The organism is Kluyvera sp. EC_51 (genome assembly GCF_019584505.1).
Taxonomy (GTDB): domain Bacteria; phylum Pseudomonadota; class Gammaproteobacteria; order Enterobacterales; family Enterobacteriaceae; genus Kluyvera; species Kluyvera sichuanensis.
Genome location: NZ_VDAG01000016.1, coordinates 55,691 through 102,950, shown reverse-complemented (window position 1 = coordinate 102,950; position 47,260 = coordinate 55,691). Strand labels below are relative to the sequence as shown.

The following is a 47,260-nucleotide window of genomic DNA, read 5'->3' as shown; positions in this document are numbered from 1 at the left end:
AATGAATTACGTGTTCACTCAGAGACTTGGTATTCATTTATCGTCTTGCGACGTTAAGAATCCGTATCTTCGAGTGCCCACACAGATTGTCTGATAAATTGTTAAAGAGCAGTGCCGCTTCGCTTTTTGTCAGCGGCGCGGGATGTGCATATTACGCTTTCCCGCTTGAGAGTCAAGCATTTATTTTCGCTTTCCTCTCTCGAGATTCTCAAGAGAACCTCGCTGACCCGGCGGCTTGTTTGCCGTTGTTCCGTGTCAGTGGAGGCGCATTATAGGGAGTTCTGAGACGTTGACAAGCCCTGTTTTAAAAAAACTTTTCAACCGTCTCTTTTTTGCTCAAATCAGGCTAAAACAGGCAGTTTTTCGAGCGTTTCAAAGCCGTAACGCTGTAAAACGGGTAAAAGTTGCTCAGTTACTGTCGTCAACGCCATGCAGTAAGCCAGATTTGCATCGCTGGATTTCGCATCCGGCGCTTCATGTTCCAGCAGCCAGGCAGTACGACGCGCGATTGCCGCACCGGAATCCACTAATCGGGTACCTTCGGGAAGCACCTGCAGCAACTCATCCTGTAATAGAGGGAAGTGAGTGCAGCCGAGCACGACGGTATCCGGCGGTTCCTGCATACGCAGCCATGGACGCAGAATACGGCGCAGCTCTTCCAGAGGAACCGGCTCACCGTGCAGCTTCGCTTCCGCCAGTTCCACCAGCTCGGCAGAACCCAGCATCTCGATGCGGCATTCATTGGCAAAGCGAGCAATCAGCTCATGGGTATAAGGACGTTTGACCGTACCCCGCGTTGCCAGTAAGCCCACAATACGGTTAGCCGAGAGACGCGCTGCCGGTTTGATAGCCGGTACAACGCCCACAACCGGGAAGGCAAACTTGTCACGCAGCGCGGGCAAAGAGACCGTACTGGCCGTGTTACAGGCAATCACCGCCAGGGAAAGCGGGTAACGCGCCTGTACCGCAGTGACAATTTCAACAACGCGCTCCACGATAAACTCTTCGCTCTTCTCCCCATAGGGGAATGCGACGTTATCGAAGGCATAGATGTAATGGAGATCCGGCAAGAGATGCCGGATCTCATCATAGACCGACAGCCCACCGACACCGGAGTCAAACACCAGTACGGTAGGACGTGGTTCAGAAGGTGTAGCTGCCAGACAAGGTGTATTCCCGTCCTGCAGTTGGGTAGCCATATGCTGTCTCGTAATCTTTATCGAACAGGTTGGCTATTTTACCACGAACGGTCAGGTGTGAGGTGACAGGATATGACAATCCGATATCCCACAGGCTAACGCCGCCCATTTTAACCCGACTAGAGGTACTTGTTGTCTCGTCATAGTTGTTGTCATAGCGCTGACCTAAATATTGGTAAGCAATATTCCAGCCGAGATCGTAAACCTGCCCGGTTACCTCATACTTCACCTGCTGTTTCGCTCGGCGAGCAAGAACCTGATTGGTTTCATCGTCACGCGGATCAACATACTGCAGCGTCAGGTGGTGTTCTACCGGGCCAGTCGTGATATTTCCCGTCCACTCCAGACCTTTAATGGTGGCCGATTTCACGTTGACGTATTGGTTGAGACCGCTCGTACTTTTATAATCAATCAGGTTTTGAATTTCATAGTGATACGCAGAAAGCCTCCAATCCAGCAATCCCGTAATCCCATCAATCCCCGCTTCCCACTGTTTAGACTCTTCCGGTTTCAGATTCGGGTTTGCTGCAATACCTGAATAATATTGCGATGCATAACGCGTCGCACCGAATTGCTGCCCCAGAGACGGCGCCAGGAAGCTGGTGCCATATGAAAGCGTTGCGCGGTAACCATCAACAAACTCCCAACCTGCAGCTGTCTGCCACGTGCCATGCCAGCCAAACTGTTCATCGTGGTCTTCACGGCCCGATGCTTCCAGCGTGACGGTATCGATCTGCTGCTGTCCCGTCAGGTAAAGCCCCGTAGTATCACGTTTATAAACATCAGAGTTCGTCGTGCTGCTGGAAGTCAGCTTTTCCTGTTTCCAATCAACGCCACCGCTAATCGCGCCGTGTCCCACCTCAACGTTGTTACCCCACTGGATGTAACGCTGCTCCATGTTATCCAGCGTGGCATCACCCGCATAGCGACCGAGATTACTACTGTAGTTATAGTCTTTCAGGTGCTGATAGTTGGCGATAAGCTGAGTGGAGTAGATGCCTGAATTATAACGCAGCCCCGTGTCCCAGGATTGGTTGTAGTTCTGGCCTTCATCATTACCTTCAGGAGAACCATATTTCGTATCCTGATCGTAATCATTGTTTGCTGTATATCCATAACCACGGAAGAACCCCGAGAAGCTATCGTCAAACTTGTGCTGCACGCCCCCCCAGAACAGTTTGTTGCGATAACCATCGCGGTCGCTATCGCCACTATAAGGAGAGTCCGGTTTAACGTTAAAACCTTTGGTCGTCTGGTAAGCGCCTGCCGCCGTCACCATCGTGTCACCAAAACGTTTATTCACCGCGCCGTCATAAGTCTGGTAGCCATTCGACCCCATTCCGGCATTGATCTGCGCACGTTCATCGTCACTCATAGTGATGATGTTGACCACGCCGCCAATCGCCCCTGAACCGTAAACAGCCGAACGCGGCCCGCGGATGTATTCGACACGCTGAACCAGAGATACTGGAATCTGGCCAATATCAATAGCGTTACCAATACCTGCCCTTGCCATCGGAATACCGTCGATCAGCACCAGCACATGACGCGCTTCAGTGCCGCGCACAAATAGAGAAGAGCTGCTCCCCATCCCACCGGTCTGCGAAATATCCACTCCCGGCAAGCGACGCATCACATCATTGAGATCTTTAGACTGCCAGCGTTGGATATCCTCACGCGTTACCACATCGGTAGGAGCCAACACCGTGTTGACCGGTTGCTGAAAGCGGTTAGCGGTCACCACCATCGAGTCGGAATTGCTGTCCTGCGCCCAGCCGGAAAATGCCGTGACGGATAATGCCGTCATCAGCGAAGCTTTTTTGATCATTTTTAAAAGCATCCAAATAGAAAAGGGATGCCGCAGGTTTTATCCGTTGCTCGCGACGATAAAACCCCATGCGACGTTATCCGGCAGGTCTTCGGGCTTGGAGGCTATATAAAGAGGCGATGACTTCCCACGGCACGCCGCAGTGTCTGCATTGAATGCACTCATCTCTTACCTTCCTTACCGCTGCGCGTCAGCCCCAGATTTACACTGGGTTCCCTTTTAACTCACAGGACCGGTACGAAGATGCTACATTTAGTTACATATAGATGTCCAGACTGCTATTTATGATTTTCACCGTCATCGGCGCTGGACATCCCCTGAACAAGCCCTACAATCCCCGCGTACTTTTATTATTCAGGATGCCTCATGACCCCCGAACATCTCCCAACCGAACAGTACGACGCTCAGCTCGCCGAGAAAGTCACTCGCCTGCAAACGATGATGACGCCGTTTAGCGCACCTGCGCCGGAGGTGTTTCGCTCGCCGGTCAGCCACTACCGGATGCGCGCAGAATTCCGCATCTGGCACGACGGTGATGACCTGTACCACATCATGTTCGACCAGCAGACCAAGAACCGCATCCGCGTAGACGCCTTCCCTGCGGCAAGCCAGCTTATCAATACCCTGATGACTGCCGTGCTCGACGGCGTTCGCGATAACCACGCGCTGCGCCACAAGCTGTTCCAGATTGATTACCTCACGACGCTGAGCAATCAAGCTGTTGTCTCGCTGCTGTACCATAAAAAGCTCGATGACGAATGGCGTGAGCAGGCCGAAGCGCTGCGAGACGCACTGCGGGCGCAAGGGCTGAACGTGCACCTGATTGGTCGTGCGACCAAAACCAAAATTGAGCTGGACCAGGACTACATTGATGAACGCCTGCCGGTTGCAGGCAAAGAGATGATCTACCGTCAGGTGGAAAACAGCTTTACCCAGCCGAACGCCGCCATGAACATTCAGATGCTGGAGTGGGCGCTGGACGCTACGCAGAATTCACACGGCGACCTGCTGGAGCTGTACTGCGGTAACGGTAACTTCTCGCTGGCGCTGGCGCGCAACTTTGACCGCGTTCTGGCGACTGAAATTGCCAAACCGTCCGTGGCTGCCGCACAGTACAACATCGCCGCTAACCAGATAGACAACGTGCAGATCATCCGCATGGCGGCAGAAGAGTTTACTCAGGCGATGAACGGCGTGCGGGAATTTAACCGTCTGCAGGGCATTGACCTGAAAAGCTACCAATGCGAGACGATTTTCGTCGATCCGCCGCGCAGCGGGCTGGACAGCGAAACCGAGAAGATGGTGCAGGCGTATCCGAACATTCTGTACATCTCCTGTAACCCAGAGACGCTGTGCCAGAACCTGGAAACGTTAAGCCAGACGCACAATGTGACACGCCTGGCGCTGTTCGATCAGTTCCCGTATACCCATCATATGGAATGCGGTGTGCTGTTAACGAAGAAGTAAGACTGAAAGTAGGCCGGTTCATCCGGCCTACAACTTATTGCTGTTCCTGCTTGCGGCTCCGCAACTTCACGCCAATCCAGAAGACCATCGCTACCGAGAGTACCGCCGGGAAGAAGTTAGAACCGATATCCGGGTACTCCGCGCGCACCACGGTACTGTACAACAGCACGCCAAGAATAAAGCAGGCGGCCGCCAGGCCCGGTAACCCGACCGGCATCGTACGATTCTGGTAACGTTGATGCAGGCAGTACACCGTCAGCACCAGCGCAATAATAGGGAATATAGAGAAAGGCACGATGGAGCTGAACAGTGCCGCAAACGTCCCGTTAATCGATAAGCCAGCCAACAGCGCCAGCAGCAGCGTACCTTTATCTTGACCTGACTGTTTCATTGCTCGTCTACCACCTTATTCGGACTGATGTGTCATCTTCTCTTGTTCACGGCGATACCAGTAGTATGCGCCCTTGGAGATCATCCGTAACTGCAGCACCAGCCGCTCTTCCAGCTGACGGCGCTGCTCAGGGCTTACATCCAGAGCCTCTGCACCCGCGCTAAATACAATAGTCACCATCGCCTCAGCCTGCGCTTCCGTGAACGCACGAGGCATATGGTTTTCGATTTCCAGATAGTCGGCAAGTTCCGCGATAAAATGCTGAATTTCGCGGGCGACCGCGGCACGAAATGCCGCAGAGGTGCCTGAACGCTCGCGCAGCAGCAGGCGGAAGGCGTTCGGGTTATTGCCGATAAATTCCATAAAGGTTGAGACGGAGGTGCGGATAACGCTGCCGCCTTTGGCGATACGCTGGCGCGCCTGGCGCATCAACTGACGCAGCATCAGGCCGCTCTCATCGACCATGGTCAACCCAAGCTCATCCACATCGCGGAAATGACGATAAAAGGAGGTTGGCGCAATCCCTGCCTCGCGCGCCACTTCGCGCAGGCTCAGGCTGGCAAAGCTACGTTCGGCACTTAATTGACTAAATGCCGCTTCCACCAGCGAACGCCGGGTTTTTTCTTTTTGTTGCGCTCTAACACCCATCACGATGACTGAATCCTTCCACAAGCCGTGCTGGCACTATACCAGAGATTAAAACGAATCGACTTACGCAGCTTTGTTAATGATTGTTTACATGCTATTTATGCTATTTCGTATGAAAAAAGCCCAACGATAATTGGGTTATTACTTCGATGATGTTATGATTCTGTTGCTTTTATGTATAAGAACAGGTAAGCCTTACCATGCCACATTCCTACGATTATGATGCAATAGTAATTGGTTCCGGCCCCGGCGGCGAAGGTGCTGCTATGGGTCTGGTGAAGCAAGGAGCCCGTGTCGCCGTTATTGAGCGTTATCATAACGTCGGCGGCGGCTGTACCCACTGGGGTACCATCCCGTCTAAAGCCCTTCGCCACGCCGTTAGCCGTATTATCGAATTCAACCAGAACCCTCTCTACAGCGACCACAGCCGACTTCTCCGCTCCTCATTTGCCGACATCCTGAATCATGCCGATAGCGTAATCAATCAGCAAACTCACATGCGTCAGGGCTTTTATGAGCGTAATCACTGTGAAATGTTGCAGGGTGACGCCCGCTTCGTCGATGAGCACACCATCGCGCTGGAGTGTCCGGACGGTTCTGTCGAAACGTTCACCGCCGATAAGTTCGTGATTGCCTGCGGCTCACGCCCGTATCGCCCAGCCGACGTCGACTTTACCCACCCGCGCATTTACGACAGCGACTCGATTCTCAGCCTGCACCACGAACCGCGCCACGTGATTATCTACGGCGCAGGGGTTATCGGCTGCGAATATGCGTCTATCTTCCGTGGAATGGAGGTTAAGGTTGATCTGATCAACACCCGCGACCGTCTGCTGGCCTTCCTTGACCAGGAAATGTCAGATTCGCTCTCTTACCACTTCTGGAATAGCGGCGTCGTCATTCGCCACAACGAAGAGTACGAGAAAATTGAAGGCGTGGACGACGGCGTGATCATGCACCTGAAGTCCGGCAAGAAGCTCAAAGCGGACTGCCTGCTGTTCGCCAACGGTCGTACCGGCAACACCGATTCGCTGTCGCTGGAAAACATCGGGCTACAGGCCGATGGCCGCGGACAGCTGAAAGTGAACAGCATGTACCAGACCGCGCTGCCGCACGTCTATGCCGTCGGTGATGTTATCGGTTATCCGAGCCTGGCTTCGGCGGCCTATGATCAAGGCCGCATTGCCGCGCAGGCGTTAATGAAAGGTGAAGCCAGCGCACATCTGATTGAAGACATCCCGACCGGTATCTATACCATTCCGGAAATCAGCTCCGTCGGCAAAACCGAACAGCAACTGACCGCGATGAAAGTGCCGTATGAGGTAGGTCGTGCACAGTTTAAACACCTGGCCCGAGCGCAAATCGTCGGTATGAGCGTGGGAAGCCTGAAGATCCTGTTCCATCGGGAGACCAAGGAGATCCTCGGTATTCACTGCTTTGGCGAGCGCGCGGCCGAAATTATTCATATCGGCCAGGCGATTATGGAGCAGAAAGGTGGTGGTAACACCATTGAGTACTTCGTTAACACCACCTTTAACTACCCAACCATGGCGGAAGCCTATCGGGTAGCGGCGCTAAACGGCTTAAACCGCCTGTTTTAACGCACTGTCAAAATGGCCGTCCATCGTTTCGCGGACGGCCTCTGCCAGCTGCTCATAGCGGCCACGTAGAGGCGATCCCGGGCGATAGACCAGGCCAACGGTGCGGCGTGGTTCTGGCTTAATGCACGGCAGGTACACCACGCCATCGCGTTTGCGTTCCTGCGGCACGGCGAGTGCAGGCAGCAGCGTAATCCCGCTTCCCGCCGCCACCATATTGCGCAGCGTTTCCAGGCTGGTTGCGCGGAAATGCGTATCTTCATCCGCACCCGCCTCAAAGCAGAAGCCCATCGCCTGGTCGCGCAGGCAGTGCCCGTCTTCCAGCATCAGCAACTTCTCACCGGCCAGATCCGACATCGGCACGCGATCGCGCTCCGCCCACGGGTGATCGGCATAGATCGCCAGCATCATCGGCTCGTCGAACAGCGGCACCTCAATAAAGGCTTCACTCTCTTTCACCAGCGCCAGAATCGCACAGTCCAGCTTACCGCTGTCGAGCTGCGCCAGCAGTTGATGGGTTTGCGCTTCATGCAGGTACATTTCGAGCTTCGGGAAGGTCTGGTGCAGCATGGGAATAATATGAGGCAGCAGATACGGGCCAACGGTTGGGATCAGGCCGATATGCAACGGGCCGGACATTGTCTCCCCCTGCTGGCTTGCCATCTCCTTCAGCACTTTGACCTCGCGTAACACGGTACGCGCCTGATCCACCAGCAGCAGCCCCGCCTGGGTGAACAGCACTTTGCGGCTGGTACGCTCCAGCAGCATGACGCCCAGTTCATCTTCCAGCTTACGAATCTGCCCGCTCAGGGTTGGTTGGCTGACATGGCAGGAATCTGCCGCCCGGCGGAAGTGCCGGTGTTCAGCTAACGCCACCAGGTATTCAAGATCACGAATATTCATTATTCATCCTCCATCGCCACGATAGTTCATGGCGATAGATAGAATAGCAATGAATGATTATCCCTATCAAGCGTTCTGTTCAATAATACACCACAGAAACAGGTGACCCTTGTTTAACCCTTGAAGTCGTCACACTGATTCGGAGTTTCTCTCAAACTCGACAAATAAAGCCAACATGAACGTTTGCGGGCCCCGTGCCCGCTTTTTTTTGGCCGTAAAAAACCCGGCGTCGCTGCGCTTGGCCGGGCTACATGCTCCCCTCGCCCTGTGGGAGAGGGGTTGGGGGTGAGGGCATCAGCCCGCAGAGAATTAACCCAAGCGCGCCTTCGCGTCGCTAATCGCCTGTGCTACCTGCTTCGGCGACACGCCGCCTTTTGCTGCACGCTTATCAAGGCAGGATTGCAGCGACAGAATTGGGTAAACATCGTCGCCAATCACCGCGCTGAATTTCTGCAGGTCAGCCAGCGCCAGATCCTCCAGTGGTTTACCCTGAGCTATGGCCTCAACCACCGCTTCGCCCACGATATGGTGCGCTTCACGGAACGGAACGCCTTTCGCCACCAGATAATCCGCCAGTTCGGTGGCGTTCGCATAACCCTGCTGCGCCGCTTCCTGGCAACGTGGACGTTTCACCTGAATACCATCCAGCACCAGCGCCGCCATATGCAAGCAGTCCATCCAGGTATCGAGCGCGTCGAATACGCCCTCTTTGTCTTCCTGCATATCTTTGTTATAGGCCAGCGGCAGGCCTTTTAAGGTCATCATCATGCCGGTCAGCGCACCCTGTACGCGGCCACACTTACCGCGGATAAGCTCGAGCGCATCCGGGTTTTTCTTCTGCGGCATCAGGGAGGAACCTGAGGTCACGCGGTCAGACAGCTCAACAAAGCCCGCTTCACCGGTATTAAAGAAGATCAGATCTTCAGCAAAGCGCGACAGGTGCACCATGCCGATGGACGCATCAGACAGCAGTTCCAGCACGTGGTCACGGTCAGAAACGCTGTCCAGGCTGTTACGGGTGGCGGACGCAAAGCCCAGCCAGCCCGCCAGCTGTTCACGATCGATTTCATAAGCGGTACCCGCCAGCGCGCCGCAGCCCAGCGGGCTCACGTCCAGACGCTTGAGGGTATCCTGCAGGCGGCTTTCGTCACGCGCCAGCATCTCAACGTAGGCCAGGCACCAGTGCGCAAAGGTCACCGGCTGCGCACGTTGCAGGTGCGTATAGCCCGGCATCACCGCATCCTGGTTGGCCTGCGCGGTGTCGACCAGCACGCTTTGCAGCTGGCGGATGGCCGTCAGCAGCTCAGCAACGGTATCTTTGCACCACAGTTTGAGGTCGGTCGCGACCTGGTCGTTACGGCTACGGCCGGTGTGCAGCTTTTTACCCAGCTGGCCCACTTTGTCGATAAGCTTACCTTCTACCCAGCTATGGATATCTTCGGCATCGCTTTGCAGAATCTGCTGCGGGTTTGCCCGCACTTCTTCCAGCAGCACGCCCAGCGCGGCTTCCAGTTGAGATTGCTCTTCCGCCGTCAGAACGCCGACCGTCACCAACGCTTTGGACCAGGCAACAGAGCCAACGATATCCTGCTCCGCCAGGCGATAGTCAAAGCGTAAAGAGTCGTTGAACTGTTTGAACCGCTGATCCGCTGCCTGAGTAAAACGCCCACCCCAAAGTGCCATAACATGCTTCCTTAAATTCGTTTATTTTTGCCGGGTAGTCTCCGGCCTGAAAATAACCCTCACTCCGGCCCGCTCCCTGAGGGAGAGGGTAAAACCCAGTCCCCTCGCCCCTTAGGGGAGAGGGTTAGAGTGAGGGGAAAATCACTTAAGCCAGAATACGCGTACCAATTGGCGTGCCGTTAAACAGCGCCGGCAGTTGCTCCGCGTGACGCCATGAGGCGATATCTACCGGGCGACCCAGCGTACGTGCCGCATCAAGCGCCGCGTTCACCTTCACAATCATCCCATCGGTAATAATGCCCTGCTCGATCAGCTGCTCAGCCTTCGCCGCCGTCATTTCCGCAATACGCTGGCCTTTACCGTCGAGAATGCCGCTCACATCGGAGAGCAGAATCAGGTCTGCGCCAAGCGTAGCCGCCAGCGCGGTTGCCGCCTGGTCAGCGTTGACGTTCATCAGTTGCCCTTCGGCGGTCACGCCGATAGAGCTCACCACCGGCAGGAAACCGCCTTCCAGCAGCAGATTAATCAATTTAGGCGAACCCGGCTGCGCCAGACCCACATGGCCCAATTCTTCATCCAGTTTGCTCACCTGCACGCTGTCGCCGTCGCCGAGGAACAGGCCAACGGAGGCGATATCATGCTTCTTCGCCCATGCCAGCAGCGTTTTGTTGGCGGTACCCGCCAGCGCGCCGGTAATAATGTCGATTTGATCGGCAGGGGTGACGCGCAGACCATTTTTCTTTTTCACCGGCAGATTGAGCTGTTTCATCAGCTCATCCACTACGCAGCCACCGCCGTGGACAATCACCAGCGGGCGCTGATGCGACTCGCGGTAGTTCACCAGTGCGGTAAACAGACGCTCCAGCGCCTCTTCGCTATCCAGTAACACGCCGCCCAGTTTGATAATTAATGGATTCATCGTCGTCACACCTTAAATAAGAGACTGCGTCTCAGCGAAGCCGAAACGGATATTGGCGCACTGCACGGCCTGTGCGGCAGCGCCTTTCAATAGGTTGTCTTCGGTCGCCACGACGATCAGGTGCTCGCCCTGCACGGCAAAACCGATATCGCAGAACGGCAGTCCGACCACATTTTTCAGTGCCGGAACGCCCTTCTCGTATAAACGTACCATCGGCTTGTCACCGTAGGCCTGTTGTAAGGTTTCTGCCACCTGCGCGTGGGTCACGCCCGGCTTCAGACGACAGGTAATCGTCTCCAGAATACCGCGCGGGAAGTTGCCCAGATGCGGGGTGAAAATCACCTCTGCGCCAAGGTGGCTGGCGATTTCCGGCTGATGGCGATGAGTGAACACGCCGTACGGCTGTAGACTGACTTCGCAGAAGCTATTAGAGATAGCGGCTTTGCGCCCGGCACCGCTCACGCCGGAAGTGGCGTTGATCACTGGCCACTGGTTGAGATCCAGGAGATCGGCATCAATCAGGGGTTTCAGAGAAAGCTGCGCCGCCGTCGGGTAACAGCCCGGCACCGCAATCAGGTTCGCCTCTTTCAGCGCCTCGGCGCTCCACTCGGCCAGGCCGTACACCGCCTGCGCCAGCAGCTCAGGATGCTGATGGGTAAAGCCGTAGTATTTTTCATAGAAGGCACCGTCGTTGACGCGGAACGCACCGGAAAGGTCGAACACCACGCAGCCTGCCGCAAGGAACTGCGGGGCCAGATCGTGACTCACTTCGTGGGCGGTCGCCAGGAACACCACATCAACACCGGCACTGAATTCGCTGATGTCGGACATCGGCTGCAGCGGCAGATCGACAATCCCTTTCAGCTGTGGATGCAAATCGGAGATTAACTTTCCTGCATCATTGCTTTGCGCTGAGACCGTCAAAGCGGTTATGTTCATATGAGGATGGCGATTTACATAGGTCACAAGCTCTGCGCCAGCGTAACCGCTCGCGCCCACAATCAGCGTATTCAACATCGGGGCTGCTCACCTTCTTATGTCTGTTTGCCTGATTAAGCGTTTTCTATTCACCCTACCGTTGGTGGGTTTTCTTACGCCTAATGATAATGTATTTTTATTCACAAATACTGCATGAATATTGATACTATCATGACCCGAGGTGTGTCAACAATGAAAAACAATTTACCCCCATTTATCGAGATTTACCGTGCGTTGATCGGCACTCCTTCCATCAGCGCAACCGAAGTAGCGCTCGATCAGAGCAATGCGTCTTTAATCACTCTGCTTGCTGACTGGTTTGCCTCGTTAGGCTTCAACGTTGAGGTGCAGCCGGTTCCCGGCACACGCAATAAATTCAACCTGCTGGCCAGCATCGGACACGGCGCGGGCGGGCTACTGCTGGCCGGTCATACTGATACCGTGCCGTTCGACGACGGGCGCTGGACCCGCGATCCGTTTACCCTCACCGAGCATGACAACAAGCTCTACGGTCTGGGTACCGCCGACATGAAAGGCTTCTTCGCCTTTATTCTGGATGCGCTGCGTGATGTTGACGTGACGACGCTGAAAAAGCCGCTCTATATCCTGGCCACCGCCGATGAAGAGACCAGCATGGCGGGGGCTCGCTACTTCTCCGAATCCACCGAACTGCGCCCGGACTGCGCCATCATCGGTGAACCAACTTCACTGCAGCCAGTGCGCGCGCACAAAGGTCATATGTCGAACGCCATCCGCGTGATGGGCCAGTCTGGCCACTCCAGCGACCCGGCGCGCGGCGTCAATGCCATTGAGATCATGCACGACGCGATTGGCCGCGTAATGCAGTTACGCGACTCGCTGAAAGAACGCTATCACTACGACGCGTTCACCGTGCCGTATCCAACGCTCAACCTCGGTAGCCTCCACGGCGGCGATGCTTCCAACCGCATCTGCGCCTGCTGCGAGCTGCACATGGACATTCGTCCGCTGCCGGGAATGACCTTGAACGATCTGAACGGCCTGCTCGACGAAGCCCTTGATCCGGTCAGCGCGCAGTGGCCGGGCCGCCTGACCATTAGCGAACTGCATCCGCCGATTCCAGGCTACGAATGCCCGCCGGATCACCAGCTGGTTCAGGTGCTGGAAAAACTGCTCGGTACCAAGACCGAAGTGGTGAACTACTGCACCGAAGCGCCGTTTATCCAGACCCTGTGCCCGACCATCGTTCTCGGCCCAGGCTCGATTAACCAGGCGCACCAGCCGGACGAATATCTGGAAACGCGCTTTATTAAGCCGACGCGCGAGTTAATTACCCAGGTCGTGCATCACTTCTGCTGGCACTAATGAATTTTGCCCGGTGGCTTAATGCTTGCCGGGCCTATCCTGTCAGTAGGCCGGATAAGCGCAGCGCCATCCGGCACCTTTCCGCTCCCCCGTTCCCGCGATCTCCTTCACATTTTCATAAGCATTTCTTATCTGGCACGATACGAATTAACTTTCATAAATTGTCGCGATTTATTCGTTTGCTGAAGCGATTTCGCAGCAATTGACGTACGGGTTTTTACGTGGCTTTATAAAAGAGGTGTCTTTATCTCGCCCTTACGTTCCAGGGGTTGGGATATAACAAAATAAAATGAGATGGGGTGTCTGGGTTAATGAACGAACAATATTCCGCGTTGCGTAGTAATGTCAGTATGCTCGGTAAAGTGCTAGGCGATACCATCAAGGATGCGCTTGGTGAGAACATTCTTGACCGTGTAGAAACGATCCGTAAGTTGTCCAAATCTTCTCGTGCGGGCAACGAAGCCAATCGCCAGGAGCTGCTCACCACGCTGCAGAACCTGTCCAACGATGAACTGCTGCCGGTCGCCCGCGCGTTCAGTCAGTTCCTGAATCTGGCTAACACCGCCGAGCAGTACCACAGCATTTCGCCAAAAGGCGAAGCGGCAAGCAACCCGGAAGTGATTGCTCGTACCCTGCGTAAACTCAAAGACCAACCTAATCTCGACGAAACCACGATAAAAAAAGCCGTTGAATCCCTGTCGCTGGAGCTGGTGCTCACCGCGCACCCAACTGAAATCACGCGTCGTACGCTGATTCACAAAATGGGCGAGATCAACAACTGCTTAAAGCAGCTCGATAATACCGATATCGCCGACTACGAGCGCAACCAGGTGATGCGCCGTCTGCGTCAGCTGATTGCCCAGTCCTGGCACACCGACGAAATCCGTAAACACCGCCCAAGCCCGGTTGATGAAGCCAAATGGGGCTTTGCGGTTGTGGAAAACAGCCTGTGGGAAGGCGTACCAAACTACCTGCGCGAGCTGAACGAACAGCTGGAAGAGAACCTCGGCTACCAGCTGCCGGTTGATTTCGTGCCGGTACGCTTCACCTCCTGGATGGGCGGCGACCGCGACGGCAACCCGAACGTCACCGCGGAAATCACCCGCCACGTCCTGCTGCTCAGCCGCTGGAAAGCCACCGACCTGTTCCTGAAAGATATTCAGATTCTGATTTCCGAACTGTCGATGGTTGAGTGCACCGACGAACTGCGCGAACTGGTTGGCGAAGCGGGTGCTACCGAGCCGTACCGTTTCCTGATGAAAAACCTGCGTACCCGTCTGCTGGCTACCCAGGCGTGGCTGGAAGCACGCCTGAAAGGTGAGCGTCTGCCGAAACCGGCGGGCCTGATCAGCCAGAACGAACAGCTGTGGGAACCGCTGTACGCTTGTTATAAATCACTGCAGGCCTGCGGGATGGGCATTATCGCCAACGGCGAACTGCTCGACACCCTGCGCCGCGTGAAGTGTTTTGGCGTGCCGCTGGTGCGTATCGACGTGCGTCAGGAAAGCACCCGTCATACCGAAGCGCTGGGCGAACTGACCCGCTATCTGGGCATCGGCGACTACGAAAGCTGGTCTGAAGCCGACAAGCAGGCCTTCCTGATCCGCGAACTGAATTCCAAACGTCCGCTTCTCCCGCGTAGCTGGGAACCAAGCAACGAAACCCGCGAAGTCCTCAATACCTGTAAAGCGATTGTCGATGCGCCTATCGGCTCGGTCGCCGCCTACGTTATCTCCATGGCGAAAACGCCGTCCGACGTGCTGGCCGTTCACCTGCTGCTGAAAGAAGCGGGCATTACCTTCGCGCTGCCAGTGGCGCCACTGTTCGAAACCCTCGACGACCTGAACAACGCCGACGACGTCATGACTCAGCTGCTGAGCATCGACTGGTATCGCGGCTTTATTCAGGGCAAGCAGATGGTCATGATTGGCTATTCCGACTCCGCAAAAGATGCGGGCGTAATGGCGGCATCCTGGGCGCAGTACCAGGCACAGGATGCGTTAATCAAAACCTGTGAGAAAGCGGGCATCGAGCTGACGCTGTTCCACGGTCGCGGTGGCTCTATCGGCCGCGGCGGCGCCCCGGCGCACGCTGCGCTGCTCTCTCAGCCTCCGGGCAGCCTGAAAGGCGGCCTGCGCGTGACCGAACAGGGCGAGATGATCCGCTTCAAATACGGTCTGCCGGAAATCACCGTCAGCAGCCTGTCGCTGTACACCAGCGCCATTCTGGAAGCGAACCTGCTGCCACCGCCGGAGCCAAAAGAAGAGTGGCGCGGCATCATGGACGAACTGTCGGATATCTCCTGCGAGATGTACCGCGGCTACGTGCGTGAAAACAAAGATTTCGTGCCGTACTTCCGCTCCGCCACGCCGGAGCAGGAGCTGGGCAAACTGCCATTGGGTTCACGCCCGGCAAAACGTCGCGCCACCGGCGGCGTTGAGTCACTGCGTGCGATTCCATGGATCTTCGCCTGGACGCAGAACCGCCTGATGCTGCCAGCCTGGCTGGGCGCTGGCGCGGCGCTGCAAAAAGTGGTTGAAGACGGTAAGCAGAGCAAGCTGGAAGCCATGTGTCGCGACTGGCCGTTCTTCTCTACCCGCTTGGGCATGCTGGAGATGGTCTACTCGAAGGCTGACCTGTGGCTGGCGGAATACTACGATCAGCGTCTGGTGAAAAAAGAGCTGTGGGGTCTGGGCACCGAGCTGCGCGAGCAGTTGGAAGCCGACATCAAAGTGGTGCTGGATATCGCCAACGATGCGCACCTGATGGCCGACCTGCCGTGGATTGCCGAGTCTATCCAGCTGCGTAACGTCTACACTGACCCGCTGAACGTTCTGCAGGCTGAACTGCTGCACCGTTCACGTAAAGCGGAAGAAGAAGGTCTGGAGCCGAACCATAACGTTGAGCAGGCGCTGATGGTCACCATCGCGGGCGTTGCTGCCGGTATGCGTAACACCGGTTAATCTCTCCCCCATGTAGCCCGGCCGAGCGAAGCGACGCCGGGAATATGCACGGTGCAGCCCCGGCGTTATCCGGGCGATCTGCACGCCAAAAGGCCACATTCTTTGTGGCCTTTTTTTATCCCCTCGGTTAAGGTTTCTGCGTTGTTCACCACGACAGGGGGCCCCATGCTTTTCGATATCAACCCGCTGCTTTCCCACATCGCCTCAGGCGCCACGCCGCTGCAAAAAATCTGGTTTGCCGGGAATCACGCGCCGGTGCCGGAGATGGCGTTTCAGGTTGACTTTCCGCGGCTGGAGATCCTGCTTGAAGGGCAGCTCACCGATGCCGCGCTGGGTGAACCCATGTTGACGCTCGATGCGCTCTACGTTCCCGCTGGCGGCTGGAATTTCCCGCAGTGGCAGAGTCCGGTCACCACGCTGAGCATTCTGTTTGGCAAGCAACAGCTGGGGTTTAGCGTGCAGCAGTGGGATGGGCAGCAGTTGAAGAACATGGCGAAGCAGCACGTCGCTCGCCGTGGCCCACGCGTCGGCTCTTTCCTGCTGCAAACCATGAGTGAAATTCAGATGCAACCGCAGGAGCAGCAAACCGCCCGGCTGATTGCCACCAGCCTGATCAGCCACTGCGCCGACCTGCTCAGCAGCCAAATCCAGACCGCCTCACGCAGCCAGGCGCTGTTCGACGCCATTCGCGAGCATATCGATAGCCACTTTGCCGAACCGCTAACCCGCGAATCGGTGGCGCAGGCGTTCTACATTTCTCCCAACTATCTGTCGCATCTGTTTCAGAAAAGCGGAGTAATGGGATTTAACGAATACCTTAACCATACCCGACTGGAGCACGCCAGACGGCTGTTAAAGGGTTACGACCTGAAGGTCAAAGAGATTGCCCACGCCTGTGGGTTTGTCGACAGCAACTACTTCTGCCGTCTGTTCCGCAAGAATACTGACCGTTCGCCGTCAGAGTACCGCCGTCAGTACCACAGTCAGCTGACTACGACAGAATAATGTGCGTGTGCTGCGGCGCGGAAAGCAGCTTACGCACCGCGGCCATGACCTTTTGCGGCTCGCGTAAAAAGGCGCTAATCCCAGACTGCACGCAGCGGCTCTGGGTAAAACGGTCTGCGCCGTTGAGCTCGATATCGGTAATCAGCAGCACCGCATCGGCCCGGCGGATGTCGTCTTCCGTCAGCGCATTTTCAATGCCAAGCGCCCCCTGCGTTTCAATCTTTATGGTCCACTTTTCCTGCTGACAGAGTTTTTCCAGACGTTCCGCCGCCATGTAGGTGTGGGCCACCCCACTGACGCAGGCCGTTACCGCTACCAGCACTCTTCCGCTCGTTACCGTCATCGTCTCCTCCTTGCAGAAAACAAACGCTGGCGGGCGCAAAAATTCTTTCGCACCCGCCAGTGGCTAAGTTTCTATTGTATCGGGATAAAACTTAGGCGCTCTGCGCTAAGTGTGCCTCGATCTTATTCATAATAGCGTCGGCACGTTTAACCGCATCGCTAATATTAACCCGCACAATGGTTTTCCCGGCAAAACGTTCTTCCGCCTTGATGCCAATGTCTTTGGTCAGAATCACCATGTCCGCTGCCGCTACATCGCTCGCCGTCAGCTCATTTTCCTGACCAATAGACCCCTGCGTTTCTACCTTCACGTTCCAGCCTTTTGATTTCGCCGCACTCTCCAGCGCTTCCGCTGCCATGTAGGTGTGTGCTACGCCGGAAGGACAAGCCGTTACCGCAATAATACTGGTCATAATCTTCTACCTTCTCAATTAGTTAATTTCGAAATCCAAATCCAGGTCATCTTCTTTTTCGACAACCGCTTTTTTGTTCTTACGCGCCAGGCTTTTCAGGACGTTGACGCTCACCGCCGTGACCACCGCACCGACCACAATCGCCAGCAGATAGCCCAGCTTGCCTTCAACCACCGGCAGGACAATCAAGCCGCCCCACCCGGCGTAGCACTGTGCTCCCATCAGCGCGGCGGTCACCGTGCCGCAGACGGAGCCCAGCATGATGGAAGGGATCACGCGCAGCGGATCGGCAGCGGCGAACGGAATCGCCCCTTCGGTAACGCCGACGCAGCCCATCACCAGCGCGGCTTTGCCCGCTTCACGCTCTTCGTTATTGAAGTTTTTACGATTAATCAGCGTTGCCAGCCCCAGGCCCAGCGGTGGCACGCAGATGCCGACAGCGGCAATGGCGACGACGGTATAGACGCCCTGAGAGACGCAGATCAGCATGAAGGCGTAGGCCACTTTGTTGACCGGGCCGCCCATATCGAACGCCAGCATCAGGCCCATAATCACCGCCAGCACCACGATGCTGCCAGCCTGCATCCCTTGCAGCCACTGCGTCAGGCTGGAGGTCAGCAGACCTACCGGCTCACCCAGCCCCCACATCATGATGCCTGCGGTAATAAAGGTGCCGACGATAGGAATCACGAAGATAGGCATCACCGAACGCAGCACTTTGTGTACCGGGATCTTCTTCAGGTAGTAGACTACGATACCGCCAATAATCCCGGCGATTAGCGCGCCAAAGAAGCCCGCGCCAAAACTGTTACCGACCCACGCGCCGATGGCGCAAGGCGCCAGCGCAGAACGTTCAGCAATGGAGTAGCCGATGTAGGCGGCGAGGAAAGGCACCATCAGCGTCAGGCCCGCGACACCGATATCAAAGAGCTTTTTCAGGTTAGGGTCGGTTGCAACATCAGGTACGGCCCCTTTGCCGTACAGCATGACGGAGACGGCCAGTAAAATACCGCCCGCAACCACAAACGGGATCATGTGCGACACGCCAGTCATCAAATGCTGACGGGTGTTTTTGAGTATTTGCACCAATTCTTTCATCAGTCGCTCCTGGGCTTCTTCGGCCCATATCTATTAGGGTGTTGTGGCAAACAATAGGCAATTGGCGGCGGGACAGACAGTGGATAAAAAGTGCATTTACTGGATTTTTGTATTATCAAAAGAAAAATGCGAGCGACCTCAAAAGTTAGCGCATGAACGGCCTTAATACGCATGACATGGAACCTGTGAGGTTGCTCGCATTTTCCAGCAGACCATACATTTATCCAGTTTTTGACATAAATGTCAGATAGCATGCCCCTTCACAAGCCCCCTATTCTGTTACCCATATCGAATGATTTGGGAGATAAGGTTATGGCGTTGGTTGTTGAATTTGTCTGCGAATTACCGAACGGCGTGCATGCTCGCCCGGCCAGCCACGTTGAGACGCTGTGCAACACGTTTAGCTGCGATATTGAATGGCATAACCTGCGTACGGATCGCAAAGGCAACGCCAAAAGCGCGCTGGCAATTATCGGCACCGACACGCTGTCAGGCGATAGCTGCCGCCTGCTGCTGAACGGTGCAGATGAGCAGAACGCGCATCAACGTCTCTCCACCTGGCTGAAAGAGGAATTTCCGCTGTGCGACGCGCCGCTGGCGCAGGTTGCCAACGTAGAGCAGGAAGCGCTACCTGAATCTCTGACCCGCCTCAACCCAACGCTGTTCCGCGCACTGCCGGTCTGTAACGGCAGCGCGGGCGGCGTGCTCACTCGTCTGGCCGCGCTGGATCTCAATAATCTCGGCGAACTTCCGCCCGCGAAAAATGCGGAACAGGAACAGTCGGCGCTGGATAGCGGCCTGACACGGCTGGTCAGAACGCTGGAACTGCGGTTGTTAGACAACGACAGCACCGCCAGCGCTATCCTCGAAGCGCACCGCTCGCTGGCGACCGATACCTCGTTACGCCAGCATTTACTGGCGGGCGTGAATAACGGTCTGAGCTGCGCGCAGGCCGTCGTTGAGAGCGCCAACCACTTCTGCGCCGAATTTGCCCGTTCCAGCAGCAGCTATTTACAAGAGCGTGCGCTGGACGTGCGCGACGTCGGCTTCCAGCTGCTGCAGCATATTTATGGTGAAGACCGCTTCCCGGCACCGGGCCAGCTTACTCAGCCGTCCATCTGCGTGGCGGAAGAATTGACCCCAAGCCAGTTCCTCGAACTGGACAAAACCCTGCTCAAAGGCCTGCTGTTACAAAGCGGCGGCACCACCTCGCATACGGTGATCCTCGCTCGCTCCTTTAACATTCCAACCCTTGTGGGCGTGGAGATTGATGCACTAACGCCGTGGCAGAACCAGCCGGTTTACCTCGACGGCAACGCGGGTGCGGTGATTGTCGCCCCAACAGAGGCCATCACCCGCTATTACCAGCAGGAAGCACGTGTACAGGCCGCCATTCGCGAACAGCAAAGCGTGTGGCTGCATAAAGAGGCGCGCACCGCCGACGGCATTCGCCTTGAGGTTGCCGCCAACATTGCCCACTCCGTTGAAGCGCAGGCCGCCTTCGGCAACGGCGCGGAGGCCGTCGGCCTGTTCCGCACGGAAATGCTCTATATGGACAGGGCCAGCGAGCCGAGCGAGAGTGAGCTGTACAACATTTTCTGCCAGGCGCTGGAGTCCGCCGAAGGACGTAGCATTATTATCCGCACCATGGATATCGGCGGCGATAAGCCGGTGGATTACCTCAATATTCCGGCAGAAAACAACCCGTTCCTCGGCTACCGCGCGGTGCGTATTTATGAAGAGTATTCCGCGCTGTTCACCACCCAATTGCGTGCCATCCTGCGCGCTTCCGCCCACGGTAGCCTGAAAATCATGATCCCGATGATCTCCTCCATGGAAGAGATTTTGTGGGTCAAAGAGAAGGTGGCCGAAGCCAAACAGCAGCTGCGCAGCGAACACGTGCCGTTCGATGAGCGCATTCCGCTGGGCATCATGCTGGAAGTGCCGTCGGTGATGTTCATCATCGACCAGTGCTGCGAAGAGATAGACTTCTTCAGCATTGGCAGTAACGACCTGACCCAGTACCTGCTGGCAGTCGATCGCGATAACGCCAAAGTGACTCGCCACTACAACAGTTTGAATCCAGCCTTCCTGCGCGCCCTGGACTTCGCCGTGCAGGCGGTGCACCGTCAGGGGAAATGGATTGGTCTGTGCGGCGAGCTGGGCGCTAAAGGCTCGGTACTGCCGCTGCTGGTTGGGCTGGGAATGGATGAAATCAGCATGAGCGCCCCGTCGATTCCGGCGACCAAAGCGCGTCTGGCGCAGCTCGACAGCCGCGCCTGCCGCCAGTTGCTCAACCAGGCGATGGCCTGCCGCACCTCGCTGGAAGTGGAGCACCTGCTCGCCCAGTTCCGTATGAGCCAGCAGGATGCGCCGCTGATTACCCCACGCTGTATTTCGCTCGATAACGACTGGCGCAGCAAAGAGGAGGTCATCAAAGGGATGACCGACAACCTGCTGCTCGCCGGGCGCTGCCGCTACCCGCGTAAGCTGGAAGCCGACCTGTGGGCACGAGAAGCGGTCTTCTCCACCGGGCTGGGCTTCAGCTTCGCTATTCCACACAGCAAATCGGAACATATTGAGCAGTCGACCATCAGCGTCGCGCGCCTGCCCGCGCCGGTAGCCTGGGGCGATGACGAGGCGCAGTTCATCATTATGCTGACGCTGAACAAACATGCCGCCGGAGACCAGCATATGCGCATCTTCTCGCGCCTGGCCCGCCGCATTATGCATGAAGAATTCCGTAGCGCTCTGGTTAACGCCGCTTCTGCCGACGCTATCGCCAGCCTGCTGCAACACGAACTGGAACTTTAAGAGGAAATAGCATGGAACTGTATCTGGATACCGCCAACGTGCAGGAAGTGGAACGTCTGGCCCGTATTTTTCCGATTGTCGGCGTGACCACTAACCCAAGCATCGTGGCCGCCAGCCGCGAATCCATCTGGGACGTGCTGCCGCGTTTGAAAAAAGCCGTGGGTGAAAACGGCACGCTGTTTGCCCAGACCATGAGCCGTACCGCCGAAGGTATGGTGGCCGAAGCGCGTAAGCTGAATGATGCCGTGCCGGGCATCGTGGTGAAAGTCCCGGTCACCGCCGAAGGTCTGGCGGCGATTAAGCTTTTGAAACAAGCGGGCATTCCAACGCTTGGCACCGCTGTCTACAGCGCCTCTCAGGGGCTGCTGGCCGCGCTGGCGGGGGCAAAATACGTGGCGCCGTACGTCAACCGCGTCGACGCCCAGGGCGGTGACGGTATCCGCATGGTGCAGGAGCTGCAATCGCTGCTGGAGCTGCATGCGCCGGAAAGCAAAGTGCTGGCAGCCAGCTTTAAAACCCCACGTCAGGCGCTGGACTGTTTATTGGCAGGATGTGAGGCCATCACCCTTCCTTTAGATGTAGCGCAACAAATGCTCGGCACACCCGCAGTAGAGTCAGCTATTGAGAAGTTTGAGCAAGACTGGAAAAACGCATTTGGGAATCTGAACCTGTAGGAGAAATGTATGGATCGCATTATTCAATCACCAGGTAAGTATATTCAGGGTGCCGACGTTATCACACGTCTAGGTGACTATCTGAAGCCAATGGCCAATAGCTGGCTGGTCGTCGGCGATAAATTCGTGCTGGGATTTGCCGAAGAGACGCTGCGCAAAAGCCTGACCGGCGCGGGCCTGTCCGTTGAAATCGCGCCGTTCGGCGGCGAATGTTCACAGAACGAAGTTAACCGTCTGCAGGACGTGGCGAATAGCGCCAAATGCAGCGCCATTTTAGGTATCGGCGGCGGGAAAACGCTGGATACGGCCAAAGCGCTGGCCCACTTTATGAATCTGCCGGTGGCGATTGTTCCCACCATCGCCTCCACCGATGCACCGTGCAGCGCACTCTCCGTGCTGTACACCGATGATGGCGAATTCGACCGTTACCTGATGCTGCCGCACAACCCGAACATGGTTATCGTCGATACCAAAATCGTCGCCGGTGCCCCTGCACGCCTGCTGGCTGCCGGGATTGGCGATGCGCTGGCAACCTGGTTTGAAGCCCGTGCCTGCTCGCGCAGCGGCGCCACCACCATGGCAGGCGGGAAATGCACCCAGGCCGCGCTGGCGGTCGCTGAGCTTTGCTACAACACGCTGATTGAAGAAGGCGAGAAAGCCATGCTGGCCGCCGAGCAGCACGTGGTGACGCCAGCGCTGGACCGCGTCATTGAAGCTAACACCTACCTGAGCGGCGTCGGCTTCGAGAGCGGTGGTTTGGCGGCTGCGCACGCCATTCATAACGGCATGACGGCAATTGCAGACGCACACCACTACTACCACGGTGAGAAAGTCGCGTTTGGTACCCTCACCCAACTGGTGCTGGAAAACGCGCCGGTGGAGGAAATTGAAACCGTCGCGGCGCTTTGCCATAGCGTTGGTCTGCCAATTACCCTGGCACAGCTGAGTATCAAAGAGGATATTCCGGCGAAAATGCGCCTGGTGGCGGAAGCGGCCTGTGCGGAAGGCGAGACCATCCACAACATGCCGGGCGGCGCGGACCCTGACCGCGTTTACGCGGCGCTGTTGGTGGCTGACCAGTATGGGCAGCGTTTTCTGCACGAGTGGGAGTAATGAGATAAGGTAGCCCGGCCGAACGAAGTGACGCCGGGATCTCCCCGGAGTCGCCGCTAACGCGTCTCGTCCGGGCTACCTTAAACCCACAAACAAAAATCCCCGCTTTCGCGGGGATTTTTTATACCTTCACGCCCACCTTACAGCAGGTCGAAACGGTCCAGGTTCATCACTTTCACCCATGCCGCCACGAAGTCTTTCACAAACTTCTCTTTCGCATCGCTGGAGGCATAAACCTCCGCCAGCGCACGCAGTACGGCGTTAGAGCCAAAGACCAGGTCAGCGCGCGTGGCGGTGTATTTAACCTCACCGCTCGCACGATCGCGGCCTTCAAACAGCTCGGACGTTTCGTCGGTCGCTTTCCACTCGGTGCGCATATCCAGCAGGTTGACGAAGAAGTCAGTGCTGAGTGCGCCCACGTTGTCGGTAAAGACGCCGTGGTTGCTGCCGTCGAAGTTGGCACCCAGTACGCGCATACCGCCAACCAGTACGGTCAGCTCCGGCGCGGTCAGGGTCAACAGCTGCGCTTTGTCGATCAGCAGAGATTCCGTGGTCGCTTCACCCGGTGCCGCACGATAGTTACGGAAACCATCGGCAAGCGGTTTGAGCAGCTCGAACATCTCGATGTCCGTCTGATCCTGACGCGCATCAACGCGGCCTGGGGTAAACGGAACCTTGATATCAACGCCGGCCGCTTTCGCTGCCTGCTCAACGCCCACCACACCGGCCAGCACGATAATATCGGCCAGAGAAGCTTTGTGCGCTGACTTATAGATGCCTTCCAGCACCGGCAGTACGCGAGCCGCCGTGGCGTTCACTTCCCAGTCACGCTGCGGCGCAAGCGCCAGACGTGCGCCGTTCGCCCCACCGCGCTTATCACCGCCGCGGAAGGTGGAAGCGGAAGCCCAGGCGACCGACACCAGCTCACCTACGGAGAGGCCGGATGCCGCAATCTCAGCCTTCAGGCTTTCGATATCTTCGGCGGTCGGGTTGAAGAACGCATGCGGCAGCGGATCCTGCCAAATCAGATCTTCACGTGGCACTTCTGGCCCGATGTAACGCGCTTTTGGCCCCATATCACGGTGGGTCAGTTTGAACCACGCGCGGGCAAAGGCTTCGTTAAAGGCCTGCGGGTCGTTCAGGAAGCGGCGAGAAATTTTCTCGAAGTCCGGGTCGAAGCGCAGCGTCAGGTCGGTCACCAGCATGGTTGGCTTACGTTTTTTCGACGGGTCGAACGGATCCGGAATGATGTCCGGCGCATCTACCGCTTCAAACTGGATGGCGCCAGCCGGGCTGCGGGTCTGCACCCATTCGTATTTGAACAGGTTCTCGAAGAAGTAGTTGCTCCACTGGGTAGGCGTCTGTGTCCAGACCACTTCCAGACCGGAGGTGATGGCATCTTTACCTACACCACTGCCGTAGCTGTTTGCCCAGCCCAGGCCCTGAGATTCAATCGGTGCCGCTTCCGGATCCGGACCGACGTGCGTTGCCGAAGCCGCGCCGTGGGTTTTACCCAGCGTGTGACCACCGGCAATCAGCGCCACGGTCTCTTCGTCGTCCATCCCCATGTTACCGAAGGTGGCGCGAATCGCCGCTGCCGCAGACAGCGGTTCACCGCTGGCGTTTGGCCCTTCCGGGTTCACGTAGATAAGGCCCATTTCGGTGGCCGCAAGCGGGCGTTTCGCCAGCTCTTCCGGATCACGGTGCGCCAGCCAGGCTTTTTCATCACCCCAGTTTACGTCCTGATCCGGTTCCCACACGTCTTCACGCCCGGCACCAAAACCAAAGGTACGGAAACCAGAGTTTTCCAGCGCCACGTTACCCGCAAGGATATACAAGTCGGCCCAGGAGATTTTCTGCCCATATTTCTGTTTGATTGGCCACAGCAGACGACGCGCCTTATCCAGGCTCACGTTATCCGGCCAGGAGTTCAGCGGTGCGAAACGCTGTTGACCGCGCCCTGCGCCGCCGCGACCGTCGGTAGAACGGTAGGTACCCGCACCGTGCCACGCCATGCGGATAAATAACCCCACATAGCTGCCCCAGTCTGCAGGCCACCAGGATTGCGAATCCGTTAACAGCGCACGAATATCACCCTTCAGTGCGGAGTAATCTAATTTGCTGAATTCTTTGCGATAATCGAAATCTTCACCCAGCGGGTTGGATCGATTGGAATGCTGATTAAGTAGATCAACGCGAAGCTGCTTCGGCCACCAGTCCTTGCTACTGGTGCCAGCGCCGGCGCTTAAATCGTGACCACCACCGTGGTGGAAAGGACATTTACCTGCGTTCTGGATATCGTCTGGCGTGCTCATCACTATGCTCCCTTACAGTATTTATCGTTAAGATATACACCCCTGCTGATAAGTTATAGCTGAAATGACCCACGGATTTGATAGTTAATTCCTCTTATTTTTCCCTTGTCAGAGAGGAATTTCTGCGCAGGTCGAGCCTATCCTTACACAATTTAGGGGTAGTTGACTGTGATCGATCGGGAGAAATGATAAGAAACCCCTCAAAATATAAGGAGTTTCTTATGTCTAAGCAGGGTATTTGAACACGAACCGTAGGCCGGATAAGCGCAGCGCCATCCGGCAGAATATTACGCCGGGCGCACACCCAGCGTGTGGCAAATGGCGTAGCTCATTTCCGCACGGTTCAGCGTGTAGAAGTGGAAATCTTTCACCCCTTCACGGCTCAGAATTTTGACCATGTCCATCGCGATGTTGGCGCCCACCAGCTTGCGGGTTTCAGCATCATCGTCCAGGCCATCGAACATCGTCGACATCCAGGCAGGAATGCGCACGTTGGTCATGTCGGCAAATTTCTTCGCCTGCTTGAAGTTCGAGACCGGCAGGATGCCCGGAATAATTTCTACATCGATGCCCGCCGACACGCAGCGGTCGCGAAAGCGCAGATAGCTTTCGACGTCGAAGAAGAACTGGGTGATGGCGCGGTTTGCCCCGGCTTCCACTTTACGTCTCAGATTAAGCAGATCCGCCTGGGCACTCTTCGCTTCCGGATGCACTTCCGGGTAGGCCGCTACGGAGATATCAAAATCCGCCACGTCTTTCAGCAAAGTGACCAGATCGGAGGCATACATTTCTGGTTTACCGCTGCCCGGTGGCAGGTCACCACGCAGGGCGACGATATGACGGATGCCGTTGTTCCAGTAGTCCTGGGCAATGGCGCGCAGTTCGTCGCGTGTGGCATCAATGCAGGTCAGGTGCGGCACGGCTTCCAGACCGGTGCGGTCTTTAATGCCTTTAATAATACTGTGCGTGCGGTCGCGCTCACCGGAGTTGGCCCCGTAAGTGACCGAGACGAATTTCGGCTTCAGGCTGCTTAGGCGATCGATAGAGTTCCACAGGGTTTGCTCCATTTCACTGGTGCGCGGCGGGAAAAACTCGAAAGAAACGTTAATCTGCCCTTGAACCTCGGCCAGACTCTGATTCAGCGCTTCCCGCTGGTTGGCGTGAAAAAAGCTCATACCTTACCTCTATCAATCACGTGTCATTATTGTTGTGTTGTAAACATCTATCCGTTTAGACGTCTGGATGTAAAAATGCCCCAAAAGCAGTCAGGCGTCAATAGAAAAATCCGCGTAAAAAGTGAGTTCTCTGCGATCAAGATGAAAAATATTCATCTCCACGGTGAATGGAGCAGGCTGTGCTGTCAGAAGGCCGTTTTCCGCACATAAATAGTTTGGCTACCCTCTCAGACGCTCTTCGTCTGGTCACATAAACCACACTTTCACTATGGCATAAAATTTGAGAACTAGATCTCATATTTTTCACGCATCTGCCTACTACGCAAAAATTCCATTGCAGACGTTAATGACTTGTTTCACGATAAGTAGAACGTTCTACTATAACGTTATACCTAATATAAACAGGGTTACTAAAAGCACGCACGAAGAGGCGTCTATCGGGGGAAATCAGTATGAGTCTGATTCAAAGTGTTGTTAAATCGCTTTCCAAACTGTCGATGATTGGCCGCGCGTTGATGCTGCCGATCTCGCTTCTGCCCGCTGCGGGCTTGCTGCTGGCGTTCGGGGATAAATTCCATCTGCCGCTGATGATGAACGCCGGTGGGATTATCTTCGACAACCTGCCAATGCTGTTTGCCATCGGCTCTGCCGTCGGCCTGGCCTCCGAATCCGGCATCGCGGCGCTATCTGCCGCCGTCTCCGTGTTTGTTACCAACATCACCATTAGTACCGTGCTTGGCATTACGCCGGAAATGGCGGCGCAAGGCGGGAAATACGCCATGGTGGTGGGTATTCCTACCCTGCAGATGGGCGTCTTTGGCGGCCTGATTTGTGGCATCCTGGCAGCGTGGTGCTTTAACCGCTTCCACAAAATGCAGCTGCCTGAATTCCTTGGCTTCTTCTCCGGCAAACGCTTCGTGGCGATTGCCACCGCGCTGCTATCGTTCGCCCTCGGCTTGATTCTGCCGTACATCTGGCAGCACATTCAGGCGGGTATCGACGCGCTGTCGGTGGTGATCAACGGTGATAACCAGGCGGCCTCGACCTTTATCTTCGGTCTGGTTGAACGTGCGCTGATTCCGCTTGGCCTGCACCACATCTGGTATCCGTCTTTCTGGTATTCATTCGGCGACTACACCACCCACGCCGGTCAGGTGATCCACGGTGACCAGACTATCTGGTTCAAAATGCTGGAAGAAGGGGTGAAATCCTTCAGCAGCGATACCTACCAGAACGCCGGTAAATTCATGCAGGGCGAGTTCCCGCTGATGCTGTTCGCGCTGCCTGCTGCCTGTCTGGCGATGTACCATGAAGCACATACCAAGAATAAAAAAATCGCCGCCGGTATTCTGTTCTCCGCCGCGCTGACCTGCTTCCTGACCGGGATCACCGAACCGGTTGAGTTCACCTTTATCTTTGTGGCGCCGATTCTCTACGTCTTCAACGCCATCATGGCCGGTCTCTCCTACATGGTGATGTACCTGCTGCATGCGCATATCGCCAAGTCGTTCTCGGCCGGGCTTATCGACTACATCTCCTTCGGGATCCTGCCGTCGTTCAACGGCTATCAGACCAACTTCCTGAATGCGATTATCGTCGGTATTCCGATGGGGCTGATTTACTACTTCACTTTCCGCTTTGTGATTCGCCGTTTCGACGTCAAAACGCCGGGCCGCACGGAAACCACGGTCAGCGCCAACGACAAAACTGATGAAGACCTGGCAACGGAAATTATCGACCTGCTGGGCGGCGAGCATAACATCGCGTCCGTAGGCTCCTGCATTACCCGCCTGCGTCTTGAAGTGGCGGATAAAGGGCCGGTGGACAAAGATGGGCTGAATAATATTGGTGCTCGCGGGGTCGTTTTCGTCGGCGATCACGGCATTCAGGTGATATTTGGCGCCCGAGCGCAATTTATCGCGGAAACCATGTCGACGATGATTGGCAAATAATCATAAGATTATAAGCGGTTGGAGGTTCCCGTCCCTGATGGGAGCCTCTTTGTTTTCTGCAAATGACGTAGCGGCTCAGGGAGTGATTTTTGAAGAAGGTCAGCATAATTGATGTGGCAAAACGGGCGGGCGTTTCCGTCTCCACCGTGTCGCTGGTGCTTCGCCAGAAAGGCAAAATCTCCGATGCCACCATCGAAAAAGTGCAGGCCGCCATTCATGAGCTGGGCTACGTTCACAACGTCGCCGCCGCTAACCTCCGTTCGAATACCTCTAACCTGATTGGTCTGATCCTCCGCGACTTCAGCGACAGCTTTTCCATCAAAGTGATGGCAAGCATCGTGCAGGAGCTGGAAGCGCAGGGCTACATGGTCTTTCTCGGCCAGCCGCTGAACGAACATGAACACCTCGAGCGCTGCCTGCTGTCGTTTAAGCAGCAAGGCGTTGCTGGTGTGATTTATCTGGCATCCGATGTCCGCAGCGACACTCTGCCTGCGCAAATTCGCCAGTGCCCGCTGCCGCTGGTCGTCGTTTCGCAGTCGCCGATTAAAGACGAGTGCAATCGGGTATTACGCGATAACCAACAGGCAGCTAGCCTCGCGACACGCTATCTGCTGGAACGCGGTCATCGCTATATTGCCTATCTCGGTGGCCTGGAAAACGATCTCATCCGCCAGCAACGTCTGATGGGTTTTCGCAGCACCCTCACCCGTCTTGGGATCGGCTATCGCGAAGAGTTCAGCCCTGCCTGCGGCAACGATACCTATGCTGCAAGCGTAGCCACGCGCCAACTGCTAGAAAACAACAACGCCATTACCGCGCTGCTCTGTCATTCACCGGATGCCCTAATCGGCTGTATTGATGGGATTCATAAGGTGGGGCGTACGGTAGGTAAAGATGTCTTTCTGACGCAGCAGGTCGCGCTGATTGGCTTTGAAGATATGCTGCACATCAACCTCACCTCACCGGCCTTTACCTATGTCTCTTCCGCCAGCGAAGAGAGCGGGCGGCAGGCGGCAACGCTGATGATCCGCAAACTCAAAGAGCCTGCGTTAGAGAATCAGTCGATTACGCTTTCCGGTCAGTTGGTGACGCGCGAGTCAGCCTGAGAGAGGTGCCGGACGGCGCAGCGCCATCCGGCAACCAAAGCTACAGTAACTGCGCCAGACGGTTAATATCCGACTGAATTGCCCCAGCCGTCACATCGCGACCAGCTCCCGGCCCGCGAATCACCAGCGGGTTATCGCGGTACCAGCGGCTTTCAATCGCAAAGACGTTATCGCACGGCAGCAGCGACGCCAGCGGGTGTTCCTGACGCACGGCTTCCACCCCAACGCGGGCTTTACCGTTCGCATCAAACCGCGCCACGTAACGCAGCACCAGACCCATCTCCTGCGCCGCTTCCAGGCGCTGGAGCATCTGCTCGTTCAGCTCATCGCCATTTTCAAAGAAGTGGTCGATTGAGCCCTCTTCGCAGTGCGCAGGCACCAGAGACTCTACGCGGACCTGATCCGGCTCGATGTCATAGCCCGCTTCGCGCGCCAGAATCACCAGCTTGCGCATCACGTCTTTACCGGAAAGATCGACGCGCGGATCGGGCTCGGTCAGCCCCTGCTGCCAGGCCTGATCCACCAGCTCGGTAAACGGCACGCTGCCGTCGAACTGCAGGAACAGCCAGGAGAGCGTGCCGGAGAAGATACCGCTAATGGCCAGAATGCTGTCGCCGCTATCGATCAAATCACGCACAGTGTGGTTCACCGGCAGACCTGCGCCGACGGTCGCGTTATACAGCCAGTGGCGGCCAGTTTTATCGAACGCGTCGTGTATCTGGCGATATTTATCGCTGCTGCTGGCCCCGGCCAGTTTGTTGGCGCTGATCACGTGGAAACCGTGGCTGGCGAAATCAAGATACTGATCGGCCAGCTGCGGACTGGCGGTCACGTCCAGCACCACGAGATCGTCGTACGGGTGGGCGCGCATCCACAGGAACAGCGACTCTTCATCCTGCTCGATGGCTTCATCGTCGAAGAAGGCCAACGCGCGGCTGGCATCCAGCCCTTCATAGTTCAGCAGGCTGCGGCGACTATCCACCACCCCGGCCAGCACAAACTCAAAGCCGGTGCGGGCAGAGAGCGTGCTCTGCTCACGGGCAAACAGCTCCAGCCAGCGGGAACCAATGTTACCTTTACCGAACAGCATCAGGCCGATACGCTTTTCCGCGCGGAACAGCGACTGGTGCAGGCCCTGAATCAGGCTTTCAGTTGGCCCCGCACGTAGCACGGCGACCAGGCTGATACCCTCTTCCGACTGCCAGGTAAACTCAACCGGCTGGCCTTTCAGTTGCTGCCAGAAACGGTGGCAATGCAGCGGGTTACGGGTGACGCCCGCGCCCACCATCGCCACCAGCGCCAGACCCTGGCGCAGGCGAAGCTCGCCAGGCAGGCCCGCTTCATCAAGAATTTTCAGCGCACTGTCGGCCACTTCTGAGGTGTAGCAGAACTGCAGCAGCTTATGGTCAGCGTGCACGCCTACCGCTAGTGGGCGAATCTGTGCGCGCTTGAGTAATTGGTCGATTTCTTTATGCGCCAGCTTAAAGTCCTGGCTTGCCGGAACGCGGAACTCAATCAGACAGACATCATCATGGCTGGTGACGATACGCGCACCGGTGCCGGAAGCGAGCACGCGCTCAATGCGCGTCGAACCCTGATCCGGCGAATAGCTACAGCGTAATTGCAGGTCGATATCGCTGCCGGAAACTGGCTGCAGCGTACGGGCGTGCAGCACCGGGGCGGCAAGACGCGCCAGCTCGCTGGCTTCGTCCAGACGCAGCAGCGGCAGCAGGCAGGCATCTTTGACTTTACGCGGGTCGGCGCTGTACACCCCGGCCACGTCGCTCCAGATGGTGACGCGGGAAACCCCCGCCAGCGCGCCGATTTGCGTCGCGGAGTAGTCCGAGCCGTTACGCCCCAGCAGCACGGTTTCACCCGCGTTGTTGCGGCTGATAAAGCCGGTCACCACCAGACGTTTACCCGGATGCTGTGCCAGAAGCTGTTGCAGCAGCGGATAAGAGAGGCCTTCGTCTACCTGCGGCTGCGCGGAGCGCTCGGCGCGTAAGAACGCGCGCGCATCCAGCCATGCGGCGTCCAGACCTTGCAGCTTAAGGACTTCCGCCATCAGACGAGCCGACCACACTTCACCGTGACCAACCACCTCCGCATACACCGCGTCGCTTACGCCGTTATCTAAAAGCTCGGCCAGACGCTCCAGGTCATGAATAAAATCAGCAATCATGCCGTCGGCAATTTCGGCAGGCAGCAGGCCGCTAATCAGCTCAGACTGATAGCGGCGCAGCGTCTGCTGAACCTGATGCGCAGAAAGGCGATCGGTCTGGCTGAGCTTCAGCCAGCTAATCAGCTGGTTGGTGGTGCTCCCTGCGGCGGAAACGACCATCATATCGCCGGGCTGAGAGTACTCAGTCATAATGCCGGCAACGCGCAGGTAACACTTCACATCCGCCAGACTACTTCCACCAAATTTATGCAGCTGACGCTCATTCGCCCCTGCCTGCGCAATCACACTCATGTTTACCCCTCGGCTGCGACCCGGAATCCATTTTCCAGATCGGCAATTAAGTCCTGGCTATCTTCAATACCGGTTGAGATACGCAGCAGCGTCTCAGAAATACCTGCGGCCGCGCGCGCTTCCGGGGCCATGCCCGCGTGGGTCATGGTCGCCGCGTGAGAAATCAGGCTTTCAACCCCACCCAGCGATTCCGCCAGCGTGAAAAGTGACAGCCCGCTCAGGAAGCGACGCAGCGTCTGTTCATCACCGTTCAGTTCAAAGCTCAGCATCGCACCAAAACCTTTCTGCTGGCGAGCGGCAATTTCATGCCCCTGGTTATCCGGCAGAGAAGGATGATACAGCTTTTTCACCAGCGGCTGGGTTTTCAGGAAGTCGACAATCGCCTGGGCATTGCGCTGCGCCACGTCCATACGTGGTACCAGCGTGCGCAGACCGCGCAGCAGCAGATAGCTGTCGAACGCGCCGCCGGTGACGCCGATATTATTCGCCCACCATGCCAGTTCCGTGACCGTTTCAGGATCTTTTGCAATCACCACACCCGCCACCACGTCAGAGTGACCGTTCAGGTATTTGGTGCAGGAGTGCAGGACCAGATCCGCGCCCAGCGCCAGCGGATTTTGCAGCGCCGGGCTCAGGAAGGTGTTATCCACCACGCTCGTCGCGCCAGCTTCACGCGCCAGCTGGCAGATTTTCGCAATATCCACCACGCGCAGCAGCGGGTTGCTTGGGCTTTCCACCAGCACCAGCTTCGGTTTTTCAGCCAGCGCCGCTTTTAACGCTTCATCATTGCCCTGATCGACAAACAGCACGCGATAGCAGCCGCGTTTAGCCAGGCTGTCGAACAGACGGTAGCTGCCGCCGTAGCAGTCGTGTGGCGCCACCAGCAGGTCGCCAGGCTTGAGGAATACGGTGGTTACCAGGTGAATCGCCGACATGCCCGTGTTGGTCAGAACCGCGCCTGCGCCCCCTTCCAGCTCGGCCAGCGCCCGCTGAACCACGTCACGCGTCGGGTTGCCGCGACGAGAGTAGTCATGCGCACGCGGCTCGTTAAAGCCGGTAAAGTTATAGGTACTGGAAAGATGAATCGGCGGGACAACACAACCATACTGCTCGTCGTCATTTAATCCGCTACGCACTGCGATGGTGGCCTGTTTACGGGTCATGAGGATTCGTTCCTGGCAAGGTCTGTGAAAAGTCAGACCCCAGAGTAAACATTGTTGTCATAGCCGTCAATACATCTAGACTTCTAAACTTCTTTGCGTATAGATTGAGCTATTGGCAAATAGCCGTTAAAATTATACGCATTAGCGCACATCTGCGAAGCCTAAGCTCGTGTCACATCAGGCCTCTCTACGGTAAACTACGCGCGATCACGGCCGTAACCCGGCCTGTTAACTTATGACTAGAGGATTAAAGGTATCTCATGGCTGAATGGAGCGGCGAATATATCAGCCCATACGCTGAGCACGGTAAGAAGAGTGAGCAAGTAAAAAAAATTACGGTTTCCATTCCTCTGAAGGTGTTGAAGATCCTCACCGATGAACGCACGCGTCGTCAGGTGAACAACCTGCGTCACGCCACCAACAGCGAACTGCTGTGTGAAGCGTTCCTGCATGCATTTACCGGTCAACCGTTACCTAACGATGAAGACCTGCGTAAAGAGCGCAGCGATGAAATTCCGGAAGCGGCAAAAGAAATTATGCGTGAGCTGGGGATTGACCCGGAGACGTGGGAATACTGATTGGCAGGCATAAAAAAAGCAGAAAGTAATTTCTGCTTTTTTTTCGAATTTTTTCAGCGTCTTAGAAGCGTGTTACTTCAGGATGCAGTTCAGACATAGAGATCAGGTAAGAAACAAAAACGTTTTTGATTGCGGTCAGCATAGTCACACCTTTACCCATCGTTACTTTGTGGTCGTTTGATGGGCAAATAATAAGCTTATCCGCAGTGCGGCGCAATAATTTCGTGATGTGCATCACAAAAAAATCGGACATTGCCGGAATTCAGAGACAAAAAAAGCGCCCTGAGGCGCTTTTTTCGTTAGGCAACTTACTTGCTGCCTGGGATGCTGAAACGCTTGTTGAAGCGGTCAACACGGCCACCGGTAGCAACATCACGCTGCTTGCCAGTATAGAACGGGTGGCATTTACCGCACACGTCCAGGTTCAGATCGTGACCTACGGTAGAGCGGATTTTCATGATGTTACCGCAAGAACAAGTTGCAGTAATTTCTTCGTATTTCGGGTGAATATCTTTTTTCATGGGGAAAACCTCGGTTAAGGCCGCGTCGCTCTTCCAGCCCTAACGCCAGACACCACGCGATGTTAATAGTATAGGTCAGTGATACAAAGATGTATCAAAGGCGGCGAATCATACAGAATTTGACCAGCAGATGCAAACTGATCCGCACTCCTACAATGTGTATACTGTCTCGCCAGATTTCAAGTCAGGAAGAAAACATGCCCGTTGCTCACGTTGCCCTGCCTGTTCCATTGCCCCGTACGTTTGACTACCTGCTGCCTGACGCTTTCAGCGCTAAAGCGGGCTGTCGCGTGCGCGTGCCGTTTGGCAAACAAGAGCGCGTTGGCATCGTGGTCTCGGTCAACGAAAGCAGCGAACTCCCGCGCGATGAACTGAAAGCGGTGATTGAGGTGCTGGACGGCGAGCCGGTCTTTTCTACCTCCGTCTGGCGACTGCTGCTTTGGGCGGCGGACTATTATCATCACCCAATTGGCGATGTGCTGTTCCACGCGCTGCCAATTCTGCTGCGTCAGGGCAAACCCGCCAGCGCGACGCCGCAGTGGTTCTGGTTTGCCACCGAGCAGGGTCAGGCCGTCGATATCAACACGCTCAAGCGCTCACCAAAGCAGCAACAGGCGTTGGCCGCGCTGCGTCAGGGTAAAATCTGGCGTCACCAGGTGGCGGAGCTGGAATTTAATGAAAGCGCGATGCAGTCGCTGCGTACCAAAGGGCTTTGCGAACTGGGCAGTATTGCGCCGGAAACCACCGATTGGCGCACCAGCTACTCGGTGCCGGGCGAACGCCTGCGGCTCAACACCGAGCAGGCCACGGCGGTAGGCGCGATTCATAGCGCGTCCGATGCGTTCTCCGCCTGGCTGCTGGAAGGGATCACTGGCTCCGGGAAGACGGAAGTCTATCTTAGCGTGCTGGAAAACGTGCTGGCGCAGGGCAAACAGGCGCTGGTGATGGTGCCGGAAATCGGCCTGACGCCGCAAACCATCGCGCGCTTCCGCGAGCGCTTTAATGCGCCTGTCGAAGTGCTGCACTCGGCGCTGAACGACAGCGAACGTATGGCCGCCTGGCTCAAGGCAAAGAGCGGCGAAGCCGCGATTGTCATTGGCACCCGCTCCTCGCTGTTTACACCGTTTAAGAATCTCGGCGTGATCGTCATCGACGAAGAGCACGATAGCTCCTATAAACAGCAGGAAGGTTGGCGTTATCACGCCCGCGACCTCGCGGTATGGCGCGCCCACAGCGAACAGATCCCGATAATTCTCGGTTCGGCCACGCCAGCGCTGGAGACATTGCTCAACGTACGCCAGCATAAATATCACCTGCTACGTTTAACTCGCCGCGCGGGCAACGCACGCCCGGCAACGCAGCACGTGCTCGATTTAAAAGGTCAGCAGCTACAGGCCGGGCTCTCACCGGCGCTGATCAACCGCATGCGTCAGCATTTGCAGGCCGACAACCAGGTTATTTTGTTCCTCAACCGCCGGGGATTCGCGCCTACGCTGCTGTGCCACGACTGCGGCTGGATTGCCGAATGCCCACGTTGCGACAGTTACTACACCCTGCACCAGGCACAGCATCATCTGCGCTGTCACCACTGCGACAGCCAGCGTCCGATCCCGCGCCAGTGCCCTTCCTGCGGCTCGACGCACATGGTGCCGGTGGGTCTGGGAACGGAACAGTTGGAGCAGGTGCTGGCGCCGATGTTCCCCGGCGTGCCGCTATCACGTATCGACCGCGATACCACCAGCCGCAAAGGTGCGCTGGAGCAGCATCTGGCGGAAGTCCATCGCGGCGGCGCGCGTATCCTGATTGGCACCCAGATGCTGGCGAAAGGCCACCACTTCCCGGACGTGACGCTGGTAGCCCTGCTGGACGTTGACGGCGCGCTCTTCTCCGCCGATTTCCGCTCGGCGGAACGCTTTGCCCAACTTTATACCCAGGTCTCTGGCCGCGCGGGGCGTGCGGGTAAGCAGGGCGAAGTGGTTCTGCAGACGCACCATCCTGACCACCCGCTGCTGCAAACGCTGCTCTATAAAGGCTATAACGCCTTTGCCGAGCAGGCGCTGGCCGAACGCCAGACCATGCAGCTGCCGCCGTACACCAGCCATGTGCTGATTCGCGCTGAAGATCATAACAACCAGCAGGCACCGGTCTTCCTGCAGCAGCTGCGTAATCTGATACAGGCCAGCCCGCTGGCGGACGAAAAGCTGTGGGTGATTGGCCCGGTTCCGGCGTTAGCGCCGAAGCGCGGCGGCCGCTACCGCTGGCAGATACTGCTGCAACATCCCTCACGCATTCGCCTGCAGCACATCGTCACGGCCAGTCTGGCGCTTATCAATACGCTGCCGGAATCCCGTAAGGTGAAGTGGGTTCTCGACGTTGACCCTATCGAAGGTTAATGCAGAGTTGCGAGCCGGATCTAGAAATCAAACAAACATCACATTTCTGATGAAAATTCTGTAACGGATCCCCCTAACTATCTGATAAAAGTGTGTCAGATGTCAGGTCACATAGGACGTGCCTGCGCCAGTTAGCGAGGAGAAAATCAGGTGAAGGCTAAAAAACCGGTTGTTGCCGCAACCATGAAGGATGTTGCCCTACAAGCGAATGTCTCTACGGCAACCGTATCTCGTGCATTGATGAACCCCGAGAAAGTCTCGCAGGCGACGCGTAACCGCGTTGAGCAGGCCGCCCTGGAAGTGGGTTACCTCCCGCAGATGCAGGGGCGTAACATGAAGCGTAATGAATCGCGCACGATTCTGGTCATCGTCCCGGATATCTGCGATCCCTTCTTTAGCGAAGTGATCCGCGGGATCGAGGTCACCGCCGCAGCACAGGGCTACCTGGTACTGATTGGCGACTGCGCGCATCAGAACCAGCAGGAAAAAACCTTCATCGATTTAATCATCACCAAGCAAATTGACGGCATGCTGCTGCTGGGCTCGCGTCTGCCGTTTGATGCCAGTATTGAAGAGCAGCGCAACCTGCCGCCGATGGTGATGGCTAACGAATTTGCTCCGGAGCTGGGGCTGCCTACGGTACATATCGACAACCTCACCGCCTCGTTCGATGCCGTTAACTATCTTCACGAACTCGGCCACCAGCGCATCGCCTGTATCGCCGGGCCGGAAGAGATGCCGCTGTGCCATTATCGTCTGCAAGGCTACGTGCAGGCGCTACGTCGCTGCGGTATCACCGTTGACCCTCACTACATCGCCCGTGGCAACTTTACCTACGAAGCCGGCGCCAACGCGCTGGAACAGCTGCTGGCGCTGCCGCAACCGCCAACCGCCATCTTCTGCCACAGCGATATTATGGCGCTCGGCGCACTCTCTTACGCTAAACGTCAGGGGCTGAAAGTGCCGGACGATCTGTCCATTATTGGCTTCGATAACATTTCACTGGCAGAGTTTTGCGACCCGCCGCTCACCACAGTTGCCCAGCCGCGTTTTGATATTGGTCGTGAAGCCATGCTGCTGCTGCTGAACCAGCTGAGCGGGCAGTTTGTTGATAGCGGTTCGCGTCTACTTGATTGCGAACTGATCATTCGCGGCAGCACAAGCAAAATTTGATGTAAAGCCGGGAGCTTTAAGACTTGCTTGTCTGGTCAAAGCCCCGTCGCTTAAGTAACATGTCGGGCTAACTAACGGAAAAAGACAGCGAAACGATAGTGGCACAACGAGACTATGTACGCCGCAGCCAACAGGCACCTTCGCGGCGCAAGAACAGCGCTTCACGGAATACACGGAAAAAACAAAGTAACTTTCCGGCCGTCTCTCCTGCCATGGTGGCGATTGCTGCTGCAGTCGTCGTCGCCTTTATCGGCGGTTTGTACTTCATCACGCATCATAAAAAAGAAGAGTCCGAAGCGCTCCAGGGCCGTCAGGTAACCGGGAACGGCCTTCCGCCGAAACCGGAAGAGCGCTGGCGCTATATCAAAGAGCTGGAGAGTCGCCAGCCGGGCGTGCGTGCGCCAACCGAACCGTCAGCAGGCGGAGAAGTGATCAACCCGAATCAGCTTACCGACGAGCAGCGCCAGCTGTTGGCCCAGATGCAGGCGGATATGCGCCAGCAGCCAACACAGCTGACGGAAGTGCCGTGGAACGAACAAACGCCGGAACAGCGCCAGCAAACCTTGCAGCGCCAGCGTCTGGCGCAGCAGGCTCAGCAACAGCAGTGGTCACAGCAGCAGGTTGTGCAGCAGCCGCAAACGCGCACCGCGCCGCCGGTTCAGCAACCGCGTCAAACCCAGACCCAGCAGCCACCTAAGGCCACGGTCTCTAACAAGGCGCCGTATCAGGATCTGTTGCAGACGCCAGCGCACACCGCCGCCTCGCAGCCAAAAGCGCAGAACAATAACGGTATCCCGGAAGTGCGTGAAGTCACGCCGCCGCCGAAGCCAGAGAAAAAAGACGATCGCCGCTGGATGGTACAGTGCGGTTCCTTCAAAGGTGCCGAGCAGGCGGAAACCGTTCGTGCGCAGCTGGCGTTTGAAGGCTTTGATTCCAGAATCACCACCAACAACGGCTGGAATCGCGTGGTCATCGGCCCGGTCAAAGGCAAAGAGAACGTCGATAACACCATCGCCCGTCTGAAGCTGGCAGGTCACGGAAACTGCATTAGGCTCGCCTCCGGGGGTTGAAACCCCCAAAAACCCCCCCATCTATACTTACATTCTGCCCCGTACGCGTGACCGCGATACGGGGCCCCTACATATCGTATTTGCAACAAAGGGGTCTGCTCGTGACAACAATAGTAAGTGTTCGCCGTAACGGCCACGTCGTAATCGCCGGTGATGGTCAGGCCACGTTGGGCAATACCGTCATGAAAGGCAACGTGAAAAAAGTTCGCCGTCTGTATAACGACAAAGTGATCGCCGGCTTCGCGGGCGGCACTGCGGACGCCTTCACGCTGTTCGAACTGTTTGAACGTAAGCTGGAAATGCACCAGGGCCATCTGGTCAAAGCCGCCGTTGAGCTGGCGAAAGACTGGCGTACCGACCGTATGCTGCGCAAGCTGGAAGCCCTGCTGGCGGTCGCGGACGAAACCGCGTCGCTTATCATCACCGGCAATGGTGATGTGGTGCAGCCAGAGAATGACCTGATTGCTATCGGCTCTGGCGGCCCGTACGCCCAGGCCGCTGCCCGTGCCCTGCTGGAAAATACCGAGCTTGGCGCACGTGAGATTGCTGAAAAAGCGTTGAGTATTGCAGGCGACATCTGCATCTATACCAACCATTTCCACACCATCGAAGAATTACCATCTAAGGCGTAAGGATCTCCCATGTCTGAAATGACCCCACGCGAAATTGTCAGCGAGCTGAACAAACACATCATCGGTCAGGACGCCGCTAAGCGTTCCGTGGCTATCGCCTTACGTAACCGCTGGCGTCGTATGCAGCTCGACGAAGAGCTGCGCCACGAAGTCACGCCGAAAAACATTCTGATGATCGGCCCAACCGGCGTTGGTAAAACCGAAATTGCCCGTCGTCTGGCGAAACTTGCCAACGCACCGTTCATCAAAGTGGAAGCCACCAAGTTCACCGAAGTGGGCTATGTGGGTAAAGAAGTGGACTCTATCATCCGCGATCTGACTGATTCTGCTATCAAAATGGTACGCGTTCAGTCTATCGAGAAAAACCGCTACCGCGCAGAAGAGATGGCGGAAGAGCGCATTCTCGACGCGCTGATCCCACCAGCAAAAAACAACTGGGGCCAGGCTGAGCAGCCGTCTGAGCCATCTGCTGCACGTCAGGCATTCCGTAAAAAACTGCGTGAAGGCCAGCTGGACGACAAAGAGATTGAGATCGATCTCGCGGCGGCACCGATGGGCGTTGAAATCATGGCACCTCCTGGCATGGAAGAGATGACCAGCCAGCTACAGTCTATGTTCCAGAATCTGGGCGGCCAGAAACAGAAACCGCGTAAGCTGAAAATCAAAGATGCGATGAAGCTGTTGATTGAAGAAGAAGCGGCGAAGCTGGTCAACCCGGAAGAGCTGAAGCAGGACGCGATCGACGCGGTTGAGCAGCACGGTATCGTGTTCATCGACGAAATCGACAAAATCTGTAAGCGCGGCGAATCCTCCGGCCCGGACGTTTCCCGTGAAGGCGTACAGCGCGACCTGCTGCCGCTGGTTGAAGGCTGCACCGTCTCCACCAAACACGGTATGGTCAAAACTGACCACATCCTGTTTATCGCTTCCGGTGCATTCCAGGTAGCGAAACCGTCTGACCTGATCCCTGAGCTGCAGGGGCGTCTGCCGATTCGCGTAGAGCTGCAGGCGCTGACCACCAGCGACTTCGAGCGTATCCTGACGGAGCCAAATGCCTCCGTTACCGTTCAGTACAAAGCGCTGATGGCCACCGAAGGCGTGAACATCGAGTTCACCGAATCCGGTATCAAGCGTATCGCCGAAGCGGCATGGCAGGTTAACGAAACCACCGAGAACATCGGTGCTCGTCGTCTGCACACCGTGCTGGAACGTCTGATGGAAGACATCTCCTATGACGCCAGCGACCTCAACGGTCAAAGCATCACAATTGATGCGGAATACGTGAGCAAACATCTGGATGCATTAGTCGCAGATGAAGATCTGAGCCGTTTTATCCTATAATCGCGTTCACTGCATTTTCATCTTTAATTGATGGGGCTGAAAAGCCCCATTTTTATTGGCTAATTATTATGACAAATACACCTGTAAGCCGCTCTCAGGCCTGGCTGGAAAGTCTGCGCCCGAAAACGTTACCTCTGGCCTGCGCGGCGATTATCGTCGGTACCGCGCTATCGTGGTGGCAGGGGCACTTTAACGCGGGCGTTGCCGTACTGGCGCTGATCACCGCAAGCCTGCTGCAAATCCTCTCTAACCTCGCCAACGACTATGGCGATGCGGTGAAAGGCAGCGATAAGCCGGACCGCATCGGCCCACTGCGCGGTATGCAAAAAGGGGTGATCACCAAAGAACAGATGAAGCGCGCGCTGATTATCACCGTCGGGCTTATCTGCATCTCTGGTCTTGCTCTGCTGTTTACCGCTTCGCAGACAACCGGTGACTTTATCGGCTTCCTGGTGTTGGGGCTGCTGGCCATTATTGCCGCTATCACCTACACCGTCGGCACGCGCCCATACGGTTATATTGGCCTTGGCGACATCTCGGTGCTGATCTTCTTCGGCTGGCTGAGCGTGATTGGCAGCTGGTACTTGCAGACGCATACTCTGAGCAGCGCGATTATTCTGCCCGCTACCGCCTGCGGCCTGCTGGCGACGGCGGTGCTCAATATCAATAACCTGCGTGATATCGACAGCGACCGCGAAAACGGCAAGAACACCCTGGCCGTGCGTTTAGGGCCGGTTAACGCCCGCCGCTACCACGTCTGTCTGCTGATGGGGACGCTAGTCTGCCTGGCGCTGTTTAACCTGCTCTCGCTGCATAGCCCGTGGGGCTGGCTGTTTATCCTCAGCGCGCCGCTGCTGGTGAAACAAGCGCGCTTTGTGATGCGCGAGCGCTCGCCGCAGGCGATGCCGCCGATGCTGGAACGCACGGTGAAAGGGGCGTTATTAACTAACCTGCTGTTCGTCATCGGGATTGTGCTCAGCAAGGCGCTGGCTTAACTGACAAATATCAATTAACAATTGATGATTTTGCCAACAATGCATAGAGCGCGATATACTAAAATCACTCGCAGCAACTGAGCGTTAATCCTATGAAATACGATACTTCCGAGCTTTGCGACATCTACCAGGAAGATGTCAACGTAGTAGAACCCCTGTTCTCTAACTTTGGCGGGCGGCTGTCGTTCGGTGGGCAAATCATCACCGTAAAATGTTTCGAGGATAACGGGTTGCTGTACGATCTGCTCGAACAGAACGGTCGTGGCCGCATTCTGCTGGTCGACGGCGGCGGTTCTGTCCGTCGCGCGCTGATCGACGCTGACCTCGCCCGTCTGGCCACTCAAAACGAGTGGGAAGGCATTGTGGTGTATGGCGCAGTGCGTCAGGTTGATGATTTAGAAGAGCTGGATATCGGCATTCAGGCGATTGCCGCGATTCCGGTTGGCGCAGCGGGCGAAGGTATCGGCGAAAGCGACGTACGCGTCAACTTCGGCGGCGTAACCTTCTTCTCCGGCGACCATCTGTATGCTGATAACACCGGCATTATCCTGTCGGAAGATGCGCTGGATATCGAATAAGCGCCTGACGCATACAAAAAAGCCTTCTCAATGAGAAGGCTTTTTTTTCGCTCAAATCTGCCCGTTACCGGGCAAACGCGGCTTAGTACAGCTGTTTAGCGCATTCCAGCCAGTCACCTTTGAACGGACGCTTCATATTTTCGATAGCGTCGATGATGTCATGGTGAACCAGTTTTTCGTTCTGAATACCGACGCAACGGCCACCAAAGCCCTGCTGCAGCAGTTCAATCGCGTAGGCGCCCATACGGGATGCCAGGATGCGGTCGTAAGGAACCGGGGAGCCGCCGCGCTGGATGTGGCCCAGAACGGTTGCACGGGTTTCACGACCGGTTTCAGCTTCGATGAAGTGAGCCAGTTCGTCAACGTCGCACATATGCTCGGTAATCGCCACGATGGCGTGTTTCTTACCTTTAGCGATGCCCGCTTTGATTTCAGCAACCAGGTCATCACGTTTGAATTCAACTTCTGGCACCACGATAAATTCGCAGCCGCCCGCGATAGCCGCAGCCAGAGTCAGGTCGCCGCAGTAACGGCCCATCACTTCAACAACGGAGATACGCTGGTGAGAAGAAGAGGTGTCACGCAGACGGTCAATCGCTTCAACGACGGTGCTCAGCGCGGTGAAGAAACCGATGGTGTAGTCGGTGCCTTTGATATCGTTATCGATGGTGCCCGGCAGGCCGATGCATGGGAAGCCCATTTCGGTCAGGCGCACGGCGCCCATGTAGGAACCGTCACCGCCGATAACTACCAGCGCATCGATACCACGTTTTTTCAGGTTTTCGATAGCCACGGCACGGATGTTTTCATCACGGAATTCCGGGAAACGCGCGGAGCCCAGGAAGGTGCCGCCACGGTTAATCATGTCTGACACGCTGTAACGGTCGAGCTGTACCATACGATCTTCGTACAGGCCCAGATAACCGTCATAGACGCCCATGACTTCAATGCCTTCCGTCAATGCTGCGCGTACGACACCGCGAATGGCGGCGTTCATACCCGGCGCATCACCGCCACTTGTCAACACACCGATTTTCTTAATCATGACTACCTCTGAACTTAGGAATGCTAAAAATTAATTCTTCTGCCCGAAGCGCTCCCGCAATTGTAGGGGGGAGAGAACGACTCTATGTAGAGATAGTATATCAAGCGCTTCTTGCTGAATTGATTCAGGTCAGGCTAACCGGCGGTTATTTATACAAATAATGCCGACTTAGCTCACATTTCGTACAACCACTGCGAAAGTTCAAACGTCTCTGTTTGCCTGCAGCATAACAGAGCATGGATCCTGATGAATAATCACGTCGGACCCAGGAAAACGATGCAAAATCGCCTGCTCCACCTGATCGGCAACGTGATGTGCCTGAACCAGCGGCAGGTTGTCTTCCATTTCAATATGAATCTGAATAAAGCGGGTCGGCCCTGACTGCCGCGTTCGGAGATCGTGAGCACCGCTCACACCTGGCCAGGTGGTCACGATGTCGAAAATTTCCTGACGTTCTTCATCGGGCAGCGCGCGATCCAATAACGATTGCACCGCTTCGTACCCCATGCGTAACGCGCTATATAGAATATAGATGCCAATTCCTAATGCAAACAGCGCATCGGCGCGATGCCAGCCGTACCAGGAGAGGCCGAGCGCGACAAGAATCGCGCCGTTCATCATAACATCAGACTGATAATGAAGCATATCCGCGCGTACGGCCTGGCTCTGGGTTTTTCTGACTACCCAGCGCTGAAACGTCACGAGAACTAATGTACTGATAAGCGCAATCACCGTCACCACCACCCCGATGCCCGGCTGGCTCATCGGCGTTGGTCGTGCCAGATGCTGAATCCCGGTCAAGAACAGGAACAGCGCCGAACCGGAAATAAACATACTCTGCGCCAGCGCCGCCAACGATTCGGCCTTACCGTGCCCAAAGGTGTGCTCCTCATCCGCCGGTTGCAGCGAATAGCGCACCACCAGCAGGTTGGTCAGCGAGGCGGCGATATCCACCAATGAATCGACCAGCGCCGCCAGAATACTGACTGACCCGGTATACCACCACGCAAAAATTTTAATCACCAGCAGCACGGAAGCCATGACCGTCGCGGCGATTGCAGCACGACTTACCAGTCGTCCATAAGATTGATTCATAAACACTCCTGCTTTCGATCTGCGTAGTATAGCGGAATGTATGAGGGGTGCGCGGTGACGAATTTAAGACAAAAAAACGCACAATGGAAACTGCCATCATGCGTTTTTCAATCTCACGGTACCGTTCACCGTTACTCAATAATCAGGCGTACTTTTTTACCAATCAGCGTCGCCATGCCAACCAGCGTATCCAACGTGAATTTTTCGGTTTTCTTATTCACCACATCCGATACCCTCGGGCGAGAAACGCGCAGCACCTTCGCTGCATCCAACTGTTTATAACCTTCGCGCTTCATCCAGGCAGCAATTTCACCCATCAGCTGTTTTTTAAGCGCATCCGTTCTGGCCATCTCGGCACGAGATTCTGCGAGGAGCTTTGTTGCCTCTTCAGGCGCAAATCCGAGGTCGGCAAATACGTTGCCGTCAGCCTTCGTCACATGGCGAACTTTAGTATCAATATCTTTCGTCATTTTGCTCTCCTCCACTGCGCAACAGCCTCTTTATATCGACTCGTAATGATGAAAACATCTCTCGGGCTGGTTTTCTGTGTCTTCTTCTGAAACCCATGGAGCACGCATACTGCATCGTCAAATTTGGCGACATACACAACGCGATACTCACCATCTTCACCATGCAGCCTAATCTCAATAACCCCTGAGCCCCAGTCATTAATCTATTTCCAATCTGACGGCTCCTTCCCGTTTTGCACTTTATCCAGTTCAAATCCAGCCTCACGCCGGACATCAACCGGGAAAGCGATGAAATCGTCCAGAGACGTTCCCATCCACTCAATCTGCTTCGTCGCCACCCTGCGATACCTTCTCAGCCTTGAAAACGTATAAAATATTATACAGTAAAGAGCAAAAAAACGAACAGCATGATAATAATGAAAGATCGAACAGAAAGTGCCGGAAAAAAGACAAAAAAAACCCCCTCATCATGAGGGGGAAGACAGGGATGGTGTCTATGGCAAGGAAAAACAGGGTTTGTTACTGGTTGCTACGGGTATTGCTACTAAACAGGTTCTGACTCGGTACTGAACCTTGCTGCATCCGTGCAACGTCACGCAGCTGCTCCATACGCTGCTGGTGATTCTCATTTAAAGCCGCTTGCTGCTCCGGCGTTAACAGGCGGTACATCTGGTTGCGTACCCGCGCCATTTCTACCTGGCGATTTACCTGCTCCTCGGCCATTTTCTCGGCCTGGGCTCGCACGGCGGCTTCATCAAATTTTTCTGCGGTGACAAGGCGATGCATTGTCTCCATTTCGCTAACATTAACAGGTGGACGATCGTGTCGTGCCCTTTGCATCAGATCGCGCATCTGTTGGCGTTGATGTTCGGTTAAACTAATACCGTCGAACATATGGCCCTGGCCGTTCCGCAGCGTATTGCTTTCCGCTGGGTGCCAGTTAACGCTGGTGACGACTTCATCGGCCTGGCTATATGCACTGAATGCCAGCGTTGAGGCCATGACGGCAGCGATAACATTGCGCATCACATGCTCCCAAAAACTTTTGTGTCGCGATTCAACGAGAGACAGTTTACGATTCAGGCTGCAAACATGCGTCAGGGGGTGTAAAACAACGTAAAGTCATGGATTCGCTGGCTCTGATGACGTAATTTCTGCCTCGGAGGGATGAAAATATGAATAAAATTTTATTAGTTGATGATGACCGCGAGCTGACTTCCTTGCTCAAGGAACTTCTTGATATGGAAGGCTTTAACGTCCTTGTTGCCCACGATGGCGAACAGGCGTTATCGCTGATTGACGACAGCATCGACCTACTTTTACTCGACGTGATGATGCCGAAGAAAAACGGTATCGACACGCTGAAAGAATTGCGACAAACACACCAGACTCCCGTCATTATGTTAACTGCTCGCGGAAGCGAGTTGGATCGCGTGCTGGGCCTTGAGCTGGGCGCGGATGACTATCTGCCGAAACCGTTTAACGATCGCGAACTGGTCGCGCGTATTCGCGCTATTTTGCGCCGTTCACACTGGAGCGAACAGCAGCAAAGTAGCGATACCAGTTCACCAACCGTAGAAGTTGACGCGCTGAGCCTGAACCCAGGTCGTCAGGAAGCCAGCTTTGATGGCCAAACGCTCGAACTGACCGGTACCGAATTTACCCTGCTCTATCTGCTGGCACAGCATCTGGGTCAGGTGGTTTCTCGTGAACACCTGAGTCAGGAAGTGCTGGGTAAACGCTTAACGCCATTCGACCGCGCGATTGATATGCACATCTCCAACCTGCGCCGTAAGCTGCCGGAA

General features: G+C 56.0%; 41 protein-coding genes and 1 riboswitch (1 of these 42 only partly in view). Of the genes, 19 read left to right on the top strand and 22 right to left on the bottom strand.

Going from position 1 to position 47,260, the window contains the following annotated elements; translation table 11 throughout:
- Nucleotides 1-341: 341 nt before the first annotated feature.
- On the bottom strand, nt 342-1,199 hold the full coding sequence (murI, locus tag FHC49_RS05475; protein ID WP_220439107.1) for a glutamate racemase: 858 nt from the start codon (nt 1,197-1,199) through the stop codon (nt 342-344).
- A complete protein-coding gene (gene btuB, locus FHC49_RS05470; RefSeq protein ID WP_220439106.1) occupies nt 1,144-3,027 on the bottom strand; it encodes a TonB-dependent vitamin B12 receptor BtuB in 1,884 nt (627 codons plus the stop codon). Before btuB ends, murI begins: the two co-directional genes overlap by 56 nt.
- Nucleotides 3,028-3,091: 64 nt before the next feature.
- A riboswitch (cobalamin riboswitch) is annotated at nt 3,092-3,279 on the bottom strand.
- A 114-nt stretch (nt 3,280-3,393) separates the two neighbouring features.
- Between btuB and trmA the strand changes: the two genes are divergently transcribed.
- Nucleotides 3,394-4,494 (top strand): tRNA (uridine(54)-C5)-methyltransferase TrmA, encoded by a 1,101-nt coding sequence (gene trmA, locus FHC49_RS05465; RefSeq protein ID WP_220439105.1) that lies wholly within the window; start codon nt 3,394-3,396, stop codon nt 4,492-4,494.
- A 34-nt stretch (nt 4,495-4,528) separates the two neighbouring features.
- Here trmA and FHC49_RS05460 read toward each other — a convergent pair whose 3' ends face one another.
- Nucleotides 4,529-4,885: a YijD family membrane protein gene (locus FHC49_RS05460; protein WP_185668784.1), complete on the bottom strand. Its 357-nt coding sequence runs from the start codon at nt 4,883-4,885 to the stop codon at nt 4,529-4,531.
- A 15-nt stretch (nt 4,886-4,900) separates the two neighbouring features.
- Nucleotides 4,901-5,536 carry an HTH-type transcriptional repressor FabR gene (gene fabR / locus FHC49_RS05455; RefSeq protein WP_185668785.1) on the bottom strand — a complete coding sequence of 212 codons (636 nt, stop codon included), beginning with the start codon at nt 5,534-5,536 and terminating at the stop codon, nt 4,901-4,903.
- A 197-nt stretch (nt 5,537-5,733) separates the two neighbouring features.
- Between fabR and sthA the strand changes: the two genes are divergently transcribed.
- The gene (sthA, locus tag FHC49_RS05450; protein WP_185668786.1) at nt 5,734-7,134 is read left to right on the top strand and encodes a Si-specific NAD(P)(+) transhydrogenase; all 1,401 of its coding nucleotides are present in this window, start codon (nt 5,734-5,736) and stop codon (nt 7,132-7,134) included.
- Here the strand turns inward: sthA and oxyR are convergent.
- From oxyR to argC, 4 genes are all read right to left on the bottom strand, one after another.
- Nucleotides 7,117-8,034, bottom strand: a complete 918-nt coding sequence (oxyR, locus tag FHC49_RS05445; RefSeq protein ID WP_185668787.1) for a DNA-binding transcriptional regulator OxyR — start codon at nt 8,032-8,034, stop codon at nt 7,117-7,119. The two genes, sthA and oxyR, sit on opposite strands and share 18 nt — an antisense overlap.
- Nucleotides 8,035-8,343: 309 nt before the next feature.
- Nucleotides 8,344-9,717: an argininosuccinate lyase gene (argH, locus tag FHC49_RS05440; protein ID WP_220439103.1), complete on the bottom strand. Its 1,374-nt coding sequence runs from the start codon at nt 9,715-9,717 to the stop codon at nt 8,344-8,346.
- Nucleotides 9,718-9,862: 145 nt separating this feature from the next.
- The gene (gene argB / locus FHC49_RS05435) at nt 9,863-10,636 is read right to left on the bottom strand and encodes an acetylglutamate kinase (protein ID WP_185668789.1); all 774 of its coding nucleotides are present in this window, start codon (nt 10,634-10,636) and stop codon (nt 9,863-9,865) included.
- A gap of 12 nt (nt 10,637-10,648) precedes the next feature.
- Entirely contained in the window at nt 10,649-11,653 is a 1,005-nt protein-coding gene (gene argC / locus FHC49_RS05430) for an N-acetyl-gamma-glutamyl-phosphate reductase (protein ID WP_185668790.1), read from the bottom strand.
- Nucleotides 11,654-11,806: 153 nt separating this feature from the next.
- On the opposite strand from argC, the gene argE reads away from it, so the two are divergent.
- The 3 genes from argE to FHC49_RS05415 all read left to right on the top strand — a co-directional run bounded on the left by argE (nt 11,807) and on the right by FHC49_RS05415 (nt 16,926).
- Nucleotides 11,807-12,958 carry an acetylornithine deacetylase gene (gene argE / locus FHC49_RS05425; protein ID WP_220439101.1) on the top strand — a complete coding sequence of 384 codons (1,152 nt, stop codon included), beginning with the start codon at nt 11,807-11,809 and terminating at the stop codon, nt 12,956-12,958.
- A gap of 311 nt (nt 12,959-13,269) precedes the next feature.
- On the top strand, nt 13,270-15,921 hold the full coding sequence (gene ppc, locus FHC49_RS05420; protein WP_185668792.1) for a phosphoenolpyruvate carboxylase: 2,652 nt from the start codon (nt 13,270-13,272) through the stop codon (nt 15,919-15,921).
- A 165-nt stretch (nt 15,922-16,086) separates the two neighbouring features.
- A complete protein-coding gene (locus FHC49_RS05415; protein WP_220439099.1) occupies nt 16,087-16,926 on the top strand; it encodes an AraC family transcriptional regulator in 840 nt (279 codons plus the stop codon).
- On the opposite strand, the gene FHC49_RS05410 is transcribed toward FHC49_RS05415, so the two are convergent.
- The 3 genes from FHC49_RS05410 to FHC49_RS05400 all read right to left on the bottom strand — a co-directional run bounded on the left by FHC49_RS05410 (nt 16,913) and on the right by FHC49_RS05400 (nt 18,779).
- Nucleotides 16,913-17,269, bottom strand: a complete 357-nt coding sequence (locus FHC49_RS05410) for a PTS fructose-like transporter subunit IIB (protein ID WP_185668794.1) — start codon at nt 17,267-17,269, stop codon at nt 16,913-16,915. The genes FHC49_RS05415 and FHC49_RS05410 overlap by 14 nt on opposite strands.
- Before the next feature lie 91 nt (nt 17,270-17,360).
- Entirely contained in the window at nt 17,361-17,681 is a 321-nt protein-coding gene (locus FHC49_RS05405; protein ID WP_185668795.1) for a PTS fructose-like transporter subunit IIB, read from the bottom strand.
- Between the two features lie 18 nt (nt 17,682-17,699).
- Complete coding sequence (locus FHC49_RS05400; RefSeq protein WP_185668796.1) at nt 17,700-18,779, bottom strand: PTS fructose transporter subunit EIIC; 1,080 nt, start codon at nt 18,777-18,779, stop codon at nt 17,700-17,702.
- A 312-nt stretch (nt 18,780-19,091) separates the two neighbouring features.
- Here FHC49_RS05400 and ptsP point away from each other — a divergent pair, with 312 nt between their 5' ends.
- Genes ptsP through FHC49_RS05385 form a run of 3 tightly spaced genes read left to right on the top strand, consistent with a single transcriptional unit; the run spans nt 19,092 to nt 23,380 of the window.
- On the top strand, nt 19,092-21,593 hold the full coding sequence (ptsP, locus tag FHC49_RS05395; RefSeq protein ID WP_220439097.1) for a phosphoenolpyruvate--protein phosphotransferase: 2,502 nt from the start codon (nt 19,092-19,094) through the stop codon (nt 21,591-21,593).
- Between the two features lie 11 nt (nt 21,594-21,604).
- Entirely contained in the window at nt 21,605-22,267 is a 663-nt protein-coding gene (fsa, locus tag FHC49_RS05390; RefSeq protein ID WP_185668798.1) for a fructose-6-phosphate aldolase, read from the top strand.
- A 9-nt stretch (nt 22,268-22,276) separates the two neighbouring features.
- On the top strand, nt 22,277-23,380 hold the full coding sequence (locus tag FHC49_RS05385) for a glycerol dehydrogenase (RefSeq protein WP_185668799.1): 1,104 nt from the start codon (nt 22,277-22,279) through the stop codon (nt 23,378-23,380).
- A 140-nt stretch (nt 23,381-23,520) separates the two neighbouring features.
- Here FHC49_RS05385 and katG read toward each other — a convergent pair whose 3' ends face one another.
- Complete coding sequence (gene katG, locus FHC49_RS05380) at nt 23,521-25,695, bottom strand: catalase/peroxidase HPI (RefSeq protein ID WP_220439087.1); 2,175 nt, start codon at nt 25,693-25,695, stop codon at nt 23,521-23,523.
- 287 nt (nt 25,696-25,982) lie between these two features.
- Nucleotides 25,983-26,870, bottom strand: coding sequence for a methylenetetrahydrofolate reductase (gene metF / locus FHC49_RS05375; protein WP_185668801.1), 888 nt, complete (start codon nt 26,868-26,870; stop codon nt 25,983-25,985).
- Nucleotides 26,871-27,322: 452 nt separating this feature from the next.
- On the opposite strand from metF, the gene FHC49_RS05370 reads away from it, so the two are divergent.
- Together FHC49_RS05370 and malI are read left to right on the top strand one after the other, a co-directional pair.
- Nucleotides 27,323-28,822, top strand: a complete 1,500-nt coding sequence (locus FHC49_RS05370; protein ID WP_185668802.1) for a PTS transporter subunit EIIC — start codon at nt 27,323-27,325, stop codon at nt 28,820-28,822.
- Between the two features lie 89 nt (nt 28,823-28,911).
- Entirely contained in the window at nt 28,912-29,928 is a 1,017-nt protein-coding gene (gene malI / locus FHC49_RS05365) for a Mal regulon transcriptional regulator MalI (RefSeq protein ID WP_220439085.1), read from the top strand.
- A 40-nt stretch (nt 29,929-29,968) separates the two neighbouring features.
- On the opposite strand, the gene FHC49_RS05360 is transcribed toward malI, so the two are convergent.
- Together FHC49_RS05360 and metB are read right to left on the bottom strand one after the other, a co-directional pair.
- Complete coding sequence (locus FHC49_RS05360) at nt 29,969-32,401, bottom strand: bifunctional aspartate kinase/homoserine dehydrogenase II (protein ID WP_220439083.1); 2,433 nt, start codon at nt 32,399-32,401, stop codon at nt 29,969-29,971.
- Nucleotides 32,402-32,403: 2 nt separating this feature from the next.
- The gene (gene metB, locus FHC49_RS05355; protein ID WP_185668805.1) at nt 32,404-33,564 is read right to left on the bottom strand and encodes a cystathionine gamma-synthase; all 1,161 of its coding nucleotides are present in this window, start codon (nt 33,562-33,564) and stop codon (nt 32,404-32,406) included.
- 260 nt (nt 33,565-33,824) lie between these two features.
- Between metB and metJ the strand changes: the two genes are divergently transcribed.
- Entirely contained in the window at nt 33,825-34,142 is a 318-nt protein-coding gene (metJ, locus tag FHC49_RS05350; protein ID WP_012907792.1) for a met regulon transcriptional regulator MetJ, read from the top strand.
- Between the two features lie 61 nt (nt 34,143-34,203).
- Here the strand turns inward: metJ and FHC49_RS05345 are convergent, their stop codons facing one another.
- Complete coding sequence (locus FHC49_RS05345) at nt 34,204-34,395, bottom strand: hypothetical protein (RefSeq protein ID WP_220439081.1); 192 nt, start codon at nt 34,393-34,395, stop codon at nt 34,204-34,206.
- Nucleotides 34,396-34,450: 55 nt separating this feature from the next.
- On the bottom strand, nt 34,451-34,663 hold the full coding sequence (gene rpmE / locus FHC49_RS05340) for a 50S ribosomal protein L31 (protein ID WP_185668806.1): 213 nt from the start codon (nt 34,661-34,663) through the stop codon (nt 34,451-34,453).
- A 197-nt stretch (nt 34,664-34,860) separates the two neighbouring features.
- Between rpmE and priA the strand changes: the two genes are divergently transcribed.
- From priA to rraA, 7 genes are all read left to right on the top strand, one after another.
- The gene (gene priA, locus FHC49_RS05335) at nt 34,861-37,056 is read left to right on the top strand and encodes a primosomal protein N' (protein ID WP_220439080.1); all 2,196 of its coding nucleotides are present in this window, start codon (nt 34,861-34,863) and stop codon (nt 37,054-37,056) included.
- 150 nt (nt 37,057-37,206) lie between these two features.
- Complete coding sequence (gene cytR, locus FHC49_RS05330; protein WP_185668808.1) at nt 37,207-38,229, top strand: DNA-binding transcriptional regulator CytR; 1,023 nt, start codon at nt 37,207-37,209, stop codon at nt 38,227-38,229.
- Between the two features lie 98 nt (nt 38,230-38,327).
- The gene (gene ftsN, locus FHC49_RS05325; protein WP_220439078.1) at nt 38,328-39,299 is read left to right on the top strand and encodes a cell division protein FtsN; all 972 of its coding nucleotides are present in this window, start codon (nt 38,328-38,330) and stop codon (nt 39,297-39,299) included.
- A 101-nt stretch (nt 39,300-39,400) separates the two neighbouring features.
- Nucleotides 39,401-39,931 (top strand): ATP-dependent protease subunit HslV, encoded by a 531-nt coding sequence (gene hslV, locus FHC49_RS05320; RefSeq protein WP_185668810.1) that lies wholly within the window; start codon nt 39,401-39,403, stop codon nt 39,929-39,931.
- Nucleotides 39,932-39,940: 9 nt separating this feature from the next.
- Complete coding sequence (gene hslU / locus FHC49_RS05315; protein ID WP_220439076.1) at nt 39,941-41,272, top strand: HslU--HslV peptidase ATPase subunit; 1,332 nt, start codon at nt 39,941-39,943, stop codon at nt 41,270-41,272.
- 68 nt (nt 41,273-41,340) lie between these two features.
- Entirely contained in the window at nt 41,341-42,267 is a 927-nt protein-coding gene (gene menA, locus FHC49_RS05310) for a 1,4-dihydroxy-2-naphthoate polyprenyltransferase (RefSeq protein ID WP_185668812.1), read from the top strand.
- 92 nt (nt 42,268-42,359) lie between these two features.
- Nucleotides 42,360-42,845, top strand: a complete 486-nt coding sequence (rraA, locus tag FHC49_RS05305) for a ribonuclease E activity regulator RraA (protein ID WP_035892355.1) — start codon at nt 42,360-42,362, stop codon at nt 42,843-42,845.
- 82 nt (nt 42,846-42,927) lie between these two features.
- Here rraA and pfkA read toward each other — a convergent pair whose 3' ends face one another.
- The 5 genes from pfkA to cpxP all read right to left on the bottom strand — a co-directional run bounded on the left by pfkA (nt 42,928) and on the right by cpxP (nt 46,481).
- A complete protein-coding gene (gene pfkA / locus FHC49_RS05300; RefSeq protein WP_185668813.1) occupies nt 42,928-43,890 on the bottom strand; it encodes a 6-phosphofructokinase in 963 nt (320 codons plus the stop codon).
- A gap of 201 nt (nt 43,891-44,091) precedes the next feature.
- Nucleotides 44,092-44,985 (bottom strand): CDF family cation-efflux transporter FieF, encoded by an 894-nt coding sequence (fieF, locus tag FHC49_RS05295; RefSeq protein ID WP_035892352.1) that lies wholly within the window; start codon nt 44,983-44,985, stop codon nt 44,092-44,094.
- A 131-nt stretch (nt 44,986-45,116) separates the two neighbouring features.
- Nucleotides 45,117-45,455, bottom strand: a complete 339-nt coding sequence (locus FHC49_RS05290) for a helix-turn-helix domain-containing protein (RefSeq protein WP_185668814.1) — start codon at nt 45,453-45,455, stop codon at nt 45,117-45,119.
- Nucleotides 45,452-45,634, bottom strand: coding sequence for a type II toxin-antitoxin system RelE/ParE family toxin (locus tag FHC49_RS24615; RefSeq protein WP_370631754.1), 183 nt, complete (start codon nt 45,632-45,634; stop codon nt 45,452-45,454). Before FHC49_RS24615 ends, FHC49_RS05290 begins: the two co-directional genes overlap by 4 nt.
- A 340-nt stretch (nt 45,635-45,974) precedes the next feature.
- Nucleotides 45,975-46,481 carry a cell-envelope stress modulator CpxP gene (cpxP, locus tag FHC49_RS05280; protein ID WP_185668815.1) on the bottom strand — a complete coding sequence of 169 codons (507 nt, stop codon included), beginning with the start codon at nt 46,479-46,481 and terminating at the stop codon, nt 45,975-45,977.
- A 149-nt stretch (nt 46,482-46,630) separates the two neighbouring features.
- Between cpxP and cpxR the strand changes: the two genes are divergently transcribed.
- Nucleotides 46,631-47,260 carry the 5' portion of an envelope stress response regulator transcription factor CpxR gene (gene cpxR, locus FHC49_RS05275; protein ID WP_185668816.1) on the top strand. It continues 69 nt past the right edge of the window, so only the first 630 of its 699 coding nucleotides appear in the window; the start codon lies at nt 46,631-46,633; its stop codon lies off the right edge, out of view.

Excerpts from the sequence above, each read along its gene's own strand:
- murI (WP_220439107.1), bottom strand. The coding sequence starts at position 1,199 with ATGGCTACCCAACTGCAGGACGGGAATACACCTTGTCTGGCAGCTACA.
- btuB (WP_220439106.1), bottom strand. The coding sequence starts at position 3,027 with ATGATCAAAAAAGCTTCGCTGATGACGGCATTATCCGTCACGGCATTT.
- trmA (WP_220439105.1), top strand. The coding sequence starts at position 3,394 with ATGACCCCCGAACATCTCCCAACCGAACAGTACGACGCTCAGCTCGCC.
- FHC49_RS05460 (WP_185668784.1), bottom strand. The coding sequence starts at position 4,885 with ATGAAACAGTCAGGTCAAGATAAAGGTACGCTGCTGCTGGCGCTGTTG.
- sthA (WP_185668786.1), top strand. The coding sequence starts at position 5,734 with ATGCCACATTCCTACGATTATGATGCAATAGTAATTGGTTCCGGCCCC.
- oxyR (WP_185668787.1), bottom strand. The coding sequence starts at position 8,034 with ATGAATATTCGTGATCTTGAATACCTGGTGGCGTTAGCTGAACACCGG.
- argH (WP_220439103.1), bottom strand. The coding sequence starts at position 9,717 with ATGGCACTTTGGGGTGGGCGTTTTACTCAGGCAGCGGATCAGCGGTTC.
- argB (WP_185668789.1), bottom strand. The coding sequence starts at position 10,636 with ATGAATCCATTAATTATCAAACTGGGCGGCGTGTTACTGGATAGCGAA.
- argC (WP_185668790.1), bottom strand. The coding sequence starts at position 11,653 with ATGTTGAATACGCTGATTGTGGGCGCGAGCGGTTACGCTGGCGCAGAG.
- argE (WP_220439101.1), top strand. The coding sequence starts at position 11,807 with ATGAAAAACAATTTACCCCCATTTATCGAGATTTACCGTGCGTTGATC.
- ppc (WP_185668792.1), top strand. The coding sequence starts at position 13,270 with ATGAACGAACAATATTCCGCGTTGCGTAGTAATGTCAGTATGCTCGGT.
- FHC49_RS05415 (WP_220439099.1), top strand. The coding sequence starts at position 16,087 with ATGCTTTTCGATATCAACCCGCTGCTTTCCCACATCGCCTCAGGCGCC.
- FHC49_RS05410 (WP_185668794.1), bottom strand. The coding sequence starts at position 17,269 with ATGACGGTAACGAGCGGAAGAGTGCTGGTAGCGGTAACGGCCTGCGTC.
- FHC49_RS05405 (WP_185668795.1), bottom strand. The coding sequence starts at position 17,681 with ATGACCAGTATTATTGCGGTAACGGCTTGTCCTTCCGGCGTAGCACAC.
- FHC49_RS05400 (WP_185668796.1), bottom strand. The coding sequence starts at position 18,779 with ATGAAAGAATTGGTGCAAATACTCAAAAACACCCGTCAGCATTTGATG.
- ptsP (WP_220439097.1), top strand. The coding sequence starts at position 19,092 with ATGGCGTTGGTTGTTGAATTTGTCTGCGAATTACCGAACGGCGTGCAT.
- fsa (WP_185668798.1), top strand. The coding sequence starts at position 21,605 with ATGGAACTGTATCTGGATACCGCCAACGTGCAGGAAGTGGAACGTCTG.
- FHC49_RS05385 (WP_185668799.1), top strand. The coding sequence starts at position 22,277 with ATGGATCGCATTATTCAATCACCAGGTAAGTATATTCAGGGTGCCGAC.
- katG (WP_220439087.1), bottom strand. The coding sequence starts at position 25,695 with ATGAGCACGCCAGACGATATCCAGAACGCAGGTAAATGTCCTTTCCAC.
- metF (WP_185668801.1), bottom strand. The coding sequence starts at position 26,870 with ATGAGCTTTTTTCACGCCAACCAGCGGGAAGCGCTGAATCAGAGTCTG.
- FHC49_RS05370 (WP_185668802.1), top strand. The coding sequence starts at position 27,323 with ATGAGTCTGATTCAAAGTGTTGTTAAATCGCTTTCCAAACTGTCGATG.
- FHC49_RS05360 (WP_220439083.1), bottom strand. The coding sequence starts at position 32,401 with ATGAGTGTGATTGCGCAGGCAGGGGCGAATGAGCGTCAGCTGCATAAA.
- metB (WP_185668805.1), bottom strand. The coding sequence starts at position 33,564 with ATGACCCGTAAACAGGCCACCATCGCAGTGCGTAGCGGATTAAATGAC.
- metJ (WP_012907792.1), top strand. The coding sequence starts at position 33,825 with ATGGCTGAATGGAGCGGCGAATATATCAGCCCATACGCTGAGCACGGT.
- FHC49_RS05345 (WP_220439081.1), bottom strand. The coding sequence starts at position 34,395 with ATGTCCGATTTTTTTGTGATGCACATCACGAAATTATTGCGCCGCACT.
- rpmE (WP_185668806.1), bottom strand. The coding sequence starts at position 34,663 with ATGAAAAAAGATATTCACCCGAAATACGAAGAAATTACTGCAACTTGT.
- priA (WP_220439080.1), top strand. The coding sequence starts at position 34,861 with ATGCCCGTTGCTCACGTTGCCCTGCCTGTTCCATTGCCCCGTACGTTT.
- hslU (WP_220439076.1), top strand. The coding sequence starts at position 39,941 with ATGTCTGAAATGACCCCACGCGAAATTGTCAGCGAGCTGAACAAACAC.
- menA (WP_185668812.1), top strand. The coding sequence starts at position 41,341 with ATGACAAATACACCTGTAAGCCGCTCTCAGGCCTGGCTGGAAAGTCTG.
- rraA (WP_035892355.1), top strand. The coding sequence starts at position 42,360 with ATGAAATACGATACTTCCGAGCTTTGCGACATCTACCAGGAAGATGTC.
- pfkA (WP_185668813.1), bottom strand. The coding sequence starts at position 43,890 with ATGATTAAGAAAATCGGTGTGTTGACAAGTGGCGGTGATGCGCCGGGT.
- fieF (WP_035892352.1), bottom strand. The coding sequence starts at position 44,985 with ATGAATCAATCTTATGGACGACTGGTAAGTCGTGCTGCAATCGCCGCG.
- FHC49_RS05290 (WP_185668814.1), bottom strand. The coding sequence starts at position 45,455 with ATGACGAAAGATATTGATACTAAAGTTCGCCATGTGACGAAGGCTGAC.
- cpxP (WP_185668815.1), bottom strand. The coding sequence starts at position 46,481 with ATGCGCAATGTTATCGCTGCCGTCATGGCCTCAACGCTGGCATTCAGT.